57 protein-coding genes and 1 riboswitch (2 of these 58 cut by a window edge) are annotated in these 56,797 nt (G+C 48.4%); of the genes, 30 read left to right on the top strand and 27 right to left on the bottom strand.

Translation table 11 applies throughout. From position 1 onward, the window contains the following. The 8 genes from G459_RS0108815 to G459_RS0108850 form a co-directional block, all read left to right on the top strand. Nucleotides 1–432, top strand: the 3' portion of a protein-coding gene (locus G459_RS0108815; RefSeq protein WP_026967324.1) for a SusC/RagA family TonB-linked outer membrane protein. 2,721 nt of this gene lie to the left of the window's left edge; only the last 432 of its 3,153 coding nucleotides appear in the window; the start codon falls outside the window, past its left edge; it ends in the stop codon at nt 430–432. A gap of 19 nt (nt 433–451) precedes the next feature. Beyond that, nucleotides 452–2,320 carry a RagB/SusD family nutrient uptake outer membrane protein gene (locus G459_RS0108820; RefSeq protein ID WP_026967325.1) on the top strand — a complete coding sequence of 623 codons (1,869 nt, stop codon included), beginning with the start codon at nt 452–454 and terminating at the stop codon, nt 2,318–2,320. A gap of 12 nt (nt 2,321–2,332) precedes the next feature. Further along, nucleotides 2,333–3,037, top strand: a complete 705-nt coding sequence (locus tag G459_RS0108825; RefSeq protein WP_026967326.1) for a DUF3823 domain-containing protein — start codon at nt 2,333–2,335, stop codon at nt 3,035–3,037. Nucleotides 3,038–3,133: 96 nt separating this feature from the next. Next, nucleotides 3,134–4,186 (top strand): family 43 glycosylhydrolase, encoded by a 1,053-nt coding sequence (locus tag G459_RS0108830; protein WP_026967327.1) that lies wholly within the window; start codon nt 3,134–3,136, stop codon nt 4,184–4,186. Between the two features lie 3 nt (nt 4,187–4,189). Then, entirely contained in the window at nt 4,190–5,740 is a 1,551-nt protein-coding gene (locus G459_RS0108835; RefSeq protein WP_051315143.1) for a glycoside hydrolase family 43 protein, read from the top strand. Nucleotides 5,741–5,764: 24 nt separating this feature from the next. Next, nucleotides 5,765–6,925 carry an endo-1,4-beta-xylanase gene (locus G459_RS0108840; RefSeq protein WP_035455480.1) on the top strand — a complete coding sequence of 387 codons (1,161 nt, stop codon included), beginning with the start codon at nt 5,765–5,767 and terminating at the stop codon, nt 6,923–6,925. Nucleotides 6,926–6,966: 41 nt separating this feature from the next. After that, a complete protein-coding gene (locus G459_RS0108845) occupies nt 6,967–8,088 on the top strand; it encodes an aldose epimerase family protein (RefSeq protein WP_026967330.1) in 1,122 nt (373 codons plus the stop codon). A 196-nt stretch (nt 8,089–8,284) separates the two neighbouring features. Beyond that, on the top strand, nt 8,285–9,613 hold the full coding sequence (locus G459_RS0108850; RefSeq protein WP_035455482.1) for a glucuronyl esterase domain-containing protein: 1,329 nt from the start codon (nt 8,285–8,287) through the stop codon (nt 9,611–9,613). A gap of 8 nt (nt 9,614–9,621) precedes the next feature. On the opposite strand, the gene G459_RS0108855 is transcribed toward G459_RS0108850, so the two are convergent. The 6 genes from G459_RS0108855 to G459_RS0108880 all read right to left on the bottom strand — a co-directional run bounded on the left by G459_RS0108855 (nt 9,622) and on the right by G459_RS0108880 (nt 13,182). Next, nucleotides 9,622–9,966: a HepT-like ribonuclease domain-containing protein gene (locus G459_RS0108855; protein WP_026967332.1), complete on the bottom strand. Its 345-nt coding sequence runs from the start codon at nt 9,964–9,966 to the stop codon at nt 9,622–9,624. Then, nucleotides 9,966–10,247, bottom strand: coding sequence for a nucleotidyltransferase family protein (locus G459_RS0108860; RefSeq protein WP_026967333.1), 282 nt, complete (start codon nt 10,245–10,247; stop codon nt 9,966–9,968). Before G459_RS0108860 ends, G459_RS0108855 begins: the two co-directional genes overlap by 1 nt. A 78-nt stretch (nt 10,248–10,325) precedes the next feature. Next, nucleotides 10,326–11,870, bottom strand: a complete 1,545-nt coding sequence (locus tag G459_RS0108865; protein WP_026967334.1) for a M20/M25/M40 family metallo-hydrolase — start codon at nt 11,868–11,870, stop codon at nt 10,326–10,328. Nucleotides 11,871–12,027: 157 nt separating this feature from the next. Then, nucleotides 12,028–12,603: a sugar O-acetyltransferase gene (locus G459_RS0108870; protein ID WP_035455485.1), complete on the bottom strand. Its 576-nt coding sequence runs from the start codon at nt 12,601–12,603 to the stop codon at nt 12,028–12,030. Beyond that, the gene (locus G459_RS30620; protein ID WP_157373300.1) at nt 12,600–12,986 is read right to left on the bottom strand and encodes a PIN domain-containing protein; all 387 of its coding nucleotides are present in this window, start codon (nt 12,984–12,986) and stop codon (nt 12,600–12,602) included. The genes G459_RS0108870 and G459_RS30620 overlap by 4 nt, the downstream gene beginning before the upstream one ends. Nucleotide 12,987: 1 nt before the next feature. After that, on the bottom strand, nt 12,988–13,182 hold the full coding sequence (locus G459_RS0108880) for a type II toxin-antitoxin system VapB family antitoxin (RefSeq protein WP_026967337.1): 195 nt from the start codon (nt 13,180–13,182) through the stop codon (nt 12,988–12,990). A 194-nt stretch (nt 13,183–13,376) separates the two neighbouring features. On the opposite strand from G459_RS0108880, the gene G459_RS0108885 reads away from it, so the two are divergent. The 9 genes from G459_RS0108885 to G459_RS0108925 all read left to right on the top strand — a co-directional run bounded on the left by G459_RS0108885 (nt 13,377) and on the right by G459_RS0108925 (nt 23,607). Beyond that, entirely contained in the window at nt 13,377–14,264 is an 888-nt protein-coding gene (locus tag G459_RS0108885) for an EboA domain-containing protein (RefSeq protein WP_026967338.1), read from the top strand. Between the two features lie 74 nt (nt 14,265–14,338). Continuing rightward, complete coding sequence (locus tag G459_RS0108890) at nt 14,339–15,250, top strand: TatD family hydrolase (protein ID WP_026967339.1); 912 nt, start codon at nt 14,339–14,341, stop codon at nt 15,248–15,250. A 3-nt stretch (nt 15,251–15,253) separates the two neighbouring features. Next, nucleotides 15,254–16,168 carry a UbiA-like protein EboC gene (gene eboC, locus G459_RS0108895; protein ID WP_026967340.1) on the top strand — a complete coding sequence of 305 codons (915 nt, stop codon included), beginning with the start codon at nt 15,254–15,256 and terminating at the stop codon, nt 16,166–16,168. A gap of 75 nt (nt 16,169–16,243) precedes the next feature. Next, a complete protein-coding gene (locus G459_RS0108900; RefSeq protein WP_026967341.1) occupies nt 16,244–17,398 on the top strand; it encodes a 3-dehydroquinate synthase in 1,155 nt (384 codons plus the stop codon). A gap of 18 nt (nt 17,399–17,416) precedes the next feature. Then, entirely contained in the window at nt 17,417–18,628 is a 1,212-nt protein-coding gene (eboE, locus tag G459_RS0108905; RefSeq protein ID WP_026967342.1) for a metabolite traffic protein EboE, read from the top strand. Between the two features lie 134 nt (nt 18,629–18,762). Beyond that, nucleotides 18,763–20,133 carry an alkaline phosphatase family protein gene (locus tag G459_RS0108910; RefSeq protein ID WP_026967343.1) on the top strand — a complete coding sequence of 457 codons (1,371 nt, stop codon included), beginning with the start codon at nt 18,763–18,765 and terminating at the stop codon, nt 20,131–20,133. Between the two features lie 72 nt (nt 20,134–20,205). After that, complete coding sequence (locus G459_RS0108915; RefSeq protein WP_026967344.1) at nt 20,206–21,351, top strand: DUF4221 family protein; 1,146 nt, start codon at nt 20,206–20,208, stop codon at nt 21,349–21,351. A 1-nt stretch (nt 21,352) separates the two neighbouring features. Beyond that, on the top strand, nt 21,353–22,486 hold the full coding sequence (locus G459_RS0108920) for a DUF4221 family protein (RefSeq protein ID WP_035455488.1): 1,134 nt from the start codon (nt 21,353–21,355) through the stop codon (nt 22,484–22,486). After that, entirely contained in the window at nt 22,483–23,607 is a 1,125-nt protein-coding gene (locus G459_RS0108925; protein WP_026967346.1) for a DUF4221 family protein, read from the top strand. The genes G459_RS0108920 and G459_RS0108925 overlap by 4 nt, the downstream gene beginning before the upstream one ends. Before the next feature lie 2 nt (nt 23,608–23,609). Here G459_RS0108925 and G459_RS0108930 read toward each other — a convergent pair whose 3' ends face one another. The 5 genes from G459_RS0108930 to G459_RS0108950 form a co-directional block, all read right to left on the bottom strand. Continuing rightward, the gene (locus tag G459_RS0108930) at nt 23,610–24,191 is read right to left on the bottom strand and encodes an HD domain-containing protein (RefSeq protein WP_026967347.1); all 582 of its coding nucleotides are present in this window, start codon (nt 24,189–24,191) and stop codon (nt 23,610–23,612) included. Then, nucleotides 24,191–25,036 (bottom strand): YitT family protein, encoded by an 846-nt coding sequence (locus G459_RS0108935; protein WP_051315153.1) that lies wholly within the window; start codon nt 25,034–25,036, stop codon nt 24,191–24,193. Before G459_RS0108935 ends, G459_RS0108930 begins: the two co-directional genes overlap by 1 nt. A gap of 183 nt (nt 25,037–25,219) precedes the next feature. Next, the gene (locus G459_RS0108940) at nt 25,220–25,822 is read right to left on the bottom strand and encodes a trimeric intracellular cation channel family protein (RefSeq protein WP_026967349.1); all 603 of its coding nucleotides are present in this window, start codon (nt 25,820–25,822) and stop codon (nt 25,220–25,222) included. Nucleotides 25,823–25,899: 77 nt separating this feature from the next. Further along, the gene (locus G459_RS0108945) at nt 25,900–26,517 is read right to left on the bottom strand and encodes a class I SAM-dependent methyltransferase (protein WP_026967350.1); all 618 of its coding nucleotides are present in this window, start codon (nt 26,515–26,517) and stop codon (nt 25,900–25,902) included. Further along, nucleotides 26,507–27,406 carry a patatin-like phospholipase family protein gene (locus G459_RS0108950; protein WP_026967351.1) on the bottom strand — a complete coding sequence of 300 codons (900 nt, stop codon included), beginning with the start codon at nt 27,404–27,406 and terminating at the stop codon, nt 26,507–26,509. The genes G459_RS0108945 and G459_RS0108950 overlap by 11 nt, the downstream gene beginning before the upstream one ends. 60 nt (nt 27,407–27,466) lie before the next feature. Here G459_RS0108950 and G459_RS0108955 point away from each other — a divergent pair, with 60 nt between their 5' ends. Genes G459_RS0108955 through G459_RS0108970 form a run of 4 tightly spaced genes read left to right on the top strand, consistent with a single transcriptional unit; the run spans nt 27,467 to nt 30,469 of the window. Then, nucleotides 27,467–27,889, top strand: coding sequence for a VOC family protein (locus G459_RS0108955; protein ID WP_026967352.1), 423 nt, complete (start codon nt 27,467–27,469; stop codon nt 27,887–27,889). 18 nt (nt 27,890–27,907) lie between these two features. Next, nucleotides 27,908–28,969: an aminotransferase class I/II-fold pyridoxal phosphate-dependent enzyme gene (locus G459_RS0108960; RefSeq protein ID WP_026967353.1), complete on the top strand. Its 1,062-nt coding sequence runs from the start codon at nt 27,908–27,910 to the stop codon at nt 28,967–28,969. Continuing rightward, nucleotides 28,966–30,198, top strand: a complete 1,233-nt coding sequence (locus tag G459_RS0108965) for a serine hydrolase (protein WP_026967354.1) — start codon at nt 28,966–28,968, stop codon at nt 30,196–30,198. The genes G459_RS0108960 and G459_RS0108965 overlap by 4 nt, the downstream gene beginning before the upstream one ends. 13 nt (nt 30,199–30,211) lie before the next feature. After that, nucleotides 30,212–30,469, top strand: coding sequence for a hypothetical protein (locus tag G459_RS0108970; RefSeq protein WP_026967355.1), 258 nt, complete (start codon nt 30,212–30,214; stop codon nt 30,467–30,469). 28 nt (nt 30,470–30,497) lie between these two features. Here G459_RS0108970 and G459_RS0108975 read toward each other — a convergent pair whose 3' ends face one another. From G459_RS0108975 to G459_RS0108985, 3 genes are read right to left on the bottom strand one after another with little or no spacing between them, the layout of a single operon-like run. Continuing rightward, nucleotides 30,498–30,929: a secondary thiamine-phosphate synthase enzyme YjbQ gene (locus G459_RS0108975; RefSeq protein WP_026967356.1), complete on the bottom strand. Its 432-nt coding sequence runs from the start codon at nt 30,927–30,929 to the stop codon at nt 30,498–30,500. Then, a complete protein-coding gene (locus tag G459_RS0108980; protein WP_026967357.1) occupies nt 30,926–31,282 on the bottom strand; it encodes a TfoX/Sxy family protein in 357 nt (118 codons plus the stop codon). The genes G459_RS0108975 and G459_RS0108980 overlap by 4 nt, the downstream gene beginning before the upstream one ends. A 6-nt stretch (nt 31,283–31,288) precedes the next feature. Beyond that, nucleotides 31,289–32,134 (bottom strand): fumarylacetoacetate hydrolase family protein, encoded by an 846-nt coding sequence (locus tag G459_RS0108985; RefSeq protein WP_026967358.1) that lies wholly within the window; start codon nt 32,132–32,134, stop codon nt 31,289–31,291. Nucleotides 32,135–32,223: 89 nt separating this feature from the next. Further along, nucleotides 32,224–32,320: riboswitch (TPP riboswitch) on the top strand. A gap of 141 nt (nt 32,321–32,461) precedes the next feature. Between G459_RS0108985 and G459_RS0108990 the strand changes: the two genes are divergently transcribed. Then, nucleotides 32,462–34,852: a TonB-dependent receptor gene (locus G459_RS0108990; RefSeq protein ID WP_026967359.1), complete on the top strand. Its 2,391-nt coding sequence runs from the start codon at nt 32,462–32,464 to the stop codon at nt 34,850–34,852. A 78-nt stretch (nt 34,853–34,930) separates the two neighbouring features. On the opposite strand, the gene G459_RS0108995 is transcribed toward G459_RS0108990, so the two are convergent. The 6 genes from G459_RS0108995 to G459_RS0109020 form a co-directional block, all read right to left on the bottom strand. After that, nucleotides 34,931–35,416, bottom strand: coding sequence for a hypothetical protein (locus tag G459_RS0108995; protein WP_026967360.1), 486 nt, complete (start codon nt 35,414–35,416; stop codon nt 34,931–34,933). 37 nt (nt 35,417–35,453) lie between these two features. Further along, a complete protein-coding gene (locus G459_RS0109000; protein ID WP_026967361.1) occupies nt 35,454–36,026 on the bottom strand; it encodes a YceI family protein in 573 nt (190 codons plus the stop codon). 51 nt (nt 36,027–36,077) lie between these two features. Further along, entirely contained in the window at nt 36,078–36,701 is a 624-nt protein-coding gene (locus tag G459_RS0109005; protein WP_026967362.1) for a dioxygenase family protein, read from the bottom strand. A 77-nt stretch (nt 36,702–36,778) separates the two neighbouring features. Further along, on the bottom strand, nt 36,779–37,561 hold the full coding sequence (locus G459_RS0109010; RefSeq protein ID WP_026967363.1) for a LytR/AlgR family response regulator transcription factor: 783 nt from the start codon (nt 37,559–37,561) through the stop codon (nt 36,779–36,781). Nucleotides 37,562–37,711: 150 nt separating this feature from the next. Beyond that, nucleotides 37,712–38,836: an amidohydrolase family protein gene (locus G459_RS0109015; RefSeq protein ID WP_026967364.1), complete on the bottom strand. Its 1,125-nt coding sequence runs from the start codon at nt 38,834–38,836 to the stop codon at nt 37,712–37,714. A 93-nt stretch (nt 38,837–38,929) separates the two neighbouring features. After that, nucleotides 38,930–41,482 carry a M14 metallopeptidase family protein gene (locus tag G459_RS0109020; RefSeq protein ID WP_026967365.1) on the bottom strand — a complete coding sequence of 851 codons (2,553 nt, stop codon included), beginning with the start codon at nt 41,480–41,482 and terminating at the stop codon, nt 38,930–38,932. Between the two features lie 262 nt (nt 41,483–41,744). Here G459_RS0109020 and G459_RS30385 point away from each other — a divergent pair, with 262 nt between their 5' ends. From G459_RS30385 to G459_RS29395, 3 genes are read left to right on the top strand one after another with little or no spacing between them, the layout of a single operon-like run. Next, nucleotides 41,745–41,915, top strand: a complete 171-nt coding sequence (locus tag G459_RS30385; protein WP_281171891.1) for a PLD nuclease N-terminal domain-containing protein — start codon at nt 41,745–41,747, stop codon at nt 41,913–41,915. A gap of 22 nt (nt 41,916–41,937) precedes the next feature. Next, nucleotides 41,938–42,162, top strand: a complete 225-nt coding sequence (locus G459_RS0109035) for a PLDc N-terminal domain-containing protein (RefSeq protein ID WP_245588150.1) — start codon at nt 41,938–41,940, stop codon at nt 42,160–42,162. A 3-nt stretch (nt 42,163–42,165) separates the two neighbouring features. Beyond that, nucleotides 42,166–42,333, top strand: coding sequence for a PLD nuclease N-terminal domain-containing protein (locus G459_RS29395; RefSeq protein WP_084454433.1), 168 nt, complete (start codon nt 42,166–42,168; stop codon nt 42,331–42,333). Between the two features lie 2 nt (nt 42,334–42,335). On the opposite strand, the gene G459_RS0109045 is transcribed toward G459_RS29395, so the two are convergent. Next, nucleotides 42,336–43,229, bottom strand: a complete 894-nt coding sequence (locus G459_RS0109045; protein WP_026967368.1) for a TIGR01777 family oxidoreductase — start codon at nt 43,227–43,229, stop codon at nt 42,336–42,338. Nucleotides 43,230–43,380: 151 nt separating this feature from the next. On the opposite strand from G459_RS0109045, the gene G459_RS27110 reads away from it, so the two are divergent. The 3 genes from G459_RS27110 (at nt 43,381) to G459_RS0109060 (ending at nt 47,289) form a co-directional block, all read left to right on the top strand. Beyond that, a complete protein-coding gene (locus tag G459_RS27110) occupies nt 43,381–44,598 on the top strand; it encodes a voltage-gated chloride channel family protein (RefSeq protein ID WP_342664326.1) in 1,218 nt (405 codons plus the stop codon). Between the two features lie 68 nt (nt 44,599–44,666). Further along, entirely contained in the window at nt 44,667–46,478 is a 1,812-nt protein-coding gene (locus G459_RS0109055) for a TrkH family potassium uptake protein (RefSeq protein ID WP_026967369.1), read from the top strand. A 121-nt stretch (nt 46,479–46,599) separates the two neighbouring features. Continuing rightward, complete coding sequence (locus tag G459_RS0109060) at nt 46,600–47,289, top strand: potassium channel family protein (RefSeq protein WP_026967370.1); 690 nt, start codon at nt 46,600–46,602, stop codon at nt 47,287–47,289. On the opposite strand, the gene G459_RS0109065 is transcribed toward G459_RS0109060, so the two are convergent. The 4 genes from G459_RS0109065 to G459_RS0109080 form a co-directional block, all read right to left on the bottom strand. Then, on the bottom strand, nt 47,286–48,095 hold the full coding sequence (locus G459_RS0109065) for an ion transporter (protein WP_026967371.1): 810 nt from the start codon (nt 48,093–48,095) through the stop codon (nt 47,286–47,288). The two genes, G459_RS0109060 and G459_RS0109065, sit on opposite strands and share 4 nt — an antisense overlap. Nucleotides 48,096–48,166: 71 nt before the next feature. After that, nucleotides 48,167–50,635: a bifunctional UDP-N-acetylmuramoyl-tripeptide:D-alanyl-D-alanine ligase/alanine racemase gene (locus G459_RS0109070; protein WP_026967372.1), complete on the bottom strand. Its 2,469-nt coding sequence runs from the start codon at nt 50,633–50,635 to the stop codon at nt 48,167–48,169. Nucleotide 50,636: 1 nt separating this feature from the next. After that, entirely contained in the window at nt 50,637–51,701 is a 1,065-nt protein-coding gene (locus tag G459_RS0109075; protein ID WP_026967373.1) for a lysylphosphatidylglycerol synthase transmembrane domain-containing protein, read from the bottom strand. A gap of 2 nt (nt 51,702–51,703) precedes the next feature. Beyond that, nucleotides 51,704–52,453 (bottom strand): segregation and condensation protein A, encoded by a 750-nt coding sequence (locus G459_RS0109080; RefSeq protein ID WP_026967374.1) that lies wholly within the window; start codon nt 52,451–52,453, stop codon nt 51,704–51,706. A gap of 176 nt (nt 52,454–52,629) precedes the next feature. Here G459_RS0109080 and dxs point away from each other — a divergent pair, with 176 nt between their 5' ends. Both dxs and G459_RS0109090 read left to right on the top strand, forming a co-directional pair. Beyond that, nucleotides 52,630–54,543, top strand: a complete 1,914-nt coding sequence (gene dxs, locus G459_RS0109085) for a 1-deoxy-D-xylulose-5-phosphate synthase (RefSeq protein ID WP_026967375.1) — start codon at nt 52,630–52,632, stop codon at nt 54,541–54,543. A gap of 11 nt (nt 54,544–54,554) precedes the next feature. Beyond that, a complete protein-coding gene (locus tag G459_RS0109090) occupies nt 54,555–55,325 on the top strand; it encodes an alpha/beta fold hydrolase (protein WP_026967376.1) in 771 nt (256 codons plus the stop codon). Nucleotide 55,326: 1 nt separating this feature from the next. Here G459_RS0109090 and G459_RS0109095 read toward each other — a convergent pair whose 3' ends face one another. Together G459_RS0109095 and ribD are read right to left on the bottom strand one after the other, a co-directional pair. Continuing rightward, nucleotides 55,327–55,809 carry a GAF domain-containing protein gene (locus G459_RS0109095; protein ID WP_026967377.1) on the bottom strand — a complete coding sequence of 161 codons (483 nt, stop codon included), beginning with the start codon at nt 55,807–55,809 and terminating at the stop codon, nt 55,327–55,329. Next, nucleotides 55,802–56,797 carry the 3' portion of a bifunctional diaminohydroxyphosphoribosylaminopyrimidine deaminase/5-amino-6-(5-phosphoribosylamino)uracil reductase RibD gene (gene ribD / locus G459_RS0109100; protein WP_026967378.1) on the bottom strand. 33 nt of this gene lie beyond the right edge of the window, so the window shows 996 of its 1,029 coding nt (coding positions 34–1,029); the start codon falls outside the window, past its right edge — the gene reads right to left on this strand; the stop codon is at nt 55,802–55,804. The genes G459_RS0109095 and ribD overlap by 8 nt, the downstream gene beginning before the upstream one ends.

Genomic DNA, 56,797 nt, shown 5'->3' on the forward strand with positions numbered 1-56,797 from the left:
ATGTATTCCTACAATCAAAACTGGGAGATGAGATGGCCTTACCAAAACGGCGGCAACCTGCTGGCTGCGATGTACGACGACCGCTACCACCGGGAAGATATCTTGGATATTAACTCCCCATGGGTACCAGGCAAAAATCCCCCGCTGAGATTCAACACGGGCGGGCACAGCAACTACAACAAGAACTCAACCTGGTGGCTGACCAATGTGAAATACCTCAGAATGAGAACGCTCGAGCTGGGCTACACCCTGCCGGAGCGAATGCTGAACAAATGGAAGATGCAGACGGCACGGGTGTTTGTAAGCACTTACAATCTGTTCGCTCTGGACAATGTACACCAGCTGGGCATTGATCCAGAAGTGGCTGAAGAAAACGGTCTCCAATATCCACAGAACAAGGTGGTCAACGTAGGCTTCAACATTTCCTTCTAACCAACCCAAAATGATGACAATGAAAAAGTGGAAATTTATAGCGCTATGCTCGCTGATTGCATTTGTGGGCTGCGACAACGAACAGTTTTTGGACAGAGAGCCCACCGACATCCTCCAGGAGGAACAGGTTTGGGAGAATGAAGACCTGGTGTTTTCCGTCCTGGCAGATCTGTACAACAGACTGCCCGACTACCAAGGCGTGGAAAACTGGTGGGAGTACGCCAATTTTGACGAGGCTTTTGCCAGCAATGCGGGAGACTACTGGCGCCACCAAAACCAGGAGTACAACTACGACAACTGGGGAATGTGGGACTATGGCCTGATCCGGGACATCAATCTTTTCATAGAAAAAAGCGAAGCGGCAACCGAACTATCGGCAGAAGCCAGGGAACGGTTTTTGGCAGAGGGGAAATTCCTCCGTGCCATGGTGTACTTCGAGCATGTGAAGCGCATGGGCGGCGTGCCCCTGATCCTGGAGTCACTTGAATACGACTACAGCAACGACCCGACCTACTTGCAGCATCCCCGCGCTAAGGAGCACGAAGTCTATGACTACGTGATCACCGAGATGGAAAACATCAAAGGTGACCTGCCCGTGGGAGGTACACGATCCAGGGCGACGGCCGGTGCAGCGCTTGCTTTGAAAACCAGGGCGGCGCTCTATGCCGGATCCATTGCCAACTATGGTCAGACTACTCCCGAGGTGTCTTTGCCGGGCGGTGAGGTGGGTATTCCCGCGAGCATGGCCACGCAGTACTACACCACCGCCTTGGCGGCGGCAGAGGAATTGATCGGTATGGGAACTTATTCACTGTACAACAACGACCCAGTTGCTTCGGAGAACTACACCAATATCTTCCTTAACAAGAACGCAAATCCAGAAGTGATCCTAGCCAAGGACTTCCTGGTGCAGGGACGTACGCACGGCTTCACCATCGATAATATCCCACGCTCGATCCGAGAGGAAAATACCTCGAGCGGGAAGATGAACCCCTCGCTCAACCTGGTACAGTCCTACGAATTATTGGACAATTCCTTCGCGCAGTTTGCGACCAAGGATGCGGACGGCAATCCTATCTACTACGACAACCCGATGGATATTTTCTCAGGCAGAGATCCAAGATTGCAAGGTACGGTGATCGTACCTGGCGCTAGCTTTAGAGGAAAGCAGGTGGACATCTGGGCCGGTTACAAGTTGGCAGACGGATCGGTGATCACTTCCGGCGAGTTGGGCGGACAGGCGGTGTTGCCGGGTGGCTCAGCTCCACAGCAGGTGGTGGGCTTTGACGGCCCGATCAACCAGATGGAATGGACAGCTCAAAACGGCTTTTACCTTCGGAAATATGTAGACACTGCCATAGGCTCCGGTCAGCGGGGCACGGGTTCTGCCGTATGGCTCGTCCGATTCAGATACGCCGAAGTGTTGCTCAACGCTGCCGAAGCTGCATTTGAGCTGGGCGACATGGCAAAGGCTGCGGAGTACATGAATCTGGTGAGGAGACGTGCAGGATTTCCAACCGACCTGAGTGCCGGAGAGATCACTTTTGAGCGGATCATCCATGAAAGAAGAGTCGAGCTTTCCTTCGAAAATCACATTCTCTGGGACTACAAGCGCTGGAGAATCGCCCACAAAGTCTGGAACGGCGTCAGCACAGACCTGACCAATGATCCAGGCGATGCTTTGGCTGTCAGCACGCGGGTTTTCGGACTGAGGCCTTATAAATATTACGAGCCGGGCTCTCCCAATCATGGGAAGTGGCTCTTTGAGGAGTTTGTCCCGGCACCGGTATTTAATGCGCATAGATTCCGGATGGGCAACTACTATTCCTACATCGGGGACAATGTGCGCAACAACAATCCACTGATTGTCAGAAACCCTAACCAATAACCAAAACTAGACATGAAGGAAATCTTAAAAAATATAGCCGGGGTCATCGGACTGGGGGTGATTCTGACTTCTTGCAGCTATGATAACTACGAAGAGCCAAAGCTAACCTTGGAAGGAACCCTAGTATATCAGGGAGAGCCTATCGGGGTGAGTTACAATGATGTCTACATGGAGCTCTGGGAGCAGGGCTGGCAGCGATTGGGTAGCATCAGTGTCGCAGTGGATCAGGATGGCACATTCTCGTCCCAGCTTTTTGCCGGAGAGTACAAGCTCATCATCCCGGGGAATCAGGGACCTTTTCGCAAGATCGCCAATCCGGAATCCGGTAATGACACGATTCCGATTAACCTCAGCGGCAGTCAACTCATGGAGATTGAGGTACTGCCTTATTATATGATTCGCAGTCTCAACATCAGCGGCGGAAGTGACAAGGTGGAGGCGGCTTTTTCCCTGGAAAAAATCATCACCGATGTCAACGCCAAAGACATCCAAGAAGTCTTTCTCTATGTCAGCAAAACGAGCTTTGTCGATGGGCGGACGAGTATCGCCAACACGCGAATCGGCGGTTCGGACTTGACGGATTTGAGCAATATCAGCCTGTCGGTCAATGTTCCGGCGAGAGTACCTACGCAGGACTATGCCTTTGCCAGGATTGGTGTTCGAATCCAGGGTGTGGAGGATATGATCTTCTCTGACATCGTCAAGGTGGATTTGTAATCATCCGAATTTCAGTGCAAGTTGGGGAGCCTGGATCTAAGGCAGTGGATCTGGGCGACCCGACTTTTTTTTATATTATTTTAGAAAAAAACAAAAATGATCTCTGGACTTCTTATTCTGTTGCTATCACTCGGATATGGTGTTGACACAGTAGGTGATCGACAGATGGATGCAGATCCGTCGCATTTGGCGGACACGTTGACCTATCAAAATCCCGTCTTCGAACCAGTCTTGGCCGATCCAACGGTGATCCGGGTCGGAGACAGTTTCTATGCCTATGGCACGGAGGACAATTGGGGAGAAGAGGGCGGCTATCATCTGATTTCGGTGCTGAAGTCACAAGATCTGGTGCAATGGGAATACCAACAAGACGCCATGACTACCAAGCCCAACTGGAAGGCGAAAGGCGGAATCTGGGCGCCGGACGTCACGCCGGTCGGCGACAAATATTGGATGTACTATTCCTTTTCCACTTGGGGAGACCCTAATCCCGGAATCGGTTTTGCGATCTCAGATTCTCCCGAAGGGCCATTTGCAGATCAGGGACCGGTTTTCTTCTCAGAAGAGATTGGGGTAAAGAATTCGATCGATCCCTTTTTTATTCAGGAAAAAGGCAAAAACTACCTGATCTGGGGAAGTTTTCACGGGCTGTTTTTGACGGAGCTTTCTCCTGACGGAAAAAAGGCCGTCGGCACTAAGATCCAGCTCGCCGGCAATCAGCTCGAAGCAGCGTACATCTACCAAAAGGACGGATACTATTACCTCTTTGGCTCAGCTGGCACCTGCTGCGAAGGAGCCAAGAGCACCTATCGTGTGCTGGTCGGCAGATCCAAAAATCTAACAGGGCCATACGTGGACAGCAAGGGGAACGACCTCATGGACGGGAAATCGGGAGATTTGGTCTTGAAAGGAAACGGCGGAGCAACGGGTGTCGCGGGCCCGGGTCACAATGCTGAAATCGTCACGGACGACCGAGGCAAAGACTGGTTTCTATACCACGGCATGGATCTGGAAAATGCCAAACTCAAAAATGGAACTAACCGCCGCGCCTTGTATCTTGACCCCATCATTTGGATCGACGGCTGGCCAACTGTCCAAGACAAACAGCCTGAACTCGCACCACAAGAGTCGCCAGTTTTTCACCCATAAATCATGAATAAAAAAATTAGAATAATCCGCAGTTTCCTTCTCCTCTTCGTGCTCGCACTCGGGTTGCAGCAGGCTTTTGCTCAGGAGAATGTGCTTCCAAATCCTGTTTTGGCGGGAGACCGACCCGATCCGACGGTCGTGAAGATCGGCAAGTTTTATTATGCGTCTGCCACTTCTAACGAATGGGCGCCGCTTTTTCCCATCTTCAAGTCAGCCGATCTGGAGAATTGGGAGCTGATTAATTATGTCTTTCCCGAAGGAGCTCCATCGTGGGCAAAAAACAACTTCTGGGCGCCGGAACTTGCCTATGACGAAAAGCAGGGAAAATTCTACTCGTACTACACCGCGCGCGACAAAGCCAGCAACCGCCTGAGTGTCGCCGTGGCAAGTGCCGATTCTCCCGATGGCAAGTTCACAGATCACGGCCCGCTTGTAGCGCAGGAACTTGGCTCGATCGATGCGTTTGAAACGCGGGATGAAAACGGCAAACTTTTCCTCCTGTGGAAAGAAGACGGAAACAGCCGCGGTCAAAAGACACCGATGTGGGCGCAGGAAATCAATGAAGACCGAACCGAGCTAATCGGGGAAAAGCACGAACTGTTTCACAACGATCAGCCTTGGGAAGGAGGATTGGTGGAGGGCATCGCGATCTTCCGGAAAAACGGCTACTTCTACGCGACCTACTCCGCACGGGGCTGCTGCGAGATCGACTGCGACTACGTGACTGGCGTCGCGAGGAGCAAAACGCTTCTCGGCCCTTGGGAAAAGTTTGATCAGAATCCCGTGATTAAGGACAACGAGAGCTGGAAATGTCCCGGTCACGGCACAGTCGTCGAGAAGGACGGCGAGCTTTGGCTGCTCAACCATGCCTACAATACGACCGGCAGTGTCTATGTGGGACGTCAGGGCGTACTTCAGAAGGTTGAATGGACGGCAGATCAATGGCCAGTTTTTGCCAACAACGAAGGCTATACTCGGAGCATGGCGTCTTTGGAGTTTACCGATGATTTCAAAAAGCGCCTCGATCCCGTCTGGCAGTGGAGAGTGACACAGGACATCGAGTTCGAGACCGGGAAAAAGGGACTTTTTCTTCAGGCTTCTGAGGAAAATGAAAGCTTGGGAACGCTCCTAGTTCAAGGCACTAAAACCTTGGATTACCGGTACGAAGCGACTGTCATTCCAAATCCGGATGCTGCTGCAGGACTGGCCGTGATCGGTGGGGCAAGCAACAAGTTTGGTGCTCCGGTGGCTGGAATGGGCATTTCCGTGAAAGGAAACGAGGTGACGCTTTGGGAAACGGTCGATCAGAAAACCAAGGTGATAGCCACTGAGACCCTTCCTCCGGGCAAAGAAATCCAGTTGATCTTGAGTATGAAAGACGGCTATCTCATGACCACATCGATCTCGGTAGATGGAAAAGTAGTCCAAGTCGGCAAAGAGCAAGACGTCAAGCACCTAGTCCCGTGGGGCATGGGCTTCCGCTTGGGATTGGTGTCAAAAGGCGATCCCTCGGCTGACGCCCATTTCAAATCAGTGCGAATCATTTACGAATAAATTCACCGAATTAAACCACTCCTCATGATCCATTCATCTTTTTTGAAAAGCTTGGCGATTCTCACAGCACTGGCTGCTGGAATTTTAACCCAAACTTTTGAATCCAATACTTATCCACATCAAAACGAAACTCCAAAAGCCGCAGAGAAATGGTCAGAGCAAAAGGCCAATGACTGGTATGATCAGCAGCCTTGGCTCGTTGGGGCCAATTTTACCCCAAGCAACGCCATCAACCAGCTGGAGATGTGGGACGCGACGACCTTTTCTCCAGAGCTGATTGACAAAGAGCTTGGTTGGGCAGCGGCGATCGGGATGAATACTATGCGTGTTTATTTGCATGATTTGTCCTACGAAAGTGACAAAAAAGGCTTTCTGGATCGAATGGATCAGTTTCTTACAATAGCTGAGAAAAACGGGATCAAGCCCATGTTCGTGTTTTTCGACTCCTGCTGGGATCCTTTTGCGGAGGTCGGCGTGCAGCGCGCGCCCAAGCCGCATGTGCATAACTCGGGCTGGGTCCAAAGCCCCAATAACAAGGCTTTGGCAGACAAGGGCCAGCATGGACGATTGGAAGCCTATGTCAAAGCCGTGGTCAAGCGCTTTGCAAAAGACGACCGGATCTTGGCTTGGGACATGTGGAATGAGCCCGACAACGATACCGGCAATGCGTACCGAAAAGTGGATTTACCCAACAAAGTCAGCTATGTCATTCCGCTGTTGAAAGAAGCGTTCGGATGGGCAAGGAGCCAAAATCCGACCCAACCCCTCACCTCGGGGGTTTGGGCTGGAAACTATGAAAGTGATGCGACGCTCAAGCCGATTGAGAAGATCCAACTTGAAGAGTCCGACATCATCACCTTTCATAACTACAGCAAGCCGGAGGATTTTCAGCAAATAATCAATCAGTTGAAGCGCTACAATCGCCCGATTCTTTGCACCGAATACATGGCCAGACCTAATGGGAGCACGTTCGAGGGATTTTTACCCATCGCGAAAAAGGAGCGAGTTGGCATGTTCAACTGGGGATTAGTTGACGGCAAAACCCAGACAAAATATGCTTGGGACAGCTGGGACAAAACCTACACGGCAGAGCCTGAGCTTTGGTTTCACGACGTGTTCCGGGTCGATGGGACGCCTTACAAGCAGAGCGAAACGGACTTTATCAAAGAGATAACGGCTAGGTAATTGCTCTTCGTTTTGCTTATTTAATCCTAAAATTCCAACCTATGACCAAAAATATTCTTTCCGCAGTTGCCCTTTCGGCCGCCTTATTCGCTGGGGCATGTTCCCAGAAACCGGCCGAAACCAACGAACCTCTGATCACTCCTATGCAAAGTCCCTATCAACTCCTTTTCCTCAAAAACTCAAACGGTGTCAAGCTGCAAGTCACGACGCTCGGCGCCCGCGTGATGAATCTTTTCGTTCCTGACAAAAACGGAACGCTCGTCGATGTCGTCCTCGGCTTTGATACGCCGGAGGAATATTTGGGCTCGTCTGAGCCGTTTTTCGGGACGGCAATCGGTAGATATGGCAACCGGATCGCAAAAGGGAAGTTTGAGTTGGATGGAAAAACCTATTCCCTTCCGATCAATAACGGGCAAAACACGCTGCACGGTGGACCTGGCGGGTTTCACAATGTGAACTGGACAGTCGCAGAATCCGACGATTCGCACATTGTGTTTTACTACGTTTCCAAGGACGGAGAGGAAGGCTTTCCTGGAAATTTGACTGTGAAAATGACCTATTTCCTGACGGAGGAAAACGAATTTAAGATTACCTACGAGGCTGAAACCGATCAAGCGACGCCGGTCAACCTGACGCACCATTCTTTTTTCAATCTGAATGGAGAAGGCATTGGCGATGTCCTCGATCACGAGCTTCAGCTGATGGCAAGCAAGTACACGCCAGTGGACAGCACCTTGATTCCTTTTGGGACGAATGAGGCGGTGGCTGGTACACCGATGGATTTTACCAAGACCAAAGCGATCGGCAAGGATATCAGTCAATCTACCGAGCAGCTGACATTCGGTGGCGGATTTGACCACAACTGGGTGTTGGACAAAAAGAAACAGGGCGAGTTGGAGCTTGCCGCAAGCGTCTTTGCTCCGCAAACGGGCATCGGAATGGAAGTCTGGACGACCGAGCCGGGGATTCAGTTTTATTCTGGGAATTTCCTGGATGGCTCGATCGAAGGAAAAGGCGGCAAGCCGTACAATTTCCGCGCGGCGCTATGTCTGGAAACTCAGCATTTTCCTGATTCGCCCAACCAACCGGCGTTTCCTTCTACAATCTTGAAGCCCGGAGAAAAGTACACTCAAACCTGTATCTACAAATTTTCGACGAAGTAAGATTTCTCAACGGGAGTCCGAGTTGATCAAAACGACACGTTCTAAGGCCTGCCAGATGTTAGAAATCTGGTAGGTTTTTTTACATATACGCTTCAGTAAACTGTGGATAACTGTTGCGATGGGGCGATTTTTCCATTGATCAAAGAGCATTGGCTTTCTGATAGTCAAATGATTATATTTTGAGAAACCCAGAATTATGAAGCCTGCTATCATCCTGTTTTTCAGTTTCTTTTTTGCGCTTCCTGCTTGGGCTCAAATGTCGCAACAGCAGCGAGACAGTCTGAATAAACTCAGCCAAGCTGATCATCAGTTGATGATGAAGATGCTTGGGATCGATTCTCTTCGCCCCGGGCCATCAGGAAACCCTCAGGCACCCAACGCCGCCAATTCGGATGAGAGCAAAGTTCGCTACGAAGATGTGCCGGATCCCTTGATCTTCGAAAGTGGAAAACCTGTAAAAAACACGAAGGATTGGGAGGCTCGAAAGCTGGAACTTTTTGAACTCTTTGATCGGGAGATGTACGGCAGAACTCCCGAAAACCTCCCGTCGGTGACTTGGGAGATGGTTTGGGAGAAAGACACATTGATCGGATCGGTGGAAACAACCTATAAAAAAATGAAAGGAATTGTGGATAACTCATCGTATCCGTCCATTTCTGTGGCGATAGATTTTGAATATGGAGTTCCAACGAATGTGGATAAGTCGGTTCCATTGGTGCTGGAATTCGGTTGGATCTGGCCTGTCGGGATGCAAAGACCACCGGCACCTCCAGGCCCGACGTGGCAAGAACAGGTGCTTTCGAAAGGCTGGGGTTTTGGCGTGATTATCCCGACGAGCTATCAAGCTGACAATGGAGCGGGATTGAGAGCAGGGATTATCGGCATGGTGAATAAGGGCGAACCCAGAAAACTCGACGACTGGGGAACTCTGAAGGCTTGGGCTTGGGGCGCAAGTCGGGCCTTGGATCACTTAGAAAATGACCCGAAAGTCAATGCTGATAAAGTGACGATCGAGGGCTTGTCCCGCTACGGAAAAGCCGCAATAGTCGCCATGGCTTATGATTCCAGATTTGCGGTCGGTTTGATTGGCTCGTCTGGCGCGGGAGGGGCGAAAATGCTTCGGAGGGTCTTTGGCGAGCAGGTCGAAAATCTGGCTGCTTCCGGGGAATATCATTGGTTTGCTCCGAATTTTATCAAATACGCCGGGCGTTTGAATCAGGATGACTTACCAGTAGATGCGCACGAACTGATTGCTTTGTGCGCTCCCAGACCGATGTTTATCTCTGTCGGATCTCCGACGGAGGAGGGACAGTGGATCGATGGCAAGGGGATGTTCGGGGCAGCGGTTTTTGCCGGGCCAGTGTATGAGTTACTGGGAAGGAAACCTTTGACGACAAGCATGTTCCCTCCGATTCAGACCTTTTTGGATGGCGGAGATTTAGCTTTTCGCCAGCATGAAGGCGGTCACACCGTCGGGCCGAACTGGCCTTATTTTATTGAATGGGTGAAGAAGTACTTGGAATAAATGATTATTTAGGTCTCTTTTTTTAGAATTTCAATCAAATCCTTTTCGAGCAGTGGCAAAATAATTTTACAAACTTTCCAAACAGACAATAGATCGATTCCAAAGTAATCATGAACGAGTTTATCCCGCATTCCTGCTATTTTTCGCCATTCTACAAAAGGATATCTCTCTCGAAAGGTTGGATTAAGCTTTTTTGTAGCTTCTCCAATGATCTGGAGGTTTCGGATAACCGCATCTTGAACCAAAAAATTAGAATAAAATACCTCTTCACTTTCGATTGTCTCGAGATAGGATTGAATTCTAGAAATGGAGTTTAAGATATGAAGTAGAAAAATTCTAGGTTCTTTTTCCATTAGAGGAGTGGGATCAAATCTTTTTCCACAAATGCGTCTAATATGGGAGAAAGGGATCTTTTGGTTACCAGATCTACTTTTCGATTTAACAAATCTGATAGTTCCTGCTCCAATCCAATCAATTCCAAAAGATTTGGACTTTCTTCAAATTCAACCAACAAATCAATATCACTGCTCTCGGTCTCTTCATTTCTAGAGTAAGATCCAAAAACTCCCAAACTTCTTAGATTATGGGGGCTAAGTGTATTCAAGATTATTTTTTTTTCCTTTTCCGAAAGCATGATTAAAGTTAACCAACTATTTTAAATAAGCTAAAAAGTCCCGCCGAAGCAGGACTTTTTAGCTTATTTAGAGGAAGATTAATCCAATCCACCTTTTCTGTTTGGAGAGCGCGGAGTCGGCCAAGTGGTTGGCTCACCGGTTCTGAAGTCCAATGGAACTCTCACTTCTCTGGAGACCTGGTTTTCTTCTTCGCAAGCCATGTACACCATAATTGCAGTGAGGATCGCGTTGCTTTTCAAGTCATCAAACACGAGTTTATCCATGGTATCGACGTTGGTGTGCCAAGTTTGGGTGCCATAGTCCCAGCTCAGGGAGCTCAGGTTAAATGCAGGAACGCCAGCCGCTACGAAAGAGGCATAGTCAGATCCGCCTCCACCTGGGTTGCCGGGGAATGAAGTTTCGATGTCTTTGGTGATTTCTCTAGGCACTTTGTTCATCCATCGACCGAGGTATTCGTAGCTGTCCACGAATCCCTGGCCGGACAGGTTAGCCACTCGGCCGGTGCCATTGTCTTGGTTGAAAAGAACCTGGATTTTTTCAATCATCTCAGGATGATCTTCCACAAATCCTCGGGAACCGTTCAATCCCTGCTCTTCTGAACCCCAGTGACCTACTAGGATCGTACGCTTAGGATTAGGGTAAACTTTCTTTAGGATTCTCATCACTTCCATCATCAGGATGGTTCCGGAGCCGTTATCCGTTGCGCCGGTGCCGCCATCCCAAGAGTCAAAGTGTGCAGAAAGCATCACGTATTCATCCGGTTTTGTGGAGCCTTTGATCTGAGCGATGGTGTTTTGAGTTGGCTGTACGCCAGTTTCTTTGGACTGTGCGTCGACGTGGATTTGAGGCTTTTTGCCACTTTCAGCCAATCTGAATAGCATGCCGTAGTCTTCCAAAGAAAGATCGAGGGTAGGTACTTTTTTGGTGGCTGCGGAGAAAATCTTGTTTGCTCCAAAAGCTCTTGACCAATAAGAAGTGATCACACCGGCTGCTCCTGCATTTTCCAAAGCCACAGGCAAAGTACTGCGGTTCTTTCCTGTTTTTTGAGTTCTCTCCATCCAGGCTTTGTCCTGCTCTGCACGCTCTTCTTTCATCGCTTCGAAAGAAGATTCGGTAGCCCACTTTTCCCAGTTGTAATCAGGACGGCCGGTGATCTGAGGCGATGAGATCATCACATATTTTCCTTTGACAGAAGGAAGCCATTTCTGAAAAGCTACAGAATCAGCAAATTCAGGCAAAACAACCACTTCGCCGGACACGCCGCCTTTTGGAGACGCAGGGCTCCAGGCCAGTTGAGTTCCTGAAAGGGAACGGGTCCAAGGCGCAACCATGTCGATGTGGGTGATTCCTCGCTCCCAGCCTCTCCATTCGCCCCATTTCTCATTGTGGGCTTCGATGCCCCAGGTACCGTATTGCTTCACCGCCCAGTCGTGGGCTTTTTGCATCTGTGGGGAGCCGACCAATCTCGGGCCGATGCCATCCAGGAGTTCGTGAGCCAACACCTCCAATTGGGAGTTTTCGTTAGCTTCTTTGATGATGGCGTCGATGACTTCGTTTTGTGCCTGGACTCTGCCAGCCAGCAAAAGCATCAAGCCTAAGCCAAGGGAGTAAATTTTTTTCATGAGAAGTGATTTTTGATTAAGAGGAGTTTGGAGTATCAGTCACTCACCGTTTTTGGGAATTGAAAAAGACTCTGCCTCCGTCTTTATTTAGTTGACGGTCTAAAAATATTTGAAAGGGAATCAATTTCCGAACCATTGGTGGAAACGTATTCGATTTTCAGATCGATTTCACGACCCGGCAGGGATTGCCGAAGGCTAGACTATCGTCCGGAATATCCTTGGTGACGACAGATCCCGCCCCGATTGTCACATTATTTCCAATCGTCACTCCAGGCAATATCACGGAATTTCCCCCAATCCAGACGTTATCGCCTATGATCACCGGCTTGGTGGAGGTTCGGAATCTGGTCGTTTCGCCGTCCTGGAAGATTCTGTCGGAGGCTTTGAGCGGATGAATGGCGGTATAAATCTGCACATAGGGAGCAAGGAGGCCGTTTTTCCCAATCCGGATCAGGTTGTCGTCCAGCAGCATGCAGTTGGTGTTGATAAAGGTATTTTCGCCGATTTCGATATTGATTCCAAAATCGCAGAAGAACGGAGATTCGATCCAGACTCCGGAGTCCACTTTTCGCAAAAGTTGGTGGAGAAGCTCAGTTCGCTTATCCCGATCGCTGGTGTCAGAGGTGTTGTAAGCCAGGATAAGCGCTCTTGCCCGGTGGTAGATTTCTAAGAGTTCTGGGTCTCGGGTGTCGTAGGACTCACCGGCGAGCATTTTTTGGAGGTTGGATTTCATTGGATTAGGTCAAACTTTAAAAAGTTTTGCATAAGCCGGAAATTTTTGTCGAAGGAGAAAAGCGTCAGTTTTTCCTCAATTACTTGCTGTAAAATGATAAGATCCGGTATGCCGACCTTATTGATTCCATTTTTGAGATTTAATACTTGATAGTATCTGATTAAATCCCAATCGATATTTAGAGGAAATTTTTCCAGAGAAAATAACCCCTCTACTATTTCAGTTTTTCTTTCTAGCAATAGTTTGGGTACCAACTCGCTGAGTATTATGTCGTTGATTGACACTAAATCCTCTTCTAAGTATAGGTTTAGAGAAGTAGATTTGGAAGTCCTAAAGAAGTCAATCCAAACAGAGCTATCGACTAAAATACGAGCCCTGGTCACGTTATTTTCTATCTCTCAAGACATCCAAATCAAGATCTAAATCAATCGATCCTTTCATGTTGATCAGTCTTTTACGTTTGGTAATGGCAATTTTTTCTTCGAGAGCTAGTTTGACTGCTTGGCTCTTCGTGGTCGCTCCGGTAATCTTCATTACCTCTTTAAGTAATTCTTCTGGAATTTCGATAGTAGTTCTCATGATTATCTATGCTTCGTTGCATCATTTTATATGCAAGTTAACGTTTTCAACTGAATTGATGTTTTCTGACCACTTACAAACTTTCTGATTTTGATCAGGAAAAGCGTATTTCTTCCTCCATTCCTCCCAAACCGGATGGATTTTAATTTCTGATCGAGTTTATTTACATCCCGAGCAAAACTTAACATTCAAAGATGGCTTCAGCATCAGAAATCATAAACTTTCTCAAAACCCTGGTTGAGAAAAATGCCGAAGAAAAATCAATCTCCTGGCTAAATCAAAAAGTGGAGCAAGTGCAAAGTTCAGGTTCGAATTCGGCCTTTTTCCTGGCATTTTCTCAGGCTTCCCGGTTTTTCAAAAAGGACAGTCTGGAGCTGAGCGAGACGGAAGCAAGGCAGGCGGATTTGCTTGTTGACGGTTTCGAACCTGCCTATTGGAGTGTGCTTCAAGCCGCCAGAACGATCCTGTTATTGAGTTATCCACAGGAAAAAGAAAAGTGGTTTGCGATCGTGAACCAACTCTTCGAGACGGCTGACATGAACGAACAGCAGGCCTTGTTTGCTGCTTTGCCGGTATTGCCTTATCCTGAGGAACTGCTCCCTCGGGCTATTGACGGTTGCCGCACAAATATGACCTTGGTGTTTGATGCGATTGCGCTTAATAATCCTTACCCCGCCAAATACTTCCCCGAAGCCAACTGGAATCAGCTGGTGCTGAAAGCTGTCTTCATGCAGCGGCCGCTCTATCGGATTCAGAAGTTGGACGAACGCCGAAATCTGGCTTTGGCCGACATTGCTTCGGACTTTGCCCACGAACGATGGGCCGCAGGAAGATCCGTCATGCCGGAACTTTGGAGGTTGGTCGTGCCGTTTATCAATGACCGCTTCTTGGCAGATTTGAAAAGAGTCATCGAATCCGAAGATGAGATGGCCGTGGAGGCTGGTTTGCTGGCCTTGTATCAGTGTGATTCTGAGAAAGCAAAGCAGCTTTTCAAATCCCGCTGCGAGGAAGTGATGGCAATCGAGTACGGAGAGATTACCTGGGAAAAAATCGGAATCGGATTTCAGGAGAAAAGGACCTGATCTCTGACAGGACAGTCAAGTACGGCACACTCGCATTATTTCTCTTAAATTTGAAGATTCATACTACCTGTAAAATGGAAATGTACATAGACCCTCATATTCACTTGGTTTCCCGGACGACGGACGACTACGAAGCGATGCGTAAGGCCGGAATCGTGGCGACGATAGAGCCGGCTTTCTGGCTGGGTCAACCCCGAACCGAAGTCGGATCGTTTAAAGATTACTTCAGCACACTGGTCGGTTGGGAGCGATTCCGGGCCAGCCAGTTTGGGATCGTCCACTATTGTACGATGGGGCTCAATTCCAAGGAGGCTAACAATGTGGCTCTGGCCGAGCAAGTCATGGAGCTTTTGCCGCTTTATGCAGGGAAAGAAGGAGTGGTCGCCATCGGGGAGATCGGATACGATGACCAGACGGAAGCAGAAGACAGATTCTACCGACTTCAGCTCGAGCTGGCCAAAGAAGTCAATCTGCCGGTACTTATCCACACCCCGCATCGTGACAAAAAGAAAGGAACTACCAGATCGATGGATGTAGCCGAAGAGCATGGCATGGATCCAGGTTGGGTCGTTGTCGATCACAACAATGAAGAGACGGTGAAGGAAGTTTTGGATCGTGGGTTTTATGCAGGATTTACCATTTATCCACATACCAAGATGGGCTCGGATCGGATGGTTGAGATCGTGAAGCAGTACGGGCCAGAGCGAATCATCGTCAATTCCGCGGCGGATTGGGGTATTTCTGATCCTCTGGCAGTACCAAAGACTGCCAACCTCATGCGTAAGATGGGCATTCCCGAAGAGCATGTCCGCCTGACTACCTATCAAAATGCCCTGACCGTCTTTGGCTTGAGCGGACAGATGAACGAGTCGGATTGGCTCAATGCACCGTCTATCGACCAAACCAAAAAACTGGGAGGAAACTCTGTATTGCGTGGAGGACAGGTTCCTAGAGTGGAAGGTCCGGCCGACCGTGTTGAGAACTGATACATGGCAAGACAAGGCATCTTCCCTTACCTCCAGCTGACCCGACCGGCGAATGTAGTCACAGCGATTGCAGATATTTGGGCGGGTTTTGCCATTGCCGGGGCTTGGGATTACATGGCGACCGACTACGTCTACGGCGAGGGAGATTTCTGGTTGAATCTGCTGTGCCTTTCATTGAGTACAATCGGATTGTATGCTGGCGGAGTAGCCTTCAATGACGTAGCTGACGCTGAGTTGGATGCGATTGAGCGACCGGAAAGACCGATTCCAAGTGGCCGGGCCTCTAAGTCCACCGCGACGATCATGTCATTGACATTGCTGGTACTTGGTGTGATCGCTGCTGCTCAGGTCAACTGGCTCGCGGCAGGACTCGCTCTGGCGGTTGCTGTTTTGGCGGTGGGTTATGACTATTGGGGAAAACATCAACGCATCCTTGGGCCAATCAATATGGGCCTTTGTCGATCGGGAAATCTGCTCTTGGGGATAAGTGTCGCTCCAGAGGTGTTGGAGAAATTGTGGCCGATTGCCGTGATTCCTTTAATCTATGTGGCAGCCATCACGATGATCAGTCGGGGCGAGGTTCATGGCAAAAACCGAAAAGCTTTGTATTTCGGTGGAGCGATGTACGGATCGATCTTCGTCTTCATCTTTGCCATGGCCTATATCCAAGGTCCGAGATATCTGCACGTTTTGCCCTTTTTGGCACTGCTGGCGTATATGATATTCCCGCCTTTGGCAAAAGCTATTCGGACACAGGAACCCAAATTCATCGGAAAGTCGGTCAAGGCCGCAGTCATTTCGCTGATCATCGTCAATGCTTCGATTGCCGCGGCGTTTTCGGGCTGGCCCGTCGGAATCATCGTTTTGCTTCTTCTTCCTATATCCCTTTGGTTGGGCAAGAAATTTGCCGTAACCTGAGGCCGGCATAAACCAATTTCGCCCCAAGATTGTCTTACAGACAGCTATCACCCGAATATCCTATTACGAATTCCAATGAATACGATTCTCGAACAGACATTTTCAGTTCCCTTCCGATATCCGGTGTGTTTCACGGAGGATCTTTTTGATCCGAAAAACATGATTTTGGTCGATGTCCTGCGGGGGGAGCGTGTCCCCAAGGTTCTTTTCGTGATCGACAGCGGCGTATCTGATACCCATCCGGGATTGGTTCAGCAGGTGAAGGGCTATGCTAAGAGCCACAAGGATGCATTCATCCTGGCAGCCGAGCCGATGATTGTCATCGGTGGAGAAGCTTGTAAAAATGATTCTATGCTTTATCAGGACGTTGTCGAAGCAACGCATTTGTACGGTATCGACCGACATTCCTACATCGCAGTGATCGGCGGCGGAGCAGTCCTCGATATGGTCGGCTTTGCTGCAGCAATCTCCCATCGCGGTATACGCTTGATCCGAATTCCGACCACTGTCTTGTCCCAAAATGACTCAGCAGTCGGTGTGAAAAACAGCATCAATGCCTACGGCAAAAAGAACTACCTCGGTACGTTTACGCCTCCCAATGCGGTTTTGAACGATTTCAATTTCCTTAAAACCCTCGATGAACGGGATTGGAGAGCGGGGATTTCTGAAGCGATCAAAGTGGCGCTGATCAAAGATCTGAGCTTCTTCGAATGGTTGGAAGCGAATGCCGAGGGACTTGCACAGCGGGAGATGGAGCCCATGAAGCAACACATCATCCGTAGCGCCCAGATGCACATGGACCATATTTCGGGAAAAGATCCCTTTGAGTTTGGTTCTTCGCGTCCGCTTGATTTTGGACATTGGGCTGCACATAAGCTGGAGAAACTGAGTGACTTCCGCATCCGGCATGGAGAAGCGGTGGCCATTGGGATTGCACTGGATTCGACCTATTCCTTTTTGCAGGGAAGAATCTCAGAAGCTGATCTAAATCGGATTATTAGCCTGATGAAAACGCTCGGATTTGTCCTTTTTGCTCCAGAGCTCCAAGGCGAAAGTTTAATAAAAGGCCTTAAAGAGTTCCAAGAGCACCTCGGCGGCCAATTGACGATCACGCTTCTTGAAAAACTCGGCAAAGGTCTTGAAGTTCATGAGATGAACGAGGACTTGGTCCATCAGTCGGTTGACTTGCTCCAATCTTTTCAGGAAAAATCCAACTTGATTACTTCCTGATTTTTCTAATTTCACCTTATGGAGATCAAGGGCTTTCATCTTAGCTATTGCAGCAACATCCATCCGGGTGAAAGCTGGGATGCAACTTTTCAGAATCTCAAGATTTATATTCCCGAGGTTCGGCAGCGGCTGAAAGTGAAGGGCCCATTCGGGATTGGTCTGAGGTTGTCCAATGAAGCTTCGCTGGTTTTGGAAAAGCCGGAAAAGCTCAAGGAATTTCGGACTTGGCTGGACAAAGTCAACGCCTATGTGTTTACACTTAACGGCTTCCCCTACGGTGATTTTCACCGACAGATTGTCAAGGAAAAAGTCCATTTTCCGGACTGGACGACTGCCGAGCGGAAAGATTATACCATCCGATGCTTCCGGATTTTAGCGGAACTTTTGCCTGCTGGCTTGGATGGAGGAATGTCTACTTCGCCGATTTCCTACCGCCATTGGTTTACCTCTGAGCAGGAATTGGAAGATGGAATGGAGACAGCTACCCGGCACTTGCTGGAAGTGGTCGAGGAATTGGCGAAAATCCGCAAGGAAACTGGAAAACTTCTGCATCTGGATATCGAGCCCGAGCCGGATGGGATTTTGGAAAATTCCGACGAGATGATCTGGTTGTTTACCGATTGGTTACTTCCCAAAGGCAAACCTTGGCTGGCGCAAAAGTTGGGAATTTCGGAGGTCGAAGCGGAAGAGCTCATCAAGACCCATACTCAGGTTTGCTATGACGTCTGTCATTTTGCAATAGTATACGAGGAACCGGCGAGCACCTTTGCCAAGTTTGCGGCAGCGGGCATCAAGATCGGAAAGATCCAGATTTCTGCCGCACTGAAAGTGCTGATTCCCGAAACTGCCAACGAAAAATTCAGCCTGGGCAAAAAACTGGAGGCTTTTGCCGAATCCACTTATCTGCATCAGGTAGTCGCCAGGCGTGCGGATGGGAAACTGAAATCCTACGCTGATCTGCCCCAGGCGCTGGAAATTCTCCCCAAGACCAAGGAGCTGGAATGGAGAATCCATTTTCACGTGCCCGTCTTTCTGGAGGACTATGGCTCCTTCTCTTCCACGCAGGAGACGATTTCGATTGTACTCAAAGAAATTTTATCCAATCCAGAAGTCACCCAACAACTGGAAGTGGAAACCTATACCTGGGAAGTTTTGCCAGAGGATACCCGCCTGAGCTTGGGCGAATCCATCGCACGGGAATTGAGTTGGGTGATTGGGGAAATGGGGTAGGGCGTTCCAAGACGAGAGACCGAAGTTGGAAGTTTGGACCCATTTAATTTTCCAGATTGGACTCAGAGGAAATGCTCAGCTCTGCCCCTTAATTGTGGAATATACCAATCCCAAATTTTGATTAGAATCTGACCATGAAAAAAACTGTCGTCCTCAATATCGTTGCCCTTTCTCCCAGACTGATCGGAGAGCACACCCCCTTTCTCAAAAAATGGATAGAAACGCGTAATCGCTCGGTGGTCGAACCCGTACTTCCTGCTGTCACTTGCTCGGCGCAGTCGGCCTATCTGACTGGAAAATGGCCTTCTGAAAATGGGATCGTGGGCAACGGCTGGTATTTCGAGGAGGAGTGCGAGATCAAATTTTGGAGGCAGTCCAATAAGCTAGTCCAAGGCGAGAAGATCTGGGAAGTCCTGAAAAAGGAAAATCCAAACTTCACGGTCGCCAATATGTTTTGGTGGTACAACATGTATTCTAGCGTCGACTATGCCGTGACGCCGCGACCGCTGTATCTACAGGACGGGCGCAAGATGCCTGACTGCCATTCCCAGCCGATGGAACTTCGCGATCGCCTGCAAAAGGAGCTCGGGCAGTTTCCCTTATTTTCTTTTTGGGGACCAAATACAAACATATCGTCCAGTAAATGGATAGCCGAGGCTTCGAAAAAAGTCGATGAATGGCACAATCCCACGCTGAATCTGATCTACATTCCGCACCTCGATTATGGTTTGCAGAAGTATGGGATCGACTTTGACAAGATCGGAAAGGATCTCCGAGAGGTCGATGCGCTGGCTGAGGATCTGATCACGTATTTCGAAAAGCAAGGAACACAGGTTTTGTTATTATCTGAATATGGCATTACGACTGTGAGCAAACCCGTTCATCTCAACCGGATTTTCAGGGAAAAGGGCTGGATTCAGGTAAAAGATGAATTGGGCCTAGAGACCTTGGACGCGGGGACTTCTACCGTTTTTGCGGTGGCGGATCATCAGGTCGCTCACGTTCATGTGAATGACAAATCGAAACTTGCCGAGGTCGGATCCCTGCTCGAGAAGACTCCGGGTGTGGAAAAAGTTCTCGATGCTGCTGGTAAAAAAGACTACCACATCGACCACGAGCGAGCCGGAGATTTCGTCGTAATCGCGGACGCTGATTCCTGGTTTACCTATTACTTCTGGCTGGATGATACGAAGGCACCGGACTATGCGAGATGTGTGGATATCCACCGCAAACCCGGCTACGATCCGGTTGAACTCGTTTTGAATCCGGCAATCAAAATTCCTCTTCTGACCGTCGGAGCAAAGGTTTTAAAGAAGAAACTCGGATTCCGGTACCTGATGGACGTGATCCCGCTGGACGCGACTTTGGTCAAGGGTGCCCACGGCCGCATTCCAGAATCGGATCTTGACAAGCCGCTTTTCGTGTCCGACAGAAGTCTCTACTCAGAGAAGAAAATCCAGCCTACAGCGGTTTTCGATTTGATTATCAAGGCAGTGGCTGGTTAAAATTCCCAAAAAACGGCGCTGTTTCTTTGATTTTAGTTTAAATTGATTTTCTTCGTAGTGAAATTATTTTCTATGAAGAAGTTGATTCTGATTTTTTTAGCGCCACTTGTTTTTTCCTGTGGAGGTAAATCAACTGAAGGTACTGCGTCGGGCAATATCCTCGAAAATCTTAGCTATTCAATAGACACTCTTTCGGTCGATTCCAATGGCGAAATCATCGATCTGGGATCTGAATTGAGGAATTTTTCGCTTTCGTCAGATAGAAGTTCGTTGTTTCATTTTGACCACAAGAGAAATATTCTTCAGGAAATTGACCTACAAGAATTGAAGCTCATAAACAATATTCATTTCGAACGTGAGGGACCAAACTCGATTGGATTTAATCCACCGCAATTCCAAAGTTTGGCAAATGACCAAATGCTCGTCTCCACCTACGGTTTTGGAGTCAATATCTTTGGTATAAACGGTCAAAAGCAAAAAAGCCTGAAATTCAATTTCAAAGAGATTGAGGGTCTGGATTACGACGAAGGGGGGCTGATTACACATAAAGCTATCGTCAGTGAAGACGAAAAACGTTTGTTTGCTCTGTCGATGTTGGATCCTTCTTCACCTGAAATCAAGCTAATTATCGTTGACCCTGAACAGAAAACAGGTAAAACCATTCCCCTGCCTGCAATGAACCAAGCGTTGGAATCAATTATTATTTTGAGAACTCCGGGTTCAATCTCCCGGATATCGGGAGACATCGGCATACAACCCTTGAAAGGTAAGCTGTATGTAACCAGTTCGGTCACTTCTGATGTTTACCAATACGACTACGTGCGTGACTCTTTAGTATTGATTGAGTTTCCGCATCGGCTAGTGCCCTCCAAAAAAACTGGTGAGTTTAAAAATTTGGTCTCGGACGAAAAGGAATTTTACGAAGAGGCTGGAAAGCTCATTTATCAAATCAGCTTTGAAAAGCTGATTTGGGATGAGCAGCGAAATCTGTTTTTCCGATTTGCCAGTAAGCCGATTCCTGACCAAGAGAAGAAATGGTACAATGAGGCTGAAGTTTTTCTCTTCGCCTATGATCACAATTTGACTCTTTTAGGAGAAACGCATTTGCCCGAGATCAATAAAGTGCCGGATTATCCCTTCTTCAAAGACGGCAAGCTCTGGTCTTGTGTGAATTTAGATGACGAGCTGGGCTTTGCGGTGATGGATTTTAAGTTTTAAGATGATGAAAAAGCTGGCTTACATAGTCACCGTCTCATTTTTACTTAGCTGTGGTAATGATAAAAAAGCCATAGAATCTTATCGTATTCCCGTATTTGCTTTTTCTATTGATACTGTTAAAGTAGATTCCAAAGAGAAATTACTGTCAGTTCAGGCTGGATTGAGAAGCATGACTTTGGCTCCAGATGGCCAATACTTATTTTTTTACAATGCGGTGGAAAAGCGGCTGGACAGAATCGACTTGAATAGGTACGAATTGGATCGATCCGTTCAGTTTGCATCAGAGGGACCAAATGGAATAGGGAGTCTTTCTATATATGATTTCCATGTGACAGATCAAAAGGAGTTTTATTTCTCCGCCTTCGATGGAATCAGAAAGATGGATTTTATTGGAAACCGACTCTCCTTTTACAATTGGGATGTGGAGGAATTTGTATCCAAAACTCTCCCGTCAAATACAATTGCAAGCTTCAGTGGGGATTATGATTCAAAGGGGAATCTCTTTGCCGGAGTATATGGCAAATCCAGAGGTGGTAACTCGTCGGGTGAAGGCCTAGTCCTGATTGACTTGGGCGAGCGCAAGAGTAGAACCGTGGATATCCCTTTATTAAAGCAACTTAAGGAATTTGAAATTGAACTGGTTGGTGATTCTCCCATAGAAAATGGAGACGAGTTTTTCATGGAATTGGTAAGGGATCAAGTTTTGATCAGTACTAGTACAATAAATGCCGTAGCTATTTATGACCTGAAAACAGATTCACTTTATCAAAAAAGCTTCGTCACGGATCTGCTCCCTGCTCAGAAACCTGGAAATTTTCCTCGGAAGGTCAGTTCGATGGATGCCTTTGAGCAAGCGGTGAAGACCAAATACTATGAGCCAACTTTTGGCAAGTTTACTTATGATCCGCTTTCGAAACGATATTTCAGGTTCTCTCGCTATCAAATCGATGCCTTTAAGGGATCAAACAATTGGATCAGCGTGCTTTCTGTTTTTGATGAAATGCTAAATCTGATTTACGAGACAGATCAGGTTCCCAATTTTAACGGGAATGTGTTTTTCAAAGACGGCTACCTACACCAGGGAATCAATCAAAATGATGAATTGGCTTTTATAAGACTAAAACCAAATTTATGACTATTAGAGACTTTTTCTTGGGCCTATTACTTCCTTTACTAGTCTCCTGTGGAACAGAAACTTCTGAAAAGGCCGAATCTGGAAATGTTCTTGAAAATCTGACCATCACGGTCGATACTCTGATGATCGATTCAAAAGATAGACTCTTTGAACTCTATCGGGGACCTCGCTCTTCTTCTATTTCGGAGGATGGAAAGTTCCTTTTTCTTTTTAATTCCAGGACCAGCCAAATCCAGCAGATCAATCTCGACAAGTTGGAATGGGAAAGGGACATTGACTTCGAAGTAGAAGGACCGAATGGAATCGGCGATGCTGTTTTTGAGACCGAATCACTTGTAGACGGCACCTTCCTGATCACAGGCTATCGGAAGATGGGAATCTTTGATGAATCTGGTACGAAGATCAAAGATTTCTCGATTTCTTCCCTTCCTATTTCCACTGATTTGGAGGAGCTTGATTATGCGCTAATTCTTTCTAAAGATCAAAAGAGCATGTTTTCTCTCCCAGGAGTTCGGTATTATGAGCCCCGAACTTTTGCAAAGATCGATCTTCAGACCTATGAAATTGACAACGTTCCGATCAAGGAGATGGATTGGATCTCTGATATAAAGGTCGGAGTATCTACCCATTATATGTTTGACGAATACATGTACGTCCAGCAGTTTAAGAATCAGATTTTGGTCTTGACGCCATCAAGCAGTTCATTTTATCGGTATGACATGGAAGCTGATTCCCTGACCTACCATTCGTTTGTACACGTGTTGAGTCCCGTCGCCAATGACATCAAGCTGAAAATGATCGTCGAATCGAATGAAGAATACCAAGACGAGTTGAGGCGGTTTTTCATGTCATACAAGTTTGGGCAGCCCCTTTGGGATGAAAGCAGGGATCTGTATTTCCGCTTTGGCAGAAAGCCGGTATCCATAGACGACTCATTTCAAATCACGTCGAGCCAGGTTTTTATGTATGTCTATGATCAAGACTTCAAATTGGTCGGAGAGGCCGAATTGCCGGAGATTTCAAAGGCGCCAAATGAGCCCTTTTTCAAAGACGGCAAGCTCTGGTCCTATGTCAATGTTGAGGATGAGCTCGGCTTTGCGGTGATTGATTTTAAGTTTTGAGTCTAGGCTAATCCCAGTCTCTTCTTCACCGTCAGTAGATTTTCCTGCTTTTTGGGCTCCCGGTGGATGCGGCAGTATTCGGTGTGGTAGTGGTGCTTTTGCATGAAGACCAACTGGAGCTCGTCCCATGCCTGCTCGGTAAAGTCCGGATTGAAATGCTTCAATTCCTGATAGAGCGTCTCACCGATTTGATCAAAAAGATCCGTTCCCAGGTACTCCAGATCGGCATCAGCCAGGATGTTTTCGAGGTGATTGGTCGGACTTTGGGGGATTTTGGTAGCCATGATCATCCCGTAGATTTTTTTCAGCTCGGCGGGAGAGTAGAAGTTGGCGAGGTAGGATTCGGCTATTTTGCAGCCCTTTTCCTCATGGTCTTTGGGGTTGTCGATGAATCCGGTGTCGTGAAAAAGCGCCGCCAACTTCAGCAGATGAATGTCTTCGCTCGACACCTCGGATTCATTGGCCAAAAAAATCGCCTGATCCAGCACGTAGGTGGTGTGCCCCAGATTGTGGTAGGCGAGATGTTGAGGCAGTTTTGCCAAAATATCCCGATAGATTGTGTGTTGGATTTCTTCAAAAACCATCAGCTGTGCTTTTTACCGACCCGTTTGATGACTCCACCTTTCACTTCCTTGATCGTCTGGACATAAAAGAAGGCCTTAGGGTCTATATTTTTGATCGCTTCTTTCATTCGGTGTACTTCCAGCCTGGTGACTACAGTCATGATGATGTCACAGGGATGCTTGATGTGAAATGTCTCAGGAAGATAGCCTCTTTCGCCTTTATAAACAGAGATAGCCTTCCCAAAATCCTTCACGATTAGTTCCTTCACTTTGTCCTCCTCACGGGAGATAATAGTCAGGGCCGTGTATTCCTCAAATCCCTCCACCACATAATCCGTCATCTTGATGGCAGTGAAATACGTTAGTATCGAATACATCGCAGGTTCTATGCCGAAAAATATAGCGGCGAACAACATGATCAGCGAGTTCAAAAAAACAGTGATTTCGCTGGCTGAAAGCGGGGAATTTTTCTGTACAAATTCGGTAATGACCTCAAAACCATCGATCAATCCGCCCCCTCGTATAATCAGTCCGATGCCAAGACCCATCAATATTCCGCCAAATACCGCGCTTAAAACCAAATCTCTGGTAATTGGACCGATACTCAAAAATTCGAGTACAGCCACCAGCAGAAATACTGAAAAGGTAGATTGGACTGCGAAAGTCTTCCCGATTTTTTTCCACCCCAGGTATAAAAACGGGATGTTAATTACCACCAACAGCACGTTGAGGTTAATCCCATAATGGAGGTTTGCAATGATGGCAATGCCTGTCACTCCGCCATCCAAAAACTTATTGGGAAGCATGAATACTTCCAGTGAAATTGCCGCACAGAAGACTCCTGTTACGATGTAAAAAATTGACATTGGATCGAAAACTGCTTTCCAGTCAACTTCTTGTTTATTAAGGTTCATTCTGCGTGCTGTGAAAAAAGAATACGTTTTTTCTCCAATTAATTTTTCGTAAAATTTAAGCAAAAAGGGATGGCGCCCAAACCCGAATCTGAGAATTCTTTAAGGAAAGTGAAATAATCTGCCGTTTCCCGCATTTTAGTCCAATCTCGGGAGGCTTAGCTTGTATTTCATAGCGATCAGGCGAATGCCAACGACCAATGCCATCGAGATAAAGAGGTTGTAGTTTCGCTCTAGCCCAAAATAGTCCATCAGCAAGTAAAACACAGCACCTGCCAGACAGGCCGAGGCGTAGATTTCCTTGCGGAAAAGGATCGGGATTTCGTTGGTCAGTGTATCTCGGATCACTCCGCCCATCACTGCCGAAAACATGCCCATGATCGCAGCAATCTCTGGCCGGAAGCCAAGGCTTAGCGCTTTCTCGACGCCCAACACGGTGAAAAATCCAATCCCGAGCGTGTCGAATAGGAAAAACGTCTTTCGCAACTGACTTAGAAATCGCGGGAATATGAACGCAGCAAATACGCCGGCTAGGATCGCGTACAATACCTGCACATTGCCGATCCAAACCAGCGGATAGCTGTCCAGCAAGATGTCCCGCAGGGTTCCTCCTCCGATGGCGGTGATGAATCCCGTGAATCCCGCGCCAAAAAGATCATGTTCCTTTTCACGGATGGCGAGAGCGCCCGAGATCGCGAAAACAAACGTACCGACGAGTTCAAAAGCGTATTGGAATTCCATCTTCAAAAGTTATGGTAATAAACGCAGCGAATAGCAAAGACCCAATTCAATCCGAGAGATTCCATCACAGGATCGGGTTACTGGACTTTTTCCATCAAGAAAACTCCCATCTCCCGCTGTCCCAAGACCAAGACCGTTTTCGGGGTTTCGAGGAATTTGAATCCTATTTTTTCCAAGTTATCCACATCGGAAGAACTCAGCACAAACCGCTCTGACCCGTCAGGAAGGTGGAATCTGCCGCTTCCCAGCGACTTGCTTTGCTCCAAAACTCCTCCAAATCCGGTGCACATCCGAAACCAGAAAATCCCTCCCGGTTTCAGCACCCGATGGATCTCGGAGATCATTTTTCGGAAGTTATCCACATCGTGCGCAAAGTGCAAAACAGCTGAGCAAATCACCGCGTCAAACGCTCCGGTGTGAAAGGGAACCTCCTCCAGTTTCCCAACTTGAAAGCGATGCGTATCGAAATTGGAGTTCAGGCTTTTCGCCTGATATCGGCAGTATTGAATGGCTGTTTCATTTGGGTCGATGCCAAAGATCTGATACCCCTGATTGACGAAGTAGACCGTGTTTCTTCCTTCTCCGCAGCCAGCGTCGAGAATCTTCATTTCTTTGGTAAGTCGCCCCTTCAGGATTTGATCCAGCAGATAGATGTCGACATTTCCGAGTAGTCGATTGAGGCTATTAATTTCCATCTTCCAGTTTGTCAAGGGCGGTTTTGGCGAGGTTTCTGCCTATTTCGATCATCTCCGCAGCGCGGTGAAACTCCAGCGTACCCGCTTGCTTTCTCGCGATTCTCACGGTCACGTCGACAGGATACTTTTCGATCAGCAATTCACAAAACCGATCCTGAAGTAGCTCAAAAGACCTGGAGATAATGCTAAATGAAGTTAGGGAGGTGGGTTTCTCTACCTTTTGCTCTTCGGGGAAATACTGGATCATCTTCCGGTGATAATCCTGGAGCCAACCTGGAATCGAAATATAGCTTTTACCCCTTTGATCAGTCTTGGGACGGGGGACGAAAAAGTGTTCCGGCCCATTGACCTCCACCACGACCAGCGTACGGTTTTCATGATTGGTAATCAGAGAAATCGGAATCGGATTCAATACCCCGCCGTCTATGAATTCCTGCCGAGAATGCCGGGCCGGTTGAAACACTGTCGGGATGCTTCCAGACGCGCGGATTGCTGCAAACAGGCTTCCTTCTCTAAAGATGTATTCTTTTCCGCTTTTGTAGTCGACTGCATTGCAGGAAAAGGGAATCGGGAGGTCTTCGATTTGGCAGTCTTTGACCACTCTCTTCAGGGCATTGTACACCTTTTCTCCCCGGATAAATCCCCGGCTGGAAAACGTGAAATCCATCAGCGAAAAAACATCCAATCGATCTAGGTTGCAGATCCAGTCTTTGAACTCCGGCATCTTGCCGGCGGCGTACATGCCTCCAACCAAGGCCCCGACGGAGCAGCCGGCAATCTCGCCGATCTCGTAACCCCGGCTTTCGAGCTCCTCGATCACGCCCACATGCGCCAGCCCCCTTGCGCCGCCGCTGCTCAAAACCAATGAAACTGTTTTCTTTTTTGACATATATTTAGGGAGCAAAAAAAGAATCCTTCAGATAAAAAACCTCCGACAAAATTAAGCAATATGGGCCAATTTAAACCTTTCCACCTGGCTTTTCCGATCCGAGATATCCAGGAAACACGAGCATTTTACGGTGATCTGCTGGGTTGTGACATCGGTAGAAGTACCGAAAAATGGATCGATTTCAACTTCTTTGGGCATCAGCTTTCCGCCCACATCAAGCCAGACGAACTGGCCAATGCCAAGACGAATGAGGTAGATGGGAAGAACGTGCCGGTTCGGCATTTTGGAGCGATCTTGGATTGGGACGAATGGCACGAACTAGCCGAGAAGCTCAAGAAATACGGGATCGAATTCGTGATTGATCCTTACATCCGGTTTCAAGGCGAGGTTGGTGAGCAGGCAACGATGTTTTTCCTTGACCCTTGCGGAAATGCGCTGGAGTTCAAGTCCTTTCAGGATCCTTCTCAGATTTTTGCCAAATAGTAATTGACGCGCTGACCAGTGAAAAATCATTACCTAGACTCAGGAATCGGCCGGATGGTCCAGATAGAGGGCAAAGACTACCTCTATTTCAGTGGAACGTCCTATCTGGGAATCGCCCAAGACACCGATTTCCTGGACAATTTGGCCAACAATCTTTTTGAATTTGGAGCCAATTATGGACAGAGCAGGATCGGCAATGTCCGACTTCATGTGTTTGAGGAATTCGAGGAATCTTTTTCATTGGCTGCAGGGGCGGATGCCGCCGCGGTGCTAAGCTCTGGATATCTGGCTGGGATTGCAGCTTGGAAATCACTCATCGCCGATGCTGACGAGGTTTGGATAGCGCCGGATACACATGCTGCAGTCATCCCGGACGGTTTGAAACCTTCTACTCAACTCAATTTTACACAATGGAAAGCAGACTGCTTGGTGCAGTCCAACGAGCTCTCAGCGCGAAGAATTTTGATCATTGGGAATGCGTTAGATCCAATGGCGGGTCAAATCCATGAGTATGAATGGGTCAAGGAGATTGCAAAAAAACATCAAGTTAGTCAGTTGGTCGACGACAGTCACGCATTCGGTACGTACGGGAACAGCATCTACGGAAGCTATCAGCGATGGGCCAATCCACACGTGAATTTGCTCGTCTCGGGCTCATTGGGGAAGGGTTTGGGCCTGCCCGCAGGCATAATTCTGGGAAAGGATGCTCAAATAAATAAGATCAAAGATACCCCACTCTTTGGTGGCGCGTCGCCCGGCTCGCCGGCGTATCTGAGGACTTTTCTGGACATGGAGGATCTGTATTTGGAGAAGAAAAGATGGCTTTCAGATGCCTGCGGGATCTTTGCCCAGGAGACGGCCAAGATTTCCCAAATCAAGGGAAGCAGACATTTTCCGGCTTTTATCTACACAGAAGACGAGTGGGTGAAGGAATTCGAGAAAGCCGGAATCATCACGTCGTCGTTTTCCTACCCGACGGCGCAGAGTCCGAGTATAAACAGAATTGTCATTTCCGGGTTCCACGAGATGGAGGACTTGATGTATCTCAATGACATCATTCATAACCTCGCCCGCTCATGAGAAGTCTATCCTTTTTGTTGCTTGCTGCGATTGTTTTTTCATGCGAATCTAAGCAGACTAGCCCCTTTGAGGATGAATTTGAGGACTATCCCATGATCAAGCGGGTACTGGCGGATGTGGATAAGTATCAAGTTCAGATCATCTACACCCAGATTGATCGCAACGAACATGGCGTCCCCATGTTTACGGATTTCAAGTTTAACCTGGACGACGATCATTATTTCTATCCGGCGTCCACTGTCAAGCTGCCGATTGCGCTGTTGGCATTGGAGTGGTTGGAGGATCAAAATGTGGAAGGCTTGAACTTGGAGACCATCATGTTGACCGATTCTGTCAGGCCTTCCCAACTTCCAGCCTTCACTGATTCCTCCGCCCAGAACGGTCTTCCCAGTATCGGTCATTATATCAAGAAGATCCTGTTGGTCTCTGACAACGACGCAGCCAATCGCCTTTATGAATTACTCGGATTGGACTATATCAACAGCAAGCTGAAGGAAAAGGGACTCAATCACTCTGTCATCACACAGCGCTTGAGTTTTCCAATTTCCCCGGAGGAAAACCGTTTTTTCAATCCTGTTAGATTTGTGGATAACTCAGGAAAAGCGTTGCTTGAGTTGCCTGGACGCCACTCGGACAGCACGTATGTCGTGCCGGGAAGACCCAAAATAGGGAAGGCTTTCTATAGAAATGATTCCCTGATTCAGGGAGGAATGGACTTTTCTTTTAAGAACAAGTTTGCTTTGACCGATCTGCATGGAGTAGTTCAAAGGATCGTTTTTCCGCAGGCTTTTTTGGAGTCGGATCGGTTTGATATTTCGGAGGAGAATCGGGATTTCGTCCTGAAATACATGAGTATGCTCCCGGGGGAAAGCACTTATCCACACTACGACCAAACGGAATTCTACGATGGGTATTCTAAATTTTTCAAGTTTGGAGCCACCAAGGATCCCATCCCCAAACAGTTTAGAATCTTCAACAAGACAGGTTGGTCATACGGCTACCTCGTCGATGGGAGCTATTTCGTGGACTTTGAAAACGGCGTGGAGTTTCTCGTTTCTGCGGTCATTTACACCAATGAAAATCAAACGCTTAATGACAACACTTACGAAACGGAGGAAATTGGAAAGCCCTTTTTCGCAGAACTGGGGGAGTATCTTTACCAGCGAGAACTCAAGCGAAAGAAGCAGATTCCTGCAGATCTGGAGAAAATCAAGTTTGACTACCATTAAGCATCGCGGAAACATGGGCAAACCTAGCTCTAAGAAGCTCCCTTTTATCTATCGATCAATCTTCAATTTTTGGTTGAGTTTCGTGCTGCCCACGAGTTTGGCCATGATGGTCGTTACCGAGCTTTACATCGATGGGACGATCCAGTTGGAGTTGTTGCGGCACTTTTCCCCATGGATCAATTGCCTGCTTTTTCAGATTCTTTTTGGTTTTTTGATGTACGTCTGGGTTTACATTCCCGCAGTCAGGAAATTTAAGAAAGCTGCTGATTGAACCGGAGCCTTCTCGAGAAACACGGACATTAGCCGGTTCCAAAAGCCGTCAGAACCAAGTTTCTACCACCTCCACGATAGCGAAATTCGCAGAGGTAAATTCCCTGCCATATTCCAAGAGCGAGTTTTCCACTGGAAATGGGAATTTGCAAGCTGACGCCAAAAAAAGCGCTTTTAATGTGCGCAGGCATGTCATCCGGGCCTTCGTCGTTGTGGACAAAGCGTGGATAATTTTCCGGAATCAATTCGTTTACAAATGTTTGGAAGTCTTTACGGACGGTCGGATCGGCGTTTTCATTGATGCAGAGTCCGGCGGAAGTGTGCTGGAGAAAAACCTGCAAAAATCCGATCTTGATTTCCCTGATTTCAGGAATTGCCCGCTCCACATGATCCGTAATTAGGTGGTACCCCTGTGGATAACTTGGCAATCGGAGAGTTTTTTGAAAGAAGACAGTGCTCATTTTTTACTTTTCTTGGCCTTGGGGTTGAAAGCCAAAGCCAAATCAATCCAAAATTCCAACTGATCGTCCATGTCAAACCCTTCCGGATAAACGTATACAAACCCCTTCATCGGTCTTCCGGTAAAATCCATCTCTCTACAGCCGGGTTGTCGGAGGGCCTCCGCCCATCCTTCCTCCCCAACTCGAACCATCAGTCGGTTTTCCTTGGTCTTTTTATCCTGATCAAGGCCCATAAGCATTTTATCGTCCACTAGGATGAGTTGACCTCCCATCATTTTCTTGGATAGAAAAGGGATTTTTCTAGAATGGAGTACTTGTTCGATCCGCTCCAGCTGATAGGGGTCAAAAGCCATTTTCGATCAGATTTTTCCTACTTTATTCTCCAGCGTTCCGATTCCCTCAATTGTGATTTTAACCACATCACCTTTTTCAAGCGTAAAATTGTCCGGCACGATGCCGGTTCCGGTCATCATCAAGCAGCCGATTGGGAAGGTATTGGCGCGGAACAGCCAGTCTGCCAACTCTTGTGGCTTGCGCTTCATCTGGTCTAAACCGGTCTCGCCAGAAGCTTCTATCTTGCCGTTTCTGACAATTTCCAAGCTTATTTTGCTCGAATCTGGCAGCATCTCTTCCTGAATCAGGATACAGGGACCAACCGCGGCGCAACCTTGATACACTTTGGCTTGCGGCAGATAGAGCGGGTTCTCGCCCTCGATGCTGCGGCTGCTCATGTCATTTCCAACGGTGAATCCCTGCACTTTTCCCGCAGGGGAGATCAGTAAGGTCAACTCCGGCTCGGGTACGTCCCAGGTGGAATCTTTGCGGATATTGACCGTCTCACCGGGATTGGATACGCGGCTTGCCGTCGCTTTGAAGAATAGTTCGGGCCGGTCGGCCGCATAGACTTTGTCATAAAAGTCCGCTCCACCTGCACCCTGCGATTCTTCCATTCGGGCGGTTCGGCTTCGGTAGTAGGTCACGCCGGCTGCCCATATTTCCTGATTGCCCATCGGAGCCAATAGGCCTTCTTCCTTCAATTCTTCGGCTTTTTCAAACTCAATTTTTTCCCAATGGGAAGCCTCTGATTTCAAAAGTTGAGGTAAATGCTCTCTTCCAAGTAATTGATCCCAGTCGAGTTCTGGACCGAGAAAGATGCCGTTGTCAGATTCTAAAAGTGTTCCGTTGGTCAATTTGTAAAGTTTCATAGGCTTGAGAAGGGTTTATTTTTGGGAATTTAGAAAAAAGGAATTGAAGGGCGAGACTTGCAAAGAAACTTTTCGCTCGTACATTTGCCAAAGATCATAAGGGGTGCCTTAACAAAACGGGCTGAGATCATACCCATACGACCTGATCCGGATAATGCCGGCGAAGGGAAATGAGAAAGTGAAACGGAACTATTCATGAACATGCCGAAGCGGTACCCTTCGGGCAATTTCTGATTTTCGTTTTGCAAACCGGGTAAACTGTCACGGAAGACCTCCCTTGGGCTTTCCAATGTTTCACTCAATGTCCCGGAAGGGAATATATTACACATGAAAAAGTTAGTAATTGGCTTGGTGCTGTACTTGGCTACAATCTCTGCTTGGGCTCAAAATAGCCTGAGTGGAAAAGTAACAGAATCTCAAAGCGGCGAACCGCTGATTGGAGCATCTGTCTGGACTGAAAAACTCGGAATCGGTGCAGTGACGGATGAAAAAGGAGAGTTTACGCTCTCAAAATTACCCGCCGGAGAGGTAGAATTACGCGTATCGTTCTTGGGCTTTGAGGCTTTCAGGCAAGTGATTTCTGTCCCATACGCCGGTAAATTGGAGATTGCGCTGACGAGCCGGGAATTTCTGTCCGAGGAATTTGTCGTCTCTGCTACGCGTGCCTCTGCCAATACGCCCACGACATTTACCAATGTGGATAAGTCTGAAATCGCCAAACGAAATTTGGGACAGGACATTCCCATCTTGCTCCAATACACGCCGTCCGTGGTCAGCTATTCAGACGCAGGCGCTGGCGTTGGCTACACCGGGATGCGGATTCGCGGTACTGACCAAACCCGAATCAACGGCACAGTCAATGGAATCCCAATCAACGATGCCGAGTCGCATGGGATTTTCTTTGTCAACATGCCGGACTTTGCCTCTTCGGTGGACAACGTCCAGATTCAGCGGGGAGTGGGCACTTCGACAAACGGTGCCGCTACTTTTGGCGCCAGCCTCAACTTCCAGACTGACACTCGGCACGACGACCCGTATGCGCAGATTGACAACAGCTTCGGCTCTTTCAATACCTGGCGACATAAGGTGAAGGCAGGGACCGGCTTGCTCAATGATCGATTTGCGGTGGATGCGCGGCTTTCCAAGATTACTTCTGACGGCTATGTCGATCGGGCATTTTCGGACCTGAGCAGCTGGTTTGTTTCTGGCGGATACTATGGGGAAAAAAGCGTGATCAAGGTGATCGCTTTCTCCGGCAAAGAGCAAACCTACCAAAGCTGGAACGGCCTGCCTGAATCCAAGCTCGAGGACGACCGGACCTGGAACTACTATACCTACGACAACGAGACAGACAATTACCAGCAGGACCACTACCAGTTCATCTATACGGGAAAAGTGGGGACGAACTGGAAGACCAATCTGGCGCTTCACTACACCTACGGCCGGGGCTACTACGAGCAATACCGGGAAGACGACGACCTTGCGAGCTATGGATTGCCGCCGGTGACCATTGGCGATGAGACCATCGAAAGCACCGATATCATCCGCCGTCGCTGGCTGGACAACGACTTCTTTGGCTTTGTCGGTTCGGTGAATTACATATCCGACAACGGGCAATTGGACTTCATCTTGGGCGGCGGAGCAAACCGATACGATGGAGACCACTTTGGGGAAATCATCTGGGCGAGAATCGCCGGTGACACCGAGATCCGCGACCGATATTACGATAACAATGCCGTCAAAGACGACCGGAACATCTATGCAAAAGCGACGTACGAAGTTAGTCCCGGATTGAATCTCTTTGGAGACTTGCAGGTGCGCGGTATCGATTATTCGTTTGCCGGGGTGAATGACGACCGAAGGATTGTGGACGGGCAGGAAAGCTACACGTTCTTCAATCCCAAGTTTGGATTCTCTTACGAAAAGGGCAAACAGACGTGGTATGCGAGCTTTGCGGTAGCCAACCGCGAGCCGACCCGCTCGGACTTTACGGATAATCCGATCACGGAAGTGCCAAAACCCGAAAGGCTAAACAACATCGAAGCCGGCATTCGAGCCCAAAGCGGCCGATTCAGCTACAATGCCAACTTCTACTACATGGATTACAAAGATCAGTTGATACTGACCGGTCAGATCAACGACGTGGGGGCCTATATCCGTGAAAATGTGGCCTCTTCCTATCGGGCCGGGCTCGAGTTTGATGCGGCATTTCAGCTGAGCAAGGCTTGGACTTTTGGGGGAAATATTGCCTTCAGCCAAAACAAGATCAATGAGTTTACGGAGTATGTGGACGACTACAGCGGAGCGGATTTCCAGCAGGAGGCTTTCACCTATACAGACACGGATATCGCATTCTCTCCCAATGTGGTGGGTTCGGCGATCATCGAGTTCAAGCCGGTGAAAAACCTCTCGCTCAATCTGCTGAATAAGTATGTGGGAAAGCAATACCTGGATAACACCTCAAATGACGGACGCTCGCTCGACGCGTTCTTCATCAGTGATTTCCGGATCAGCTATGCCGCCCAGCCCAGATTCTTCAAGGGCCTCGAATTGAATCTGCTGATCAACAACATCTTTAATGAGATGTATGAGCCAAACGGATACACGTTCAGCTATTTTGTCCCGGGAGAAGCAAGCGGGAGGGAGTTGGTGACAGAGAACTTCTATTATCCACAGGCCGGAACGAACTTCCTGTTGGGGCTGAGTTTGAAGTTTTAAGAAAGGGTTTGGAGACCGAAGTTGACGATTTAATTTCCGTGGTCTGTGCGGACGCAGACCACGATTTTTGATTTCCTTTCAAATCCCCACTCCGGCTTTGATCTTCAACAACGCAGCTATCGCATCCTTCTCTTTGAAATAATCAAAGACTAAAAACTGGGAGTCATTGGCGAGCAGCACGCATTTGTATAGAGTGACCGGGCCCGACATCGTGGGCGTGATTCCGTTGGGAATGTGTTGGCTGCGAAAGCTGTGAATGATGATTTTCGCGGCTTCGATCTTTGGAAGATCCTGCCATTGTCCAAATTTGAAACAGTGGATGCGATGATATTTTCTGAATCGGCTGCTTTCAAAGTCCAGCTCCGTGCCAGCGGACATGGCAATCAATAACGCTCCAAGCAAAATGGCACCACCGCCCACCAAGCCAACTTTTCGGGGATCAGTAGCTACTTCAACAAACATGGGAATAAGTAAAACAATCAGTCCCGCAGTCGCTAAGGAAATCCCCAGCACTCTCGATCCGTTGATACCGTAGTTTCGATTTGTATGGTTGAAATGCTTCATGACTTTATCGCCATATTTTTCAATATAATCAAAAGCGTCATTTCAACACGAGTTTTACCCGAAACTCGATCTCCCGATCCACCAGCGTCCTGTCTGCCCAAGATCCGGTATAGGCAATGTCCCAGTCAAAACGGTCGATGGAGAATGTGGACAAAACCTGACGCCCGTTCTGAGTTCCTTCAAAGCTGATCGGTTTTGTGATTCGTTTGATCTCAAGATCGCCGCTGAGGACAAGTTTTCCTTGGTCGACCACTTTGATCTCTCGGAGATAAAATTTGGAAATAGGATACTTATCCACATCAAAAAAGTCTTCGTCTTTGAGATGGGCCGTCAGTTTTCTGAGCGGAATGGGATCGGATTCGGGAATGTCGGTCACCCGGATTTTTTCCATGTCGATTTCAAAATATCCGTTGATCCATTGTCCCTGATTTTCCAGAAGAAAACCCTTTTTGAGCGGGATTTCTCCTTCATGTTTTCCGAGTCCCCTCATCTTGGTCCCTTTCCAAAGGATCTTGCTTTGGGGGAGACTTATCCACATGGTATCTTTCTGTCCGGTCGCCTTTTTGCCCGGAGCCGGACTGTGGATAAGTCCGGCTTTCGCTGGAATCAAAGGTTGATTTTCCCCGCAGCCAAAGGCAAATAGAAGCGAAAAAGCAAGTGCCTAGTCATAATCCGGGATGTTGAGGCCGAGGATAATATCCCGGTTCGCGTGGAGCATTCCTCGGGAGTTGACAGACGGAAGGATACCGGATCCTCCCCGGTCTTCAAGTTTTTTGCGGCGCGCCGGAGTCAAGATCGGATCATCTGCGAAAACAAACTCATCTAGATAATATTCGTTTTTGTCAGGCTCCTTTACCGTCAAATGAATGTGTTCCGGTTCGGATCGGTCAGGATAGGCCGCAGGACGGAAGGTGTAAAAAGTATAGCGCCCGCTTTGATCTGTTTTGACCCAACCCCGCAGATATCCATGTCTTCTCGCCCAACCAACTTCATTACCTTTTTTCGGATAAATACCTGTTCGGTCGGTATGGTAGACGTAGAGAATGACATCCTTTGCCGGGGTTTTTCCATCGCGCCGAAATACCGTTCCGGTGATTTTGAGCTTGGGTTCAGTGCTGTGGAAACCCGGAAGTGTATCCACGTTAGTCAGAGTTTTTTCTCCAAACTCAAAGATTGCCTTGCAGCCTTCACAGCCTCCTCCAACTAGTTTGCGGGACTGACCGGAGCACTTGATGCTTAGAAAAATAGAACAATAGATCAGGCATCGGATAAGGTGTCGTTTCATCGCTTTCTTTTTTCCCAAATGGAACAAAAGAAATGAGTACCTGAAAATCGAATCATCTGACCTGAGTTAATTCTATATCAACCTGTGGGCGCTTGCTCGAATCTGCTTCGAAAGTCGGGGACGTAATTTCTGCTCAGCCGAAGTGCCTGTCCATTGGAAAGCAAGAGATCATAATCTCCATTGCCTCGGGAACTGATCGAATCCACTTTGCTGACATTTACCAAGGTGGTTTTATGGATTCGTACAAAGACTGAAGGGTTCAGTTTTTCCGAAAATGATTTAAGTGATCCATGCTGCAGGTACTTTTTTTCGGCAGTAAAAAACTCGACATAGGGTGTGGCTGAAGCAGTAAAAAGAATGGATTCCGTGGGAATTTTCTCGGTCCTTTTTCCCGACTGAAGAAGCAAAAAGTCAGGATATTCGCCGGATTTTTGAATTTTCGTATCGGGCAATTTTTGCGTAGGAATCAGGGAAATCGCGGTGTAGATGAGCAGATATTTGTACAGATCATGGGAAAGGGAATAGACGAGATTGCCAAAAAATCCAAAGGTGTGATCATAGAATAGTCCAGAAACAGCAAACACTAAAAAGGCAAAAAGTAGCAGATGGAAGATCGTGGCCAAGAGCACGAAAAGTGCTCGTTTGGTCCATTTGGAAAGGGTTTTAACATGCTTAAATGTCGAGCTCAAGATTAAAGTGACTGGAATGATCAGGGGCCAAAACAGGTTGAAAAGTAGCGATTCGGAAAAATAGAACGCGTGGTCTTGGTATCCGGATTGGAGATAGTCCTGAAGTATCGTGATCCCCAACAGCGCTACCAAAAGCAGGATTAGGTTTCTTACTTTTTTTTGTTTCGACATCCGTCTTTGGAAAATTGCCCGATGTGTATCCACAGTAGTTTAGAATGACCCTCTTGGATGAAGTTATCCGCTTTCTATAGATTTTGAAAATAAAAAAGGCCTCATCTATTGTAACGAGGCCCTCTTCAGCTATGGAAGCACAATCCATTTTTACTCCGGAAACAAGGTCTTGTCCAATCCCGGGACTATGCGAAGCGCGTTTTTATAATACACTTTTTTCAGCACCTCGTCTGGCAGGCCGAGTCCATACATCTTCCAATACGCGTGGTACTTCTTGTAGTAGGGAAAATATTCGTCCTCCGTCTCCAACACCCGGAAATAAGTGTAGAATTCCTCCTTGTTGTAGGCGTCTTTGCCGAAAAGAATACGATCCTGGTATTTCGTAAAGAATTCTTTTGCCCGTCGGGGCTGCCGGCCCAGTTCCGCTATGATTGCTCCAATCTCGTAGTTGACATTCGGGTACTTGTCCAGATGTGCCCCGGCGGCATCCAGGTCATTAGCCATCCAGCCCATGTGCGCATTGATGAAAGTTGTCTTGGGGTGTTTTGCAAAGATATTGTGCTGCTCAGCCATGATCTGGGCAAAAGGCACCGGGTCGGTGTCGGATCGTTTGCGGTTTGGATTGAGCTTCAGTTCTAGCCAACGCTCGTTGGTAGAGTCCATCGGCTGCCAAAACTGTGCGGGGTCGGCGGAATGGATCAAGACAGGAATGCCGAGTTCTCCGGCCTTTTTCCAAACCGGATCCAAATCGGGATGATCTACAGGGATTCTATTTCCATTGTTATCTTTTGTATTCAGACCCAGGCTTTTGTAGATCTTCAAGCCTACCGCCCCGGCCTGGACATCCTCTTCCATCTCCTTAACCGCCAAAGCTGTCCATTCAGGAGTCCCAAAACCGTTGAAATTCAGATTGGTAAATACCATAAACCGTCCTGAAGCGTGAGTTTTGAACTCATTCATCATGCCTTTGATGTATTCCTGCTGGGTATTGCTGTTGCCCTGCCCGAATCCACGACCGCTGAGATTGATCATGATGGCCATGTTGATCTCATCCATCTCCGAAGTGAGCTGGTCGATCTTTGCTTTGTTAACACCTCCCTGATGGCTGTGGATATCGATGAAGGGGAACTTGGCCCGAGTCACCGGGTGCTCCGGGACTTTCAGCGTCGAGGGGGGATTGTAATTCTCAAAGCTCATGTCCTGAGCCAGTGTGGCGCCTGAAGTCAGGCCAAATGCTAAAATGGAAAAGGAAATTTGGAGTAGCGATTTCTTCATGAGCGATTTAACTGAGAAAGGAGGGAAATGGATGCAAAAATTCTTTGGGCGGAAAAAAAGAAATCCCGGTGGGGAAACCGGGATTTTAATTTGTTATCGGGCAGTTCCTCCGTCGATTACCTGACCGAAGAAGATTGAATTCATGAACAGCTTGTTCGTGCCAAACCAGAAGGCCCGGAAGTTAGGATTGTCTGCAAAACCGATGATGCGGCCGCGACCAACACCTGAAACCCGTATCACACTGCCGTTTTGAATTCCGGGAAGATTGCTTGGATGCAAGTAGCCTGAGGCCAAAGGATCGGCGGTATACACCAGCGGGTTGGCGTAGGGATTTGGCGATACTTCCATGAAGAAGTTGTCATTTCGGAAGCTGTAGATCTCCTTTTCGGCGTAGCCGTAGCCAATTGGGTGGGTGAGGTCCAGATTGGCTTTGAAGATCGCTCCGAAGGTGCCTTTCGCGCCCGTTGCATTTTCAAAGTCTGCATAGCTTTTTTGCACGCCTTTCTCCGCATTGTCGACTTCGCGAAAGGTAAAGTTGCCGATCTCCTGCTGTGTCAACCAACGAAGTGCTCCGCCTTTTGCGACAAGAGTTCCGCCTTTAGAAGTCCATTCTTTCAGCTTTTCCGCGCCTGATTTTCCAAGCGACCCGTAGTTTCCGTCAGCCATCAAGATCACATTGTAGCGATCCAGATTTGCCATAGACACTGATCCGACAGGCAGCAAAGTCACGGGCATTTTCATTCGTTGATCGAGCAAGTGCCAGATTTCGCCAGCTTCTCCGCTGTCCACGCCACCATCCACCAAGAGGGCGATTTGGGGAGTTTTCAGCGGCACCATGAACGTCGATCCCATATTTGCTCCGCCCGTGTAGCCCGTGCTGATCGCATGGATGTCCACATTTGCTGAGGTGGCGATTTCCTGGAGTTTGGAGAAAAAAGCGGCATTATCCAGGCCGGATTTTCCTTTGTCGATCAAGAGCGTCCCCCGACGGAAGGTCTTTCCGTCAGGTGTAGTAAACTCCGCATTGGCAACGCGAACCAAAAACCCTGCTTTTAGCAACTGATAGGCGGCTTTAGGGGAATAATAGTCTGACCATTCCAGTGCGTATTGATAGGCTCCCGCCTCTCCGACGACCTTGCCTGGAGCAAGAGCAAAATTGGCTTTGTCCACTTGGGTGACGCTGGCGAGGTTCAGTATCTTACTGTTTAGCGCCATGAAGTCAAGATGGAATGCCATCGGATAGGTCCAGGCAGAAATGTCGTAAAACAAGCTGTCTTGGAAGTTGGTCCTAGTCTCAAACATCGCCTTGATCAAGCGGTACTGCGGCTGATCTGCCGGCACGATGTAAGATGTTTCCTTCTTAAACTGCTTCCCGTTGACGGTGATGTCCTCGTTCATCGCGAAGACCTTGATGTCGTGCTGCAAAATCAGATCGGCCAAATGAAAGCTCCTCGCATCGTCCTCTTTGGCTCCAAAGATGTAAGCTTTGTTGACATCGGCGGTGGTTTCGTTTTTGATCTCTGTGTAAAAATCCTTCATCCACTGATTCAGCTCCACACGCATTTCTTTCGCAGCCTGATAGGACGAAAGATTGGCGGTAAACTGGTTTCTAATCGTGAAGGGGAAACTCAACATGCCATTTGTGCTTTCCTGAAGATGTCCTCTGGAGCTGGCCTGCTCAAAGAGAATCCCGATTGAGCCCTGCACGTCGGGATAGGTAGAGCCCTTTCCGTAGTAGAAGTCGTCGTAGTTTTCCTGATTGTAATAGAGTGATCCGATCTGATCCAGCGCTTTGGCATGATAGGTTCCGATCTTCTCGGTCAGCTCAAAGTTTTTCTCCGGGGTGAGCGGGTGCATTCGGGCGGGTACTCCCGGCTGAAAGAAAAAGGTGCTGTTGGTGCCCATCTCGTGGAAATCCAAGTGGATATTCGGCAGCCAAGCCTGAAAAACTTTCACGCGGTTTCTCGATTCAGGATGCTGCACCGGCAGCCAGTCGCGGTTGAGGTCAAACCAATAGTGGTTGGTTCTGCCACGGGGCCAAGCTTCGTTCAGCTCTCGCTGGGCCGGATCTCCGTTGAGGATATACGCTTTGTGCGAATTGACCCAGGAGGCAAATCGGTTCAGTCCGTCCGGATTGATGGCCGGATCAAGGAGCAAAACCATAGTCTCCAGATCTGCTGCAATTTCATTGGCTGCTGCAAAATGGTAAGCAGCGATCAGGGCGGCGTTGGCTCCGCTGGGTTCGTTGCCATGGACCGAGTAGCCCATGTACATTACGACTGGCATATTCTCAATATTGACAGAAGCCCCGGGAGTCCTCAACTTGCGCCTTTCGGCTTTGATTTGGTCAAGCTTTCCGAGATTGGCCGGAGAAGTAATCGTCAGTAAGGTCTGCGGTCGTTTTTCGTAGGATCTCCCCGTTTCCTCGAAAGTCACCCGGTCGGAAGCCTCGGCTACGGCTTTCATGTACATGACCAGTTGATCATGCGTCACGTGCCATTCGCCCACTTCGTAGCCCAAAATCTGCTTTGGCGTCGGAACGGCGGGATTGTACGTGTAGCCTTTGGGCAGGTAATAGCTCAGATCCTGAGCGAACGTGAGTGTGGTAAAAAGAGCTAAAAGCACTGCAAGCGTGTACTTTTTCATGTGTTTATAATTTGCTTTTTAAAGGCCATATGAAATCTCGCTTTGGGACAATGACACGACTGTGTGTCGCTTTTGTCTTGTTCGATTTCATGGATTGGGGTTTACTTCGGACTAAATTGTTACTTAATCGGGACAAAAAAAGCTATTTTGGATCGGTGGTAAAATTAATGGAAGAAAAGAAATGGAGCTAGTAACGCCCGGAAGTGGTCTTATATTTTGGCAAGTTGGATCTGCACTTGTGACGCTTGCCTATTTTGGGTTGATGATTTATGCGCTAGTAGATGTGATTCGCAGTGAGTTCAGAGAGCCGCTGATGAAACTAACTTGGGTGGTCCTAATTTTATTCTTTCCATTCTTCGGAGCCTTGATTTACCTTTTTCTTGGTAAAAAGAATAAAAATCAGTCCAGAAAATTCACTCCAAAGTTCAAATAACATAAGCCTTAATTCTTAAAGAATGACAATCGATTTTATTCAAAACATGGGAGGCGGAGGATTTCTCTTCTTCATACTTTTTGGCCTAGCATACTTTCTCCTTTGGGTGTATTGCCTGGTGGATGTGATCCGGTCTGATTTTAGGGACCCGAACATGAAGCTGATTTGGGTGATCATCTTGCTATTTGCGCATGGTCTTGGGCCTATAGCCTATCTTATATTGGGTGAAAACACGAAAATGACTTAAGCAATGTGGAAATTTCTCGGACTTGCCGTTTACATGTACACCATCTATGATGTGGTCACGAGTCGTTTTGCCAATCCAAACGACCGGCTGATCTGGATCATCATCGTAGTGCTGTTACCCTTTTTGGGCACCCTCCTGTGGTTTTTGGTGGGGAGAGGCAAAAGACTCTGAGCTTAGCGCCGGAAGATGTCTTTCAGCGCAGCTGAAAGCTCAAAAAACTCAAATTGAAAACCCGCTTTCTGGATTTTTTGACAGGAAACCCGGTTGCCACCCAGCACCATCGCGGCCATTTCTCCCAAGATTAATCTTAGCAAAAACCCAGGAACTCCGATTCCAATGTACGTTTTGCCGGTGGCATAGGCGGCCTCATGTGTGAGTTGTTGATTGGTAGCTGGATTAGGCCCGACGGCGTTGTAGGCACCCTGTAGGGTTGTCTTCTCCAAGGCAAAGAGATACATCCGCACGAGATCTTCGATATGAATCCAACTCATCCACTGATCACCCGAACCCAGCGGAGCGGCTACGGGCGGCTTAAGCATTTCCTTCAAGGCTCCTCCATCGGCATCCAAGACGATCCCCGTCCGCAGCATTACCGTCCGGACGTCCAGACTTTCGATTCTTTTCACCTCGTTTTCCCAGGCCTTCACCACTTCAGCTAAAAAGTCACTGCCAGGAGGGCTGGCCTCATCTACCAAAGTAGTACCTGTGTCAAGCCCATAGTACCCTACCGCTGACGCTGAAATGAAGGTATTTGGCCGATTTTGTGCTTTTTCCATCCCGGCGTAAAGCAAACGGGTACTGTGTGTTCGCGACTCCAGGATGATTTTTTTGCGCTCAGGCGTCCAGCGCTTTTCCGCAACTCCGGCTCCGGCCAAATGAATGATGGCATCGGCCCATTCGATTGCTTCGGGGTCAATCTCCTGCTTCTCAATGTTCCACAGGAAAGTCTTTCGCTCATCTTGCACACTTCGGCTCAGCCAGGCTATCTGGTAGCCTTTCTCCACCAACAGGTCGGTGATGTGCCGACCGATTAGCCCTGATCCTCCGGTTATTAAAATTTGCTTCATGGGTAATGGATTCTAAAGTAAACTGAATTCCCGGATTTTGTCGAATTGTTCATTTTCAGGACATGTGACCGAGCAGTTGTTTGGGTCTATTTATTTGGCAATTAGTTTAATTTTTTGTTTTCTACTGTTACTTTGTGCCAAATCCCTCATCGTGAACGGTAGAGAAATCACGCAATACATTGGTTTTTGGCTTGCAATGGCGGCATTGGTGGGGATTGTTTCCGGTTCAGCTTCTGCTATTTTTCTGGTTTCCCTTGATTTTGCGACCAGCGCACGCGAGGCCAATCCCTGGCTGATAACTCTCCTGCCGCTTGCCGGTTTGGGCATTGGTTACATTTATTACCAATATGGAGCCAATTCTGCAAAAGGGAACAACCTGCTGCTCGATGCACTCTACGCGGATCGAAACCCCATCCCTTTGAGGATGACTCCCTTGGTGTTTTTTGGGACGATTTTCACGCATCTTTTTGGAGGCTCGGCGGGCCGGGAAGGCACTGCGGTGCAGATGGGCGGATCGCTGGCCGATCAACTCAGCAAGTGGTTTGCGCTCGATAAGAGACATCGGAGGATACTTCTCATCTGCGGCGTGTCGGGTGGATTTGCGTCGGTATTTGGTACTCCGCTGGCCGGGGCAATTTTCTCTCTGGAATGGATGCTGGTGAGGAAGTTTCGCTGGGAATCGCTGTTTCCGGCGTTTTTGACGGCATTTGTGGCCGATTGGATGTGTCAGGAGATCTGGGGGGTTGGCCACACCTTTTATACCAGCCCTGAGATGCCGGGCTATTCAGCGGCCAGTCTTGCTTGGGTGATTCCGGCTGGGATAGCCTTTGGCCTCGCTGCGAGGCTCTTTGCAGAGACGGGTCACTTGGTCTCTGATCTCTTCAAGAAAGTGATCTCATATCCTCCCTTTCGTCCTCTGGTTGGGGGGGTATTAGTAGCCTCGTTGGTGTATTTCTCGGGATCGACTACGTACATCGGATTGGGCATCCCGAGGATTGTGGAGGCTTTTGAGACGCCGTTACCTTGGTATGATTGGCTTGCAAAGACGGGGTTAACTGGCCTCACGTTGGGGTCGGGATTTAAGGGGGGGGAGGTGACTCCGCTTTTCTTCACTGGAGCGACCTTGGGCAACGCGCTTGCTGCGTGGATTCCGTTGCCTCTGTCGCTCTTGGCAGCGATGGGATTTGTCGGTGTTTTCTCAGGAGCTACCAACACGCCGATGGCTTGTACGGTGATGGGAATGGAGCTTTTTGGATATGAATCGGGGATTTTCCTTGGCTTGGCCTGTCTGATCGCTTATTTTTTCAGCGGAAAAGGAAGTATCTATGCCTCCCAAAATTTAGAAGCCAAATATCTTTGGCGATTGTAAAATGAAGTACCTTTCAAGTTGTTTTTGAGTCGAGAATTATATTTTGATGCCATCCAAAAGGCCAACTAATGAGGTTTAACTTCCGGTTTTTTTCCAATCCTGATCAGAATCTCCAGTTTATCAAGCAGCTGATTTTGGTATTCAGCCAAACGATGCGGTATTTGAGTTTTGGTGCTTTTGGCCTGATGATCTATCAGCTGGGCTACACTACGGATCCCGAGAAGCTCTTCTTTACAACGAAGGTTTTTGAGGCCATGGTGTTTTTGCTGGGTTTGGCGATTATCCTGAGAAATATCCTTTCGAATCTATCAGTAAAGAACAGGCGCATCGTCTTTGAATTTGTGGTGGCGATTTTCCTGTTGGTCTCAGTGCTGATCCGTTGGGACGTGTTTGGGGGTTATTCGCCGGATGTCCTTCTTTTTTCCAAAAAATACATCCTCACAAACATCTTCGTGACGCTGATTTTTCTGCAAGAACTGGGGAAATTCAGCCTTTTGGTCAATAAGCTTAAGCTTAGCCCGTCCTTGATTTTCATTCTAAGCTTTTCTATTCTGACAGTCATCGGCACGGCGCTTCTCTATCTGCCCCGCTCCACTACGGCGGGGATCAGCTTGATTGATGCGTTTTTCACGGCGACATCGGCGGTGTGCGTGACGGGACTGATTGTATTGGACACTTCGACGGCTTTCACACCGTTTGGGCAGGTGATCATCATGACTTTGTTTCAGATCGGAGGGTTGGGGATGATGACCTTCACGACGTTCTTTGGATTTTTCTTCAAGGGAAGCCTTTCGATCGAAAATAGCCTTTTCATCCGGGACTATATCAATGAAAATAACGTCGGAGCGATCTCTTCGACCTTGATCAAGATCGTCATCTTTACGCTGTTGGTTGAGTTTTCTGCGGCACTTCTGATTTATTTTTTTACCGATGATACACTGTTTGACAGTGCTGGTAGGAAGATATTTTTCGCAAGCTTCCACGCGATTTCGGCCTTTTGCAACGCCGGCTTTTCGACGCTCAGTGCCGGTCTGTACGAGCCGGGCTTTAGGTTTCTGTATCACATGCACTTGGTCGTTGCAGTGACGATCGTGTTGGGTGGTATCGGCTTCCCGGTGTTTATCAACTATTACAATTACATCCTTCGGGTGTTGAAAGGGACCTTTCGATTCGTTTTTTTCGGCGAGATGTACCGTCATACGCCCCGGGTTTCCAACATCAATACCCGGCTGGTGATCTACACTTCAGGTATCTTGTTGCTCGTGGGTTTCATCACGTATTGGTTTTTCGAGGCGGACTTCACTCTCAAGGGGCTCAGTTTGTATGGAAAATTCGTGACGTCCTTTTTCGGTGCGGTGACTCCCCGGACTGCCGGGTTCAATTCAGTCGACATGACGGCTCTTTCGGTGCCGACGATCTTGATTTACCTGATCCTGATGTGGATCGGCGCATCGCCGGGATCGACCGGCGGGGGAATCAAAACCAGCACCTTTGCCGTCGCGCTATTGAACACCTGGGCGGTCGCGACAGGCCGACGGAGGGTGGAAGTATTCGGAAGACAAATCTCTGCCGAGACGCATAGAAAGGCTTTCGCAGTCATCGCGTTGTCGTTCTTTACCATTGGGTTGGGGGTCTTTTTGGTGACCGTTTTCAATCCCGAACTGGATTTGATCGACGTTGCTTTTGAGATTTTTTCGGCCTATTCCACCGTTGGGCTTAGCTTGGGCATTACGGCTCAGTTGAGTACCGCAAGCAAACTGGTAGTGGCCGTCGTGATGTTTTTTGGCAGAGTGGGCACCCTGACGATCTTGGTCGCCGTAAGCCGAAAAATCAAAGAACGCCGTTATAAATATCCCGAAGAGACCGTCTACATTACTTAATTCCAAGGCTATGAAATCAAGTATGGCGCAAACGTCGCCCAGTGAGTTGATTATTCCGGGCATTCTCCCGAATCAAGTTAAGGACAGGCTGTCTGACCGCTAAAAAACAAATTATAAACAGATGAAATACATCATTGTTGGAATGGGAAACTTTGGTTCCTACCTCGCCAAAAGACTGACAGATCTCGGTCATGAGGTGGTGGGTGTGGACAATAGTGAGACCAAGATAGACCAGATCAAAGAGCACGTCACCTATGCGATGGTGCTCGATGCCACCGACCAGCATGCGGTACACACGCTGCCGATGAAGGATGTGGATGTCATCATCATCGCGATTGGAGAAGATGTGGGAGCGTCGATCCTCGCGACAGCGATTTTTAAGCAGTTGAAGACCAAGCGCATCATCGGCAGAGCGATCAACGCGCTTCACGAAACGGTCATCCGCGCCATAGGAGTCGATGAAATCATCCATCCGGAGGAGGAAACCGCCGAGCGATTGGCAAAGAGGCTCCAGTTAAAGGGAGTTTTGGATTCATTGGAGATCTCGGACGATTACAACATCGTCGAAGTAAAAGTGCCCAAGCGATACGTGGGTATGACGGTCGGGTCTGCCAATATCCGGAAGGAATTTTCCCTGAATATCATGACCACGATCAAGGAAAAAGAGAAGACCAACCTACTCGGAATCAAATTGCCGCAGCGCGAAGTGGCCGGGGTGATTTCGGCGGACTACGTATTCGAATCGGAGGATATTTTGTTGATCTTCGGAAAGATCAAAAACATACAGGACTTCCTCAATCTGGAGATTTAGCCTGCCTTTTCCCCGCATTTCCGACAGTAGTTATCATTTGGATCAAGTCTGTCGAAGCCGCAGAAGGTACAGGATTTGTGGTCGTGGAAATCCTCAGTTTTCCGTCTTCTGGCCATCTCTGAGCTTACAATTCCCGTGGGTACCGCGATGATGGCGTAGCCCATCAGCATGATCAGCGAGGCAAGCAGCTGCCCGACCGGAGTGATGGGCGTAATATCCCCGAAGCCCACCGTGGTAAGCGTTACGATGGCCCAATACATTCCCACAGGGATGCTGGTAAACCCGCTTTCGGGCCCCTCGATCACAAACATCAGCGTACCCATGATGAGCACGATCATCAATACCGAAAATAGAAAAATCTGGATTTTTGCGGCGCTGGCTTTCAGGGATTCCCTTAAAAAATCAGCTTCGCTTAAATACCTCCCCAACTTCAAGATCCGGATGACCCGAAGCAATCTCAGGGCACGGATGACGGAAAGCAGCTGGGTGTTGGCAATGAAGAAACTCAAGTAAACCGGCAGAATAGCAAGCAGATCTACGATGCCGTAGAAGCTGGTGACATACTTGAGCGTCCTGCTGGTAAGCCAAACCCGAAGAATATACTCCAGGGTAAACAGGAACGTGAAAGCAAGCTCGAGTATGAAAAAGACCTCACCATATTTCAAATGAAGCTCTAAAACCGAGTCCAAGATGGCGACGATGACGGAGGCAAAAATCAATACCAGTAGCGCCAGGTCAAAGGTCTTCGAGGCCTTGTCATTGGACTCAAATACAATATGCGCAAGCCGTTTTTTGGAGATAATCATGGAGGAATTTAGAAAAAATTAAACGAACCCAAATTATGTGCCTGCACTTCCACTGAGTGTGATAATCGGGATTAATCCAAATAATAGACACGCTTGACCCGGGTGCTGATATTAGTCAGTAGCTCGTAGGGGATCGTCCCAATCCGGTCGGCAAGTTCTTTGAGCGGGATGTCTTCACCGTAGATCACCGCTTCATCTCCCGCTTTGACTTCGATCCCGCTGACGTCCACCATCACCATATCCATGCATACATTCCCGATCACCGGGGCCCTTTGGCCGTGGATGAGGACATAGCCTTTTCCCTGTGAAAATCTGCGGTCGTATCCGTCTGCATAGCCGATTGCCAGAGTTGCAATCTTTCCGCCAGCGGTTAGTTGGCCCTTTCGGGAATACCCGACTGTTGCACCCGGAGCGAGGGCTTTGACTTGGGAAATCGTAGTCTTCAGCGTGCTCACCGGCTTGAGCGCTGCGTCATATTTCCCGGTCACCTCTACGCCATACAGTCCGATGCCAAGTCGGACCATGTCCATCTGGAACTCTGGATATCGGACGATTCCTGCGGAATTCAGCGCGTGAATCAGTGGCTTGTAGTCCAAGATGGCCACGATTTCGTCTTTCATTTCGGTAAACTGGCCAAGCTGGGCGCGTGAGAATTCCTCGTGCTCTTCCTCATCGGCACCGACCAGGTGGGTGTAAAGGCTAGCGATCTTTAGCTCCGGAAAAGCAGCGATCAGATCCTTTAATTCGAAAATGTGCTGTTCTTCAAATCCCAACCGGTGCATCCCGGTGTCCAGATCCAAATGGACAGAAAGCTGCAGATGATGATTGCAGGCGTAGGTACCCAGGCTTTTGAAAAATTCGGGACTGAAAACTACCGGCTCGAGGTCAAACTCCCGTAGCAGATCAAAGGACTCCTCCACAGGATTGAGGACCATGATTGGCAATCGAATTCCCTGTTTTCTCAGCGAAACACCCTCGTCGGAAAAGGCGACGGCTAGGTAATCTGCCCCCATCGTCTGCAGATGATTGGCGATCTCGGCAGCACCGCCGCCGTAGGCAAAAGCCTTCACCATTACCATCATCTTGGTTTCCGGTTTGACCTGTCGCTTAAAGAAATTGAAATTGTGGGTAAGCGCATTCAGATTGATTTCCAATGTCGTCCCGTGGATTCGCTGCTGAAGCTTGTTGACGATTCGCTCAAATGCAAACGGCCGCGCGCCGGTGATCAAAATCAGGTCGTTTTGAAATGCTTCAGGATTCAGCGTCTGAAGTAGACTTTCGGTCGCAGGATAGTTTTCGAATTTTCCCGGAAAAAACTCTCCAAGACGCCGGATCTCACTACCCACACCAATGATCCGATCCAACCCGTAGGAATTGATCAGCTCGGCGACCTCTGAATAGATTTTCTCAGGAATCCCCTGCTGCAACAGGTCGGACAATATCAGGACTTTTGAGCGCTTAGGACGCTGCTGACTGAGAAATTCCAGTGCGACTTTCAACCCTGCCAAGTCGTTGTTGTACGTGTCGTCTATCAGCAGCGAGTCGTTCAGTCCGGGCTTCAAGGTCAGTCGCATGTCCACGGGCCTCAGGTGATCAAGACCTGTCTGGATTGCTGTGAATTCTTGGCCGAGCGTCAGAGCCGCAACGATGACATGTGTGATATTTTCCAGAGATGCGGAGTCCGTAAACGGAACTTGGAAAGTGAACGTGGACAGATCACTTTTCATCAGGATGATCTTGGTCTGGATTTCTTGTTTTTTCATCGAAACCGAGAAGTCGGCTCCTGGGCTCGTGGACCAGGCGATCAATCGATCTGATTCGAATATCCCTTCGATTTCGGTGCTGATCAAGGTGTGATCCCGACAATAGATCAGCAGTTTGGTTTCGGAAAAAAGGACAAGCTTTTCCCTGATTTTCTCGCCAAGACTGGAAAAACCCTCTTGATGAGCGGTGCCGATATTGGTGAAGATGCCCAAATCCGGCCGGATCATCTGACTCAACGCTTCCATTTCACCGTTTTTGGAGATACCCGCTTCCAGCAAAGCGACCTGATGGTATGGCTGGATTCCAAAGATAGAAAGAGGAACGCCTACCTGAGAGTTATAGCTTTTTGGACTTTTGGCTACGGTAAAGCTTTGGCTCAAGACCTGACCCAACCATTCTTTTACGATCGTTTTCCCGTTGCTGCCAGTGATGCCGACGACTGGTTTGGCGAACTGAGCCCGTTGAAAGGACGCAATCGCCTGAAGCGCGTCACGGGTATTTTCCACGGCGACAAACGTTGCTTTTTCCGCCAATTCAGCAGGAACAATCCAATCCCGATGAACCAAAAAACATCTGACTCCTTCTCCGATCAACGCAGGAATGTAGGCTGCCCCGTCAGTTTTCGCACCGCGAAGCGTTACAAAGAGAGCCTGCTCTGGCTGAAGAATTTGCCGGGAATCGATGCTGATCTGGGAAATCAACCCGGAATATGCCCTGCCCTGGACTTCACTACCGGTGATTTTTTCGAGCTGGGCGATGGTTAGCGGACTGAGCATCTTACTCCTCGGCTGTTTGTTTCTTTTTGAAAAAAACCTGTCGGATCCACCTTGGAAGGAATATCGCGCCTAGGAACAGGTACGGATAATAGGAAAATAACCTCCAAATAATGCTGGTGACAAACGTGTATTGCCCCAGGAATTGGGCGAAAAACTGTCCATAGAAGAACTCGGCTGTCCCACTGCTCCCCGGAGTTGGCGACAGCATCATGACGATCCACATGATCACCTGTCTGGCAAACACGATGATTTGATCGTCGAGAGTGAGCGGCACAAATGCAGAAACCAAGGCGTTGAGCATGACGTACCGAGAGGTCCAGATGAAGATCGTCACACCGATGATCTTCAGCCAGAAGCGATAGTCTTTGCCCGACAGCACCTTGGATGCTGCTATGATCTGATCGCCGAATTCTTGCGCATTATGTTTCCATTTTCTCAAAAACTTGATCGAGCAGATCTTAATTAGCACCCATTTGAACACCCGGGGTCGGTAAAACAGCGCAAGTGTCATGACCAGGGTGTGAGTCGCATAGAGACTGTAGCTGATCCAGAAGATCGCCTGGAGACTGTTTTCCAGTTGACTTTCGAGGAGCTTGCTTTCGGGGAAAATATTTCCCTTGGCCAGGAATAGGATTATCGGAGCGCCGATGACAAAAAAGAGGTTGTCCATGATCGCCGTCACCATCACGATGGCGATCGCTTTTCCCATCTTGATCCCCTCTTTGTTGAGGATAAACATGGCTACGGCCGTGCCTCCCACGACGGAAGGGGTGACGGCAGAGGCAAATTCCCAGAGAATGATCACGTAGATAGCTCTAGTCCAGCTCAAGTGGCCGTCTGTCAGCTCCCTGATGCGGTAGACGTATCCGAAATCCCGAAAAAAGAGAACCAAAACGGCAAAGAATAGCCAGGGCAAGGAGGCATCGGCGGCTACTTTGAGATTGTCTACGGTCAGATTGGGATCCATGTAAAACATGGCGACGATAATCCCCAGGCCGATCAGGATCGGAACCCAAACTTTGTTTGGGTTCAGCGTCTGAAAGATCTTTTTGTTATCCAGCTTCATCGTCAGGCTGCGGCGATTGGCTCAGTCTTTTCTACCCAAAAATTGTTGTAACCTTCGCCAATGATGATCGTGACTTGGGACAATTGAAGAAGCTCCAGAATCGCCAAAAAGGTATAAATCACGAAAATCTTGTCTTGTTTATAGTTAATGAATTCAGTGAAAGGTACTTGTTTTTTGAAGCTTATTTTTTCCAAAACAAAGTCTTTTTGCTGCTCGATCGTGTAAGGGTACTGTATTACAGTATGTTTGGTTTCTTCGGTGCGGCTGGCCATCTTGGCCATGCACTTCTGGAACACTTTGAGCAGCTTGTAGAGATCTACATGCTGCATTTCTGCTTCTACGTCCTCAGCTTTGCTAAGTTCGATAAGTTCATGGGCGAGGTTGCCCCGCTTTTCTCTGGAAAGCCTGTCTCCTTCGAGCTGAGCGAGTTCTTCGACGACTGATTTGTACTTTTTGTACTCCAGGAGGTTTCTGACCAACTCTTCGCGTGGGTCGATTTCCTCGCCTTTTTCGTTTAGCTCCGGACGGGGCAATAGCATCCGGGATTTGATCTTCATCAGCGTAGCCACGAAGAGGATGAAGTCACTCGCGACCTCTATCTCCATCTTTTCCAACTGGTGAATGTAGTCCAGGAAATCGTTGGTAATCTTGGAGATCGGGATGTCATACACGTCGAGTTCGTCCCGCTCGATGAAAAAAAGCATCAGATCAAACGGGCCCTCAAACAATGGTAATTTGATCTCGAAACTCACCGGATAGCTAAATTTATTGGTTAACTTTGCCTTTTCGTAGCCAAAGATATTCAATTAAGCAAATTAATGAGAATGGTTTGAAATAAAGCAAAGGCGTGATTCTGGCTCATTTTTAGTACGAGCAAACAAACTGATCCGCTTTGAGTTAGTTCACTTTGACACCAAGACTTCTGAAAATGCAAATTACCCCCGGCCCTCTTTTAGCCCAGATAAATACTCCGGACGATCTTAAGAAATTCCCGAAAGATAAGTTGGTGCAGATCTGTGATGAATTGCGACAGTACATCGTGGATAACGTGTCTGTCTACGGAGGGCATTTTGGAGCAAGTTTGGGAGTGGTCGAGCTGACGGTCGCCTTGCATTATGTGCTGAATACTCCGGAAGATCAATTGGTATGGGACGTGGGACATCAGGCCTATGGACATAAAATATTGACTGGGAGAAAAGAGAAATTTCATACCAACAGGGTTTACGGAGGGATTTCGGGTTTTCCGAAGCGAAAAGAAAGCAAGTATGATACCTTTGGAGTAGGACACTCGAGTACGTCCATTTCGGCGGCACTCGGCATGGCTGTAGCCTCCAAATACAAGGGAACCAACATCCAGCACGTAGCCGTGATCGGTGATGGGTCCATGACTGGTGGCATGGCCTTCGAAGCGATGAACCACGCCGGCGTCAGCGATTCCAATCTGCTCATCATCCTCAATGACAACTGCATGGCCATCGACCCCAATGTGGGGGCATTGAAGGACTATTTGACCGATATCACCACGTCTCATACCTATAATAAGGTAAAAGACGAGGTGTGGAAAATGTTGGGCAAGATGAGCAAATTTGGCTCAAGTGCGCAGGAAGTCATCTCCAAAGTAGAAGGTGCCATCAAATCTGCGGTGCTGAACCAGAGCAATCTTTTTGAATCGCTCAACCTCCGATATTTCGGTCCTGTGGACGGCCATGACGTAGATCATTTGGTAGAAATCCTAAAGGACATGCGCGGTATTCCCGGGCCAAAGATCCTTCATTGCATCACTGTGAAGGGAAAAGGATACGCTCCGGCCGAAACGGGCAACCAAACTACTTGGCATGCGCCGGGTACATTTGATAAAGTCACCGGGGAAATATTCAAAAAAATCCCTACCACTCCGCAAGCACCAAAATATCAGGATGTTTTCGGACATACCCTGGTGGAATTGGCAGAGATGGATTCCCGCATCATGGGAGTTACCCCAGCCATGCCTTCAGGCTCATCGATGAATATCATGATGAAGGCGATGCCGGATCGGGCATTTGACGTGGGAATCGCAGAGCAACACGCGGTCACGTTCTCAGCAGGATTGGCCACGCAGGGACTGGTTCCTTTCTGTAATATCTATTCGACGTTCATGCAGCGAGCCTACGACCAGGTGATCCATGACGTCTGCCTGCAAAATCTTCCCGTTGTTCTTTGCTTGGACAGAGCGGGATTTGCGGGAGCGGATGGCCCGACACATCACGGCGCATACGATATCGCTTACTTCCGTTGCATTCCCAATTTGGTCGTCTCTGCTCCGATGAATGAGGAAGAGCTCCGCAATCTGATGTACACCGGAAGTATCTACAACGGCCCCTTTTCGATTCGCTATCCGAGAGGAGCAGGAGTCATGCCGGAGTGGAAGACAACTTTGCGGGAAATCCCAGTCGGTCAAGGGCGAATAGTGAAAGAAGGCGAAGATGTAGCTATCCTATCTATCGGACACATCGGCAACTATGCGGTCGAGGCTTGTGAGACTCTGGCGAAAGAAGGTCTCAACCCGGCTCACTACGACATGCGGTTTGTGAAGCCTCTGGATGGGGAACTGCTTCACGAGATTTTTGGCAAGTTCAAAAAGGTCGTGACGATTGAAGACGGTTGCCTGATGGGAGGTTTCGGCTCCGCGGTTTTGGAATGGATGGTTGACCAAGGTTACTCGGCACAAGTCAAGCGTCTCGGAATTCCGGATGAGGTGATCGAGCACGGCGAACAAATCGAGCTGCACCGTGAGTGTGGCTTTGATCCTGCTGGAATAGCCGCCACGGTCCGAAGCTTGGCCGAAGTAGTTCCGGTATCCTAAATTTCCCCCCAATGTCAGCGATTGAATTTTTTGAAAAGGGAACAGGGCAACCTGTGGTCCTGATCCATGGTTTTTGTGAGACCGCGAGGATGTGGACGGATTTTGCCGATAAGCTTTCTGATAATTTTAGAGTGATTTGCCCGAATCTGCCGGAAATCGCGGGCTCTCCGATAGCCGGTGATCATATTACTCTTGAAGAGGTCGCCGTCCTCCTCGAAGAATGGCTGGAAGAAAATCGAATTGAAAATCCAATCGTAATCGGACATTCGCTGGGGGGCTATGTGACTTTGGCGCTGTTGGAGTTGTTGGGGAGCAAACTCAAAGCTGTTGGTTTATTCCACTCAACTGCGTTTGCAGATGACCAGGCCAAAAAAGACATGCGAGACCGCACGATTCTATTCCTGAAGAAAAATGGTGTGGATAAGTTTGTGACGTCTTTTGTTCCGCCACTTTTTCCGGAAGACCGACGAGAGGAATTGAGTAAAGAAATTGATCAGGCAATCGAGGATGCGAAGAGCTCGACTTTGGATGGATTGATTGCGTTTGCCGGAGCGATGCGCGACAGGAAAGACCGACTGGATGTCTTGAAAGACTATCCCGGTTCCAAACTTTTGATCGCGGGCACAGAAGACGGGGCAGTCAAGATCGAAGCGAGCCGCGCGCAAAAAGAAGCCTTTACCCACTACTTCGAGTTGGAAGGCGTGGGTCACATGGGAATGATGGAAAGGAAAGAGGAGACGCTCAATCTTGTGAGGGAGTTTGCGCTTTCCTGTCTGAGCTGACTTAGAGCGCTTTGCTCAAAATCCCCATCAACTCTTCCAGGTATTTTTGATCGGTCTCGTCAAAATCAGCCAATTCATCGCTGTCCACGTCCAAGACCATGGCTACTTCATTTCCTCTGAAGACCGGCACGACGATCTCAGATTTGGAAGCCGAACTGCAGGCAATGTGCCCTGGAAAAGCATCTACATCCGGAACCAACTGGGTTCTTGCTTCTTTCCATGCCGCGCCGCAGACCCCTTTACCGAAATTGATCCGGGTGCAGGCAATCGGCCCCTGAAACGGGCCCAATACTAGTTGCTCATCTTTGACCAAGTAAAAACCCACCCAAAAGAATCCAAACGCTTCTCTTAAGGCCGCAGCGATATTGGCTAAGTTGGCGTAGAGATCTGGCTCGCCCGTGATCAATGCTTCTATTTGAGGGATAACGGCCTCGTATTTTTCGGTTTTGGTTGCCGCATCTGGGACAAATAAGGACTCAGCCATGGTGGTAAATGTTTAAAATGTCTTCGCCGATGTTAAGTGTTTCAGTCGGTTTTTGGTTCAAAATCGGCGCTGGAATCCCAGCCTCAAAGCTGCTCTTTCCGGTGAAAACCCGTGCTTCGTCCCACAATCCGCTGGAGATAAACTGAGCCAAAACCCGACTTCCACCTTCCACGATCAGGCTCTGGATTTTTTTTGAATTCAGATCTTTTAGGATTTCCAAAATGGAAAATTCAAGCCCCAGATTCACAAAAACCGAGTTTTCGTCCGTTTTGGATTCCCTTGAGTTGTAGCAAATCGTTGGAATGCTCTTGTCAAAAAGATGCAGACTTTCCGGCAGGGCCAGATTGGAATCGAGGACAACTCGAACCGGATTTTTCCCGACCCAATCGCGAACGTCTAATCGGGGATTGTCGTGCAGCGCGGTGTTTTTCCCTACCAGGATCGCATCTTCCTCGGCCCTCCATTGATGGACTAGCTGTCGACTTTGAGGGCCGCTGATCCACTTGGAAGTGAAGTCTTCCCTCGCTACAAATCCGTCTTGGGTTTGTGCCCACTTCAGGATTACGTAGGGTCGTTGCTTTTCGATCTGGGTGAAAAAACGGCGGTTTTGCCAGCGGGCTTCCTTTTCCAAAACTCCTGTCTCGACCTCTATTCCGGCATTTTCTAAGATTTTGATCCCTTTTCCACCGACCAAAGGGTTTGAATCCTGGGCGGCGATGACTACTTTTTTCAGCCCTTTTTCCACCAACAGATCGGCACAGGGCGGAGTTTTGCCCCAGTGGGAGCAGGGCTCCAATGTGACGTAGGCCGTTGATTCTTTGAGCAATTCTTGATTTTGGACGGAGTTGACGGCGTGGACTTCGGCATGTGGGCCGCCGTAGATTTGGTGGTAGCCTTCCCCGATGATCTTCCCATCATGAACGATCACGCAGCCAACCATCGGATTGGGACTGACGAAACCTTTTCCCAACTCGGCAAGCTCCAAAGC

Origin of the sequence: Algoriphagus terrigena DSM 22685 (genome assembly GCF_000429445.1) — a bacterium.
GTDB lineage: Bacteria > Bacteroidota > Bacteroidia > Cytophagales > Cyclobacteriaceae > Algoriphagus > Algoriphagus terrigena.

What these genes read in the sequence shown, in the direction of transcription:
- G459_RS0109010 (WP_026967363.1), bottom strand. Translation starts at nt 37,561, where the DNA reads ATGTCGAAACAAAAAAAAGTAAGAAACCTAATCCTGCTTTTGGTAGCG.
- G459_RS0109075 (WP_026967373.1), bottom strand. Translation starts at nt 51,701, where the DNA reads ATGAAGCTGGATAACAAAAAGATCTTTCAGACGCTGAACCCAAACAAA.
- G459_RS0108880 (WP_026967337.1), bottom strand. Translation starts at nt 13,182, where the DNA reads ATGAGAACTACTATCGAAATTCCAGAAGAATTACTTAAAGAGGTAATG.
- G459_RS0109060 (WP_026967370.1), top strand. Translation starts at nt 46,600, where the DNA reads ATGAAATACATCATTGTTGGAATGGGAAACTTTGGTTCCTACCTCGCC.
- G459_RS0108940 (WP_026967349.1), bottom strand. Translation starts at nt 25,822, where the DNA reads ATGGAATTCCAATACGCTTTTGAACTCGTCGGTACGTTTGTTTTCGCG.
- G459_RS0108855 (WP_026967332.1), bottom strand. Translation starts at nt 9,966, where the DNA reads ATGGAAAAAGAACCTAGAATTTTTCTACTTCATATCTTAAACTCCATT.
- G459_RS0108850 (WP_035455482.1), top strand. Translation starts at nt 8,285, where the DNA reads ATGAAGCCTGCTATCATCCTGTTTTTCAGTTTCTTTTTTGCGCTTCCT.
- G459_RS0109070 (WP_026967372.1), bottom strand. Translation starts at nt 50,635, where the DNA reads ATGCTCAGTCCGCTAACCATCGCCCAGCTCGAAAAAATCACCGGTAGT.
- G459_RS0109015 (WP_026967364.1), bottom strand. Translation starts at nt 38,836, where the DNA reads ATGAAGAAATCGCTACTCCAAATTTCCTTTTCCATTTTAGCATTTGGC.
- G459_RS0109065 (WP_026967371.1), bottom strand. Translation starts at nt 48,095, where the DNA reads ATGATTATCTCCAAAAAACGGCTTGCGCATATTGTATTTGAGTCCAAT.
- G459_RS0109055 (WP_026967369.1), top strand. Translation starts at nt 44,667, where the DNA reads ATGAGGTTTAACTTCCGGTTTTTTTCCAATCCTGATCAGAATCTCCAG.
- G459_RS0108830 (WP_026967327.1), top strand. Translation starts at nt 3,134, where the DNA reads ATGATCTCTGGACTTCTTATTCTGTTGCTATCACTCGGATATGGTGTT.
- G459_RS0108915 (WP_026967344.1), top strand. Translation starts at nt 20,206, where the DNA reads ATGAAGAAGTTGATTCTGATTTTTTTAGCGCCACTTGTTTTTTCCTGT.
- G459_RS0108975 (WP_026967356.1), bottom strand. Translation starts at nt 30,929, where the DNA reads ATGAGCACTGTCTTCTTTCAAAAAACTCTCCGATTGCCAAGTTATCCA.
- eboE (WP_026967342.1), top strand. Translation starts at nt 17,417, where the DNA reads ATGGAGATCAAGGGCTTTCATCTTAGCTATTGCAGCAACATCCATCCG.
- G459_RS0108900 (WP_026967341.1), top strand. Translation starts at nt 16,244, where the DNA reads ATGAATACGATTCTCGAACAGACATTTTCAGTTCCCTTCCGATATCCG.
- G459_RS0108935 (WP_051315153.1), bottom strand. Translation starts at nt 25,036, where the DNA reads ATGTCAATTTTTTACATCGTAACAGGAGTCTTCTGTGCGGCAATTTCA.
- G459_RS0108945 (WP_026967350.1), bottom strand. Translation starts at nt 26,517, where the DNA reads ATGGAAATTAATAGCCTCAATCGACTACTCGGAAATGTCGACATCTAT.
- G459_RS0108845 (WP_026967330.1), top strand. Translation starts at nt 6,967, where the DNA reads ATGACCAAAAATATTCTTTCCGCAGTTGCCCTTTCGGCCGCCTTATTC.
- G459_RS0108965 (WP_026967354.1), top strand. Translation starts at nt 28,966, where the DNA reads ATGAGAAGTCTATCCTTTTTGTTGCTTGCTGCGATTGTTTTTTCATGC.
- G459_RS0108835 (WP_051315143.1), top strand. Translation starts at nt 4,190, where the DNA reads ATGAATAAAAAAATTAGAATAATCCGCAGTTTCCTTCTCCTCTTCGTG.
- G459_RS0108885 (WP_026967338.1), top strand. Translation starts at nt 13,377, where the DNA reads ATGGCTTCAGCATCAGAAATCATAAACTTTCTCAAAACCCTGGTTGAG.
- G459_RS0109095 (WP_026967377.1), bottom strand. Translation starts at nt 55,809, where the DNA reads ATGGCTGAGTCCTTATTTGTCCCAGATGCGGCAACCAAAACCGAAAAA.
- G459_RS0108925 (WP_026967346.1), top strand. Translation starts at nt 22,483, where the DNA reads ATGACTATTAGAGACTTTTTCTTGGGCCTATTACTTCCTTTACTAGTC.
- G459_RS0109020 (WP_026967365.1), bottom strand. Translation starts at nt 41,482, where the DNA reads ATGAAAAAGTACACGCTTGCAGTGCTTTTAGCTCTTTTTACCACACTC.
- G459_RS0108870 (WP_035455485.1), bottom strand. Translation starts at nt 12,603, where the DNA reads ATGAAATCCAACCTCCAAAAAATGCTCGCCGGTGAGTCCTACGACACC.
- G459_RS0108990 (WP_026967359.1), top strand. Translation starts at nt 32,462, where the DNA reads ATGAAAAAGTTAGTAATTGGCTTGGTGCTGTACTTGGCTACAATCTCT.
- G459_RS30385 (WP_281171891.1), top strand. Translation starts at nt 41,745, where the DNA reads ATGATTTATGCGCTAGTAGATGTGATTCGCAGTGAGTTCAGAGAGCCG.
- G459_RS0108970 (WP_026967355.1), top strand. Translation starts at nt 30,212, where the DNA reads ATGGGCAAACCTAGCTCTAAGAAGCTCCCTTTTATCTATCGATCAATC.
- G459_RS0108955 (WP_026967352.1), top strand. Translation starts at nt 27,467, where the DNA reads ATGGGCCAATTTAAACCTTTCCACCTGGCTTTTCCGATCCGAGATATC.
- G459_RS0108840 (WP_035455480.1), top strand. Translation starts at nt 5,765, where the DNA reads ATGATCCATTCATCTTTTTTGAAAAGCTTGGCGATTCTCACAGCACTG.
- G459_RS0108890 (WP_026967339.1), top strand. Translation starts at nt 14,339, where the DNA reads ATGGAAATGTACATAGACCCTCATATTCACTTGGTTTCCCGGACGACG.
- G459_RS0108910 (WP_026967343.1), top strand. Translation starts at nt 18,763, where the DNA reads ATGAAAAAAACTGTCGTCCTCAATATCGTTGCCCTTTCTCCCAGACTG.
- G459_RS29395 (WP_084454433.1), top strand. Translation starts at nt 42,166, where the DNA reads ATGTGGAAATTTCTCGGACTTGCCGTTTACATGTACACCATCTATGAT.
- G459_RS0108930 (WP_026967347.1), bottom strand. Translation starts at nt 24,191, where the DNA reads ATGGTTTTTGAAGAAATCCAACACACAATCTATCGGGATATTTTGGCA.
- G459_RS0108860 (WP_026967333.1), bottom strand. Translation starts at nt 10,247, where the DNA reads ATGCTTTCGGAAAAGGAAAAAAAAATAATCTTGAATACACTTAGCCCC.
- G459_RS0108980 (WP_026967357.1), bottom strand. Translation starts at nt 31,282, where the DNA reads ATGGCTTTTGACCCCTATCAGCTGGAGCGGATCGAACAAGTACTCCAT.
- G459_RS0109035 (WP_245588150.1), top strand. Translation starts at nt 41,938, where the DNA reads ATGACAATCGATTTTATTCAAAACATGGGAGGCGGAGGATTTCTCTTC.
- G459_RS0108985 (WP_026967358.1), bottom strand. Translation starts at nt 32,134, where the DNA reads ATGAAACTTTACAAATTGACCAACGGAACACTTTTAGAATCTGACAAC.
- G459_RS0108995 (WP_026967360.1), bottom strand. Translation starts at nt 35,416, where the DNA reads ATGAAGCATTTCAACCATACAAATCGAAACTACGGTATCAACGGATCG.
- G459_RS0108920 (WP_035455488.1), top strand. Translation starts at nt 21,353, where the DNA reads ATGATGAAAAAGCTGGCTTACATAGTCACCGTCTCATTTTTACTTAGC.
- G459_RS0109090 (WP_026967376.1), top strand. Translation starts at nt 54,555, where the DNA reads ATGTCAGCGATTGAATTTTTTGAAAAGGGAACAGGGCAACCTGTGGTC.
- G459_RS0108865 (WP_026967334.1), bottom strand. Translation starts at nt 11,870, where the DNA reads ATGAAAAAAATTTACTCCCTTGGCTTAGGCTTGATGCTTTTGCTGGCT.
- G459_RS0108950 (WP_026967351.1), bottom strand. Translation starts at nt 27,406, where the DNA reads ATGTCAAAAAAGAAAACAGTTTCATTGGTTTTGAGCAGCGGCGGCGCA.
- eboC (WP_026967340.1), top strand. Translation starts at nt 15,254, where the DNA reads ATGGCAAGACAAGGCATCTTCCCTTACCTCCAGCTGACCCGACCGGCG.
- dxs (WP_026967375.1), top strand. Translation starts at nt 52,630, where the DNA reads ATGCAAATTACCCCCGGCCCTCTTTTAGCCCAGATAAATACTCCGGAC.
- G459_RS0108825 (WP_026967326.1), top strand. Translation starts at nt 2,333, where the DNA reads ATGAAGGAAATCTTAAAAAATATAGCCGGGGTCATCGGACTGGGGGTG.
- G459_RS0109045 (WP_026967368.1), bottom strand. Translation starts at nt 43,229, where the DNA reads ATGAAGCAAATTTTAATAACCGGAGGATCAGGGCTAATCGGTCGGCAC.
- G459_RS0108820 (WP_026967325.1), top strand. Translation starts at nt 452, where the DNA reads ATGAAAAAGTGGAAATTTATAGCGCTATGCTCGCTGATTGCATTTGTG.
- G459_RS0109005 (WP_026967362.1), bottom strand. Translation starts at nt 36,701, where the DNA reads ATGAAACGACACCTTATCCGATGCCTGATCTATTGTTCTATTTTTCTA.